The following is a 54,491-nucleotide window of genomic DNA, read 5'->3' as shown; positions in this document are numbered from 1 at the left end:
TCATGCGAAGGATTTTCCGGATGTTGCCGCGTTTTCCTGCCGTTACCCGCTATCTGTCTCTTGCCGCTCTCTGTGTGGCGGGGCCCGTAGCAGCATTGGAGCTGCCTCTACCACCGCCCGGTGAAGACATCATCGGTCAGGTGCAAGTGATCAAGGCCAAGTACGAAGACACCTTCGCCGACCTTGGCACCACCTACGATCTGGGCTATTCGGAAATGGTCGCGGCCAACCCTGGCGTCGATCCATGGTTGCCGGGAGCTGGCACCGAAATCGTTTTGCCGACCCGCTTTATCCTGCCGCCGGGCCCGCGTGAAGGCATCGTCATCAACCTGGCTGAATACCGCCTCTACTACTATCCGAAAGGCCGGGACGTGGTCTACACCTTCCCGCTGGGTATCGGTCGTGAAGGCTGGGGCTCGCCAATTGCTCATACCAGTATTATCGCCAAGACGCCGAACCCGACCTGGACCCCTCCCGCATCGATCAAGGCCGAGCACGCCGCTGATGGCGATCCGCTGCCGAACGTGGTGCCGGCCGGTCCTGACAACCCGCTGGGGCCGTTCAAGTTCACGCTGGGCACTCCGGGCTACCTGATCCACGGGTCGAACAAGAAGTTCGGCATTGGCATGCGCACCAGCCACGGCTGCTTCCGCATGTTCAACAACAACGTGCTGGAAATGGCGGGCATGGTGCCAGTAGGTACCTCGGTACGCATCCTTAGCGATCCGTACAAGTTCGGCGTCAGTGGCGGCAAGGTGTACCTGGAAGCGCACACGCCTCTGGACGACAAGGGCAATCCATCGGTGGTCGACAAACACACCGCGGTGATCAATGCGATGCTCAAGCGTGAGGACATCACCAATAACCTGCGCATGAATTGGGATGTGGTCCGCGACGTGGTTGCCGCAGAAGATGGCCTGCCGGTGGAAATCGGAGTGCCAAATACTTCCGTGCCGATGGTGACGAGTGCGCCGATCGACCCGTTGCAGTAAGACTTGAAAATAACCCGCCGACGCAGGCTGCGTCGGCGGGTTTTTTATTGCCGGCAGGAAACACCAGGCAATAAAAAGCCGACCCATAAATGGGTCGGCTTGATAATAATCCCGAAGGACTATTACTTGCGGCTAGCTTTTTCCAGCATGCGCAGAGCACGCTCGTTAGCTTCGTCAGCAGTCTGTTGTGCTTTTTGGGCAGCAGCCAGAGCTTCATCAGCTTTACGGTAAGCTTCGTCTGCACGAGCCTGGGAGCGAGCAGCTGCGTCTTCAGTAGCGGTCAGACGTGCTTCGGTTTCTTTCGATACGCTGCTGCAACCGGTAGCCAGAACTGCGGCCAGAGCCAGAGCAGAGAATTTCAGAACGTTGTTCATCGTGTTCCCCTTCAAGGACTTTCTATTAAGTAGCTGTCTCCTCAGAGTGAGGAAATAGCCGGCGTACATACTACCCATTACTTGTCGTAAGTAAACTGACGTAAAGCAAGAAGCAAAAAAAATTGTAGGCGTTGATTCTTTTTCGAGCAACTTTTAACTGCATTGTTTAAAAAATATCCAGCTGCGAGGCCCGAGCTGAGCGAGCCGGCAAGAAAAAGTTCCCCGCGCTCGCGGCTCTTTTCCCAGTCTTGACTAAAGTCTGTCTAGATGGATTCGTCTACACTTTTGTTCGGATTTTGCGCGACGCCTCTCATATCTTTCTCCATGTTGAGGTGACTTTAACAAAGGGCGCTCGTCTTAAGTCTCAACATCCGGCAATGTTCAGGCTATCGACCTGTAGATATCTTCGGTCGAGCCTTCCCTGCGTAACCCGGAGCAGCACCCGCCAACCAGTATGATGACGAGCGTACCTTGAGCATTTGCGCCAATGGTGCCTACTATTTGATACGTGCTCGGTTGCGCGAGATTGGTGCAGCTCTTCTCGGTGCCCATTCAGGCACGGGGTGGCGTAGATGTTCCTTCGCCGGAAAAACATCGGTAAGGTAGGGGTCAGAATTTCCGACCCGCGAGGAGTAGTGATGAGCGAGGCGTTGTCCATCCACCATGACCAGGCTGGTCATCAGTTCGAGACCAATGTGGACGGTCATCGTGCCTACCTGACCTATATGGATCTGGGGAAACAGACCCTGGATATCTATCGCACCTTTGTGCCCAACGCATTGCGTGGTCGCGGCATCGCTGCGGCATTGACCGAGCAGGCGCTGCAGTACGCTGAAGAAATGGGCTACACAGTCATTCCATCGTGCTCCTACGTGGAGCGCTACATGGAACGTCACCAGCGGCATGCCACCAAGCTGAGCCAGTGATCTTTCAGTTAAATCGAACACAAAAAAACGCCGGGTTAAGCCCGGCGTTTTTTTGTGCGGCGAAAAGTGATCAGGTGCGATCGCGTTTCGGCAGTACATCCTTGAGCTTGGCATGCATGCTGCGCAAAGTCGTTTCGGTCGCCGACCAGTCGATGCAGGCATCGGTGATCGACACCCCGTATTGCAGGTCGGCGAGGTCTTTCGGGATCGACTGGCAGCCCCAGTTCAGGTGACTTTCGACCATCAGGCCGATGATTGACTGGTTGCCTTCGAGGATCTGGTTGGCGACGTTCTCCATCACCAGCGGTTGCAGGGCCGGGTCCTTGTTGGAGTTGGCGTGGCTGCAATCGACCATGATGTTCGGCTTGATCTTGGCTTTGTTCAGCGCTTGCTCGCAGAGCGCGACGCTGACCGAATCGTAGTTCGGCTTGCCATTGCCACCGCGCAATACTACGTGACCGTACGCATTGCCCTTGGTGGTGACGATCGACACGCCACCTTCCTGGTTGATACCCAGGAAGCGGTGAGGGCTGGAAACCGATTGCAGGGCGTTGATCGCGACCGTCAAGCCGCCGTCGGTGCCGTTCTTGAAGCCGACTGCCGAGGACAGGCCGGAGGCCATTTCACGGTGAGTCTGGGATTCGGTGGTGCGCGCACCGATGGCCGACCAGCTGATCAGGTCCTGCAAGTACTGCGGGGAGATCGGGTCGAGGGCTTCAGTTGCGGTCGGCAGGCCCATCTCGGCCAGGTCCAGCAGCAATTTGCGACCGATATGCAGACCGTCCTGAATCTTGAAGGAATCGTCCAGGTAGGGGTCGTTGATCAAGCCTTTCCAGCCGACGGTGGTACGTGGCTTCTCGAAATACACGCGCATGACCAGATACAGGGTATCGGACACTTCTGCCGCAAGCGCCTTCAGGCGCTCGGCGTATTCGTGGGCAGCCTTGATGTCGTGGATCGAGCAAGGCCCGATGACAACGAACAGGCGGTGGTCAGTGCCATCAAGAATGTTGCGAATGACTTCGCGACCCTTGGTGACGGTGCGCAAGGCAGCGTCGCTCAAAGGGATATCACGCTTGAGCTGATCGGGAGTGATCAGCGTCTCGTTGGAAGCGACGTTTAGGTCGTTGATCGGTAAATCAGCCATCGTTTACTCGTCAGGTCACGGGTGCCGGCCGCCAGCGAACCCGCGCGGCGGAGCACAGCAAATTAAGCGCGTCGGGGAGCCGAACCTTAGCGCGTTACGCGCCTTCTCGACAATGGGCAGACACCGGTTTAGCGGCCATTCACCACTAATTGATAACGCCCCCTAATCCAGCACAGCCTGCGCAAATGCCCTGTGAACCGTGTCGTGGGAGAACTCGTCGGCATGCTGCTGGACCCATTCGAGGGCCAGGGCCTGAGTTTCCTGCAGGTCATCGTGGGCGTCATGCAGGCGACAGTAGCGTTCGATCTGGCACGCCTGCTCACCCATCCGGGCGCTGAACATCATCTGCTCGTCAACAAACGCGATACCCACCAGATAGCCGCGCTTGCGTCGCAGGCACCAGGCCACATAGCCCAGGAAGCGCAAGTCAGGGTTCAAGGTCGGCATGCGAATTTCCAGCGCCGTACCATGGCGCCAGGCGCGGTGATAATTGCAAGCCATGCCGCCGAGGCTGATAGTGTGCAGCTGTTGCCGTGAAATACGTTCAGGTTTGAGCAACGTTAATTCGACGGGCACATCGTCAGGGTGAGGAATAAAACGTCCCATGAACACGGACTCCATGTGTCAGCCATCTGACATTGTTTTCCCCAGTATAGTGGTCGAATTGGAACTGACCGATTTCGACGCCGACCAACGGCTGCTGGCGATGAGCGGTGTGTCGCTGGTGATTTTCACCAGTGTCGGCTGCGCCAGTTGCCGTTTTGCCCGTGAGCAATTGCCCGGGCTCGATCTGGAAGTTGATCGACTGTGCTGGATCGATGCCGGGAATAATGGCGGCGTGGTCGAGCGTTATCAGGTCTTTCATTTGCCGGCGCTGTTTGTGGTGCGCGACGGCGAGTTCTTCGGGGCACTAAAATCGCGCCTGACCAGCACCGAGCTCAATGCAGCCGTGGGTCTGGCGTTGAGTCGAACAGCAGAGGAGTTGCCATGATGGGGGCAGTTGCCAAACCGACAATCGGCATTATCGGAACCGGCGCAATCGGCGGGTTCTACGGGTTGATGCTGGCGCGTGCCGGTTTCGATGTGCACTTTTTATTGCGCAGTGAATTTGCAGCGGTGGCCGAACACGGACTGCAACTCGACAGTGCGGTGCACGGCGCGTTGACGTTGAATCCGGTTCAGGCCTATTCGACGGCCGAAGACATGCCACGTTGCGAATGGTTGCTGGTGGGCGCGAAGACCACCAGCAACGCGGAACTGGCGCCGGCAATCATTCACGCCGCAGCCCCCGATGCCAAAGTGCTGCTGTTGCAAAATGGCCTGGACGTTGAAGACAGTCTGCGAGCATTGCTCCCCGATTCGCTGCACGTGCTCGGCGGGCTCTGCTTTATCTGCGTTCATCGCGCCGGGCCTGGGGTCATCACCCATCAGGCGCTCGGCGCGGTGAATGTTGGCTATCACAGCGGCCCCGCAGCCGATGAGCAGGCGCGCATGGCGATTGTCGAGGAGGGCGCCGGGCTGTTCCGCGCTGCCGGCATCGATTCCCAGGCCATGCCGAACCTGCATCAGGCGCGCTGGCAGAAACTGGTCTGGAATATCCCTTACAACGGTCTGTCTGTTCTGCTCGGGGCCAGCACCACACCGTTGATGGCTGATGCCGACAGTCGGGAACTGATCAAGGCACTGATGGCTGAAGTGGTTCAGGGAGCAACCGCGTGCGGTCATGACATACCGCCCGGTTATGCCGACCATTTGTTCATGGTGACCGAGAAGATGCCCGACTATTGGCCGAGCATGTATCACGATTTTCTGCACAAGCGACCGCTGGAGCTGGAGGCGATTTACGCTCGACCACTGGCGGCGGCCAAAGCGGCCGGATGCGAATTGCCGCGAATCGAAGCCTTGTATCGCAGCTTGAGTTTTATCGATCGACGTAACACTTGAGTCGATCACCTGAGGGGGAAGGGCATGGCAAAGACTATCGACGACAAACTGGTGCTGGCGATTTCTTCGCGCGCGCTGTTCGACCTGAGCGAAAGCCACAAGGTCTATCTGTCGAGCGGCGTCGAGGCCTATCGGCAATATCAGATCGAACACGAAGACGAAATCCTCGAGCCCGGTGATGCGTTTCCACTGGTTGAAAAACTCCTCAACCTCAATACCAGCCTCGGCCGCGCCCGGGTCGAGGTGATCCTGGTGTCGCGCAACAGTGCCGACACCGGTCTGCGGGTGTTCAACTCGATTCACCACTATGGACTGGCGATTTCCCGCGCGGCGTTTGTCGGCGGGCGCAGTCCTTATCCGTACCTCAAAGCCTTTGGCTGCGACCTGTTTCTCTCGACCCATGCCGAAGACGTGCGCAGTGCCCTGGATGCCGGGTTCGCCGCGGCAACCATTTTGTCCGGTGGTGCCAGCCGTGCTGCCAGCGATGAACTGCGCATTGCCTTCGACGGCGACGCGGTGCTGTTTTCCGACGAATCGGAGCGCGTCTATCAGTCCGGTGGTCTGGAAGCGTTTCAGGCCAGTGAGCGTGAAGCAGCCCGGGAGCCATTGCGCGGCGGCCCGTTCAAAGGCTTTCTGGCAGCCCTCAATCTGTTGCAACGTGAATTCCCGGATGACGCCTGCCCGATTCGCACCGCGCTGGTGACGGCGCGTTCGGCACCGGCCCATGAACGGGTGATCCGCACCTTGCGTGAATGGGACATTCGTCTGGACGAGTCGCTGTTCCTCGGTGGCCTGACGAAGTCGGCGTTTCTCGAAGCCTTTGCCGCCGACGTATTTTTCGACGATCAGGCCGGTCATTGCGAGTTGGCCCGCGAGGTTGTCGCCACCGGTCACGTGCCGCACGGCATAAGCAACGAGCAGAAGGTTTAAGCCTGCGCTTCAACGCGTTACACGGCACGTCGTACTCGCCAAGGCACTGCTAAGCTGAATCAATCTCCGCCATGTTGGCACTCGAGGAGGTCATATGATTCATTCGATGCTGTATGCCACTGACCTCGGCCTGTACGCACCTTTTGTGATGCAGCATGCTCTGGCGCTGGCTCGAACATTCAATGCCGACTTGTATGTGGTCCACGCGGTGGAGCCCATGGGGTTGTTTGCCGAATCGGTGCTGCAGAGTTACCTCGATGAGCAGTCGTTGAACGAGTTTCACAGTCAGGGCCTGAGCACGGTGATTGCCAATATCGAGCAGCGGGTACTCGACAGCTTTCGTGAAGAACTGGGGGAGGAGGGCGAGCAAGACCTGTTGCGGATTAAAGCGGTGCGGGTGCTTCAGGGCGATCCGTCGCAGGTGATTCTCGACCAGGCGCAGAAGCTCTCTGTGGATTTATTGATCGTAGGTAGTCATAGCCATGGTGCTGGCGCGGAAACACCATTGGGCCGGACCGCAGCGCGGGTGTTACAGCTGGCGCATGTACCGGTCTATCTGGTACCGCTGGTGCAACGTCGTCGTCAAGGGGATCGTTAGTGTCCTGCCTCGCGTATTCACGAGGCCGGACACCAGAACACGAATAGTGGCAGCTTGATAAAAAAGTTCTAGATTTATTCTTCAAACCATTAATATAGTTATATACCGTCGCTGATGCCCGTGGCGTCTACCTGCTTTGAGGGATTCATATGAAGCTTCAACAACTGCGCTACATCTGGGAAGTGGCGCACCACGACCTCAACGTTTCCGCTACAGCCCAGAGCCTCTACACCTCGCAACCGGGCATCAGCAAGCAGATCCGTTTGCTGGAAGACGAATTGGGTGTCGAGGTATTTGCTCGCAGCGGCAAGCACCTGACCCGCGTCACCCCGGCCGGCGAGCGCATCATCACCACCGCCGGTGAGATCCTGCGCAAGGTTGAAAGCATCAAACAGATCGCCCAGGAATTCTCCAACGAGAAGAAGGGCACCCTGTCGATCGCCACCACGCACACCCAGGCGCGTTACGCGCTGCCACCGGTGATCAGCAATTTCATCAAGCAATACCCGGATGTTGCCCTGCATATGCACCAGGGTTCGCCGATGCAGATCGCTGAAATGGCCGCCGACGGCACCGTCGATTTCGCCATCGCCACCGAAGCGCTGGAGCTGTTCGGTGACCTGGTGATGATGCCGTGCTATCGCTGGAACCGCTGCGTGGTTGTGCCTCAAGGCCACCCGCTGACCAAGCTGTCGAAGCTGACCCTCGAAGCCCTGGCCGAATACCCGATCGTGACTTACGTGTTCGGTTTCACCGGCCGTTCGAAGCTCGACGAAGCGTTCAGCCATCGCGGCCTCACACCGAAAGTAGTGTTCACCGCCGCCGACGCCGACGTGATCAAGACCTACGTTCGTTTGGGGCTGGGCGTGGGCATCGTGGCGAAAATGGCGGTCGATGCCAAACTCGATAGCGACCTGGTCATGCTCGATGCCAGCGATTTGTTCGAATCCAGCATCACCAAGATCGGTTTCCGTCGCGGCACCTTCCTGCGTGGTTTCATGTGCGACTTCATCGAGAAGTTCGCCCCGCACCTGACCCGCGAAGTGATGGCCAAGGCCATTCAGTGCCACAACAAGCAGGAACTGGAAGAGCTGTTCGACGGCGTCGAACTGCCGGTCCATTAATCTCTAGATGACCTCGGTGACAGCAAACTGTTGCCGAGCACCCGCCACCAGAATCTCCACTTCGTCCCCTTCGAACTTGCCCAGCAAATTTTTTCCCAGCGGCGAGCGAGGGGTGATGACGGTAATCCATTGCCCCACCACATCCACCTTCAAGCCCGCCGCGTCGGGTGCCAGAAACAGCCATTGCTCACGACCCTTTTCATCTGCCAGCCCCAGCAACGCGCCCACTTCGATACCGCGCTGATCGTCATAAGGCCGCAGTGTCAGGTTCTGGCAAAGCGTCAGTGAGTGTCTGATTTCTTCGACTCGCTTGGCTTGCCCGGCGGCCAGGTAAGATGCCTCCAGACCCAGCGTGTCGTACTTGTTCTCGGCGATGTTTTCTTCGTGGGTCGCGGTTTCGTAGGCGGTTTGCGCGGCACGTTCGGCAATGTCGAGATCGATCCGCAATTTGTCGAGAATCAGTTGGTGGACGGTCGGCTTATGCATAGAGAGCTCATGATCAATCGCAGAATTGCTGAACGTTGGCGCGGCTTTTTTCGCTCGGTGCCGTTTGATCCTGTTGCAGCCAGAACTGGCATTTGGGGTTCGACAGGTTGCGGTTACTGCTGCGCGCCTGATCAAGCCTTTGTTGCTGCTCATTCTTGCGCAGGTTCTCTTCGTACTGGTCGAACAACGGACTCTGGGGCGGAATATCCGGAACCGGTTGCGCCACCACCGGTGGTTTCGCCAGTTGCTGCACGGCCTCAGCCACGGGCGCCAATTGTTCGCTGAACAACAGGCGAGAGGCGAGCCAGCATGTCAGTGCGATCGCGATAAACCCCAGCCACAAACCCAAGGCAATGCTGCCGGTCAGTTGCACGGCGTTGAGCTGGATCGGCAAGGGCCGGCGCGGGTTGGGACGGTAGGGCATGACTGCCTCCTGGCGGGTGGTCGCGGGCAAGTGGCGATTGTCGCATGAAGATTAATCGCCGTCGGCTCTTCTGCACGGGGTAATTTATGCGGACAATCGGCTCCTTTGCCAACGGGAGCCTGGAATGCCTGAAGTGAAAACCCGCTGGGATATTTTTTGCACCGTGGTCGATAACTTTGGCGACATCGGTGTGACCTGGCGTCTGGCCCGCCAACTGGTGGCCGAGCATGCGGTGACGGTGCGCTTGTGGGTGGATGATCTGCGCGCGTTCGAGCGTATTTGCCCTGAAATCGACATACACGCCTCGCAGCAGTGGCAGCAGGGAGTCGAGGTGCGTCAGTGGGCCACCGATTGGCAACCCACTGAAGCCGCTGATGTGGTGATCGCCGCGTTTGCCTGCCAATTGCCAAGTGCTTACATGGACGCCATGGCCGAACGGAAAAAGCCGCCGCTGTGGATGAATCTCGATTATCTGAGTGCCGAGGACTGGATCGTCGGCTGCCACGGCTTGCCGTCGGTGAAGTACAAGAGCGTGCAGAAATTCTTCTTCTTCCCCGGGTTTCAGAAGGGCACGGGCGGCTTGCTGCGTGAACGCGGATTGCTTGAGCGGCGTCGGCAGTTTCAGCAGAGCCCCGAGGCCCAGCGCGAGTTCCTGCAGGGTTTAGGGATTGATCGCGCGCAAGGTGCGCAGTTGATTTCGTTATTTGCCTACGAAAATACCGGGCTGGCCAGTTGGCTCGACTCAATGGCTGCCGATTCGACGCCCACTCATCTGCTGGTGCCGGAAAGCCGGATTCTCGGTGATGTCTCGCGCTGGCTCGGTGTGGATGAGTTGGCGGCCGGGGCCGTGCATGTTCGCGATGCCTTGACTGTGCAAGTGCTGCCGTTCGTCCGACAGGATCAATATGACCTGTTGCTGTGGAGCTGCGATTTCAACGCCGTACGCGGCGAAGATTCCTTTATCCGCGCCCAGTGGGCGGGGCGCCCGCTGCTCTGGCACATCTATCAGCAGGAAGAAGATGTGCACATGGATAAGCTCGAAGCATTCCTGGCGCTCTATGTAAAAGGCCTTTCGGCGCCGGCCAGCGAGGCGATCAGCGGTCTATGGCGGGCGTGGAATGCGGGTGACAATATGGCCGGGCACTGGCAATCGACCCGTGAACACTGGCCGGAACTGCAAAAGCATGCCGAGGCGTGGTGTCTGGAACAGGCCTTGCAGGCTGATCTTGCCGCAGCGCTGGTACAGTTTTATGTAAATTGGATATGATACGCGGCCTAGATTTTTGTAAATCCCATCCAAATTCGGATATTCGCAATGAAAACTGGTAAAGAACTGAAACCCGGTACCGTGATCCGTCTCGAAAACGATCCTTGGCTGGTTCAGAAAGCTGAATTCACCAAGTCCGGTCGTAACAGCGCGATCATGAAGACCAAGCTGAAAAACCTGCTGACCGGCTACAAGACCGAGATCGTTTACAGCGCTGATGACAAGCTGGACGACGTGATCCTCGACCGCAAAGAAGCGACCCTGTCGTTCATCAGCGGCGACACCTACACGTTCATGGACACCACCGACTACACCATGTACGAGCTGAACGCTGAAGACATCGAAGCCGTTCTGCCTTTCGTTGAAGAAGGCATGACTGATGTTTGCGAAGCGATCTTCTTCGAAGAGCGTCTGGTTTCCGTAGAGCTGCCGACCACTATCGTGCGTGTAGTTGACTACACCGAAGGCTCCGCTCGCGGTGACACTTCCGGCAAAGTAATGAAGCCTGCCAAGCTGAGCAACGGCACTGAATTGCAAGTTGCTGACTTCATCGAAATCGGTGACAGAATCGAGATCGACACCCGCGAAGGCGGTTCCTACAAAGGCCGTGCTAAATAAGCACAGCTTCAGGAATGAAAAAGCCCGACCATTGAGTCGGGCTTTTTTGTGCCTGCGATTTACCGCTTACTTCAGGTGTTGCTTGAGCTCTTCAGAAGCCTGCAGCATCGCCGACCGTACCGCTGGCACCTGACTTACTACGTTGAGCAACCCGTAGTCATGGATCATGCCGCTGTAACGAACCGACGTAACCGCCACACCAGCCTCGTCGAGTTTGCGGGCATAGGCTTCACCTTCATCGCGCAGCACGTCGGCGCCGGCCGTCTGCACCAGGGCAGGTGGCAGCCCCTTGAGTTGCGCGGTGGTTGCCCGCAGAGGCGAGGCGTAGATCTCGTTTCGCTGATTGGCGTCGGTGGTGTAGTTATCCCAGAACCACTTCATCATGTTTCTGGTGAGGAAGTGCCCTTCGGCAAACTGGTTGTAGGACGCTGTTTCGAAGCTCGCATCAGTCACCGGCCACAGCAGCACCTGAAACCTGATTGCCGGTGTGCCCTTGTCTTTGGCCATCAGCGCAACCACTGCCGCCATGTTGCCGCCGACGCTGTTACCGGCGACCGCCAGACGTTTGCCATCGACGTTGATCTCCTTACCGTGCTCCGCCACCCACTTCGTCGCGGCATACGCTTGGTTGATCGCCACCGGGTAATGCGCTTCCGGTGACGGGGTGTAATTGACGAACACTGCCGCTGCACCCGAACCCACGACCAAGTCACGAACCAGACGTTCGTGAGTCGGGAAATCCCCCAGTACCCAGCCACCACCGTGGAAGAACATGAACACAGGCAGCTGGCCTTTGACCCCGGCCGGCCGGACGATGGTCAGGCTGAGCGGTTGGCCGTCGACTTGAATGGTCTTCTCGCTGACATCGGCTTTGGGCAGCGTCAGTTTCACCCCGGCTTGAGCACCTGCCAATACGGCGCGGGCTTCTTTAGGCGTCAGTTGTTCCATCGGTTTGCCGGTGCCGGCATTCAGAGCATCGAGGAACGCCTGGGTGTTGTGTTCAACCCCATCGCCTGCAAACGCGCTGTTGATGGACAGGGCGAGAAGGGTGCCGGTCAAGACTTTGCTGAAAGTGCGCATGTTCGTTTCCTGTTCGGGCCTTGAAGTCAGCGGTTAGACGGTAACGTGCAGACGCACATCGACGTTGCCACGGGTGGCGTTCGAGTACGGGCAGACCAGGTGGGCAGCGTCGACCAGGCTTTGCGCGTCGGCTTGTTCAAGACCCGGCAGGCTGACGTGCAGGTCGATGTCCAGACCGAAACCGCCAGGGATCTGGCCGATACCGACATGAGCGGTGATCGAGGCGTCGTTCGGGACAGTGCGTTTGGTCTGGCTAGCGACGAATTTCAGAGCGCCGATGAAGCAGGCGGAGTAGCCGGCAGCGAACAGTTGCTCCGGATTGGTCGCTGCGCCGCCTGCACCACCGAGTTCTTTCGGGGTGGCGAGTTTGACGTCGAGGATGTTGTCGCTGGAAACCGCACGACCGTCACGGCCACCGGTGGAGGTTGCGATTGCGGTGTAGAGAGTTTGCATGGTGTAAGCCTCATTCAGGTTTGGATTTTTTGCGCTAAATATTTGCGCGCTAAGTAAGTGCGAAGTAAATGTATCGCGCTAATATTTAGCGCGCAAGATAAATTTTCTGAAAAATGTGAGCGAGGGGTGACTGGCGCTTGAACGAGTAATAGCGAACGTATTGCGCTAGAGCCATGCAGGCAGATTTTTTGAACGGTGATTTATTTTTGAAGGAGGCGAATCGAAGTGGTGGGGACATCCCAAACCAAATGTGTGCGAGCTTGCTCGCGATAGCGGTGTGTCAGTCAGCATCAATGCTGAATTTCAAGCTGCTATCACGAGCAAGCTCGCTCCCACAGGGGATTTGTAATGGATTGAAGATCAGAGACTGTCTTGAAGGTTACTCCGCAGCGTTTGCAGCTCCGCTTGCAGCTTCTGTAGTCTCTCCAGTGTCATCCCGCTGGCGCCGAGAATGCACTGGGGAACGCCGCGCGCCTGTTCCCGCAATGCGCGTCCCTGTTCGGTCAGTTCGACAATCACCACTCGTTCGTCTTCACGGCTGCGGGTGCGGCTGAGCAAACCCTCGACTTCCAGGCGCTTGAGCAACGGTGTGAGTGAGCCAGGATCGGTCAGCAGCCGTGTGCTGATTTCGCCTACGGTTAAACCATCCTGTTCCCACAACACCATCATCGCCAAGTACTGCGGATAGGTCAGCCCAAGCGCTTGCAACAGTGGTTTATAGACCTTGGTCATCAGCAACGAAGTGGAATGCAGTGCAAAGCAGGCCTGATTATCCAGCAGCAGGGCATCGCAGCTATCCGAGGTGTGTCGTTCGGTGGTCATCTTGAAGCCTTGATCAGTGATCGTCATGAATCTAGTGGGCGAATCTTTAATGCGCCAGATAATTCTAGCCTAGTGTCGGTCCAGCGAATTTTGCAACGTCAGGTCCCACGGCGGGATTGGGCTGAAACGGGTTTTCAGGTATTCCAGCAACAAACGACTGCGCGAGTTGGGTTGTTGCTCCAGGCGCAAAGCATAAATGCCGGTTGTTTCCGGTTTTGGCAGGCCGTTTTCACAAAACAGTGGCAACAACTCGCCGCGCAACAGGTACTCGCTTGCCAGCCAGGTCGGCAGATGCGCGATACCCAGCCCGGCCAATGCGCCGCAGACCAGTGCTTCGGCATTGTTGGCACTCATGCGGATGCGCGTCGGACGGTGCAACTGCATCTGCCCATCACGTTCGAAGCGCCAGGCGAAGGGCGGCGCCAGGCCATCCCAGTCCAGACCATCGTGTTCAGTCAGCTGAACCGGATGGGTCGGCACGCCACGACGCTTTAAATAGTCGGGGCTGGCGCAGGCTATGCGCACCATGCTCGCCAGCGGAGTGGCCACCAACCGGGTATCGGCTATTTGCCCGGCGCGCAATACCAGATCGACCTTGCCCAGATTCAAACCCTGCATGTCGACAAAACTGTCGATCAGGTGCAGTTGCACATCGAGGCCGGGGTAAAGCATCAGAAAATCAGCAATCACCGGTGCCAAATGCCGCCGACCGAACGCTGCCGGGGCATCGATCCGGATCAAGCCTTCCGGCGCGCTGCTGAGGGACACCGCTTCAGCCCGGGCCAGCCGCAGCTCTGCCACAATCCGCCGCGCGCGCTCGGCAAAAGCCAGGCCCGCCGGGGTGGCGCGCACTGCGTGGGTGCTGCGAATGAACAGCTGGCTGCCGACGGCGTTTTCCAGGCTGTCGATGCGTCGCGCGACCGCCGAAGGAGTGAGTGGATGACGGCGCGATGCTGCGGAAAAACTGCCGCTTTCCAGAACGTCGAGGAACAGGCCCAGTTGTTCGGTCAATTGATTGGGGTTCATGGGGTGTCAACGCTTATGCAAAGTTGGCACAGCCATTGTGCGTTGCTGTGCGTTTCGCCGCCAGCAGCAACTGCGTAGGATGATCGACCTGACGTGAGGGGAAATCGGTTGTGATTGAGTTTTTGATGTATCTGGTCTTTGGCGCTGCTTTGGGAACCCTTGGTGGAATATTCGGCATCGGCGGTGGTTTGATCGCGATTCCGCTATTGGGCGTGTTGTTTGGCCTCGATCAGCAAATTGCCCAAGGCACGGCGCTGGTGATGGTGGTCCCGAACGTGATGCTGGCGCTGTGGCGTTACCACCAGCGCAACCGGATCGAATTGCGCCATGCACTGCCGCTGGCCTCGATGGGTTTTTGCTTCGCCTGGATCGGTTCGATCTGGGCGGTGGGCATTGATGCGCAAACCATGCGCCTGGGATTCGTCGCGTTCCTGATTGCTCTGTCGGTGTACAACGTTGTGCGAATGTTCACTGCCAACGCGCCAGTTTCTGCACAGATGCGCTACTCATGGCCGTGGCTGGGAGTGCTCGGTGCGGCTTCCGGTACCATGGGCGGGCTGTTTGGTGTGGGCGGGGCAGTGGTGGCGACGCCGGTGCTGACCAGTCTGTTCGGCACCACCCAAGTGGTCGCTCAGGGTTTGTCGCTGGCACTGGCATTGCCCAGCACCGGCGTTACGCTGGTGACTTACGCGGCTCACCATCAGGTGGACTGGATGATCGGTGTGCCCTTGGCGATCGGCGGCTTGATGAGCATCAGCTGGGGCGTGAAGGTCGCCCACGCCATGCCCGAGCGCCTGCTGCGCGGGTTGTTTTGTGGCTTCCTGGTGCTTTGTGCGGTGATGCTCGCCTTTAAAGTTTGAAGCCTTCAATGATGTGTTCAGCCAGGCACTCGGTGATCGGTGACGGGTTGTGCAGGTTGCGCACCAGCATGATGCTGGCCTCTGGCAGCATGGGCAGATCCTCGGCCGCACCGAGTATGCGCATGTCCGGCGTGATCAGGCTTTCGAGCTGCGCAGTGATTGCCAGACCGGCGCTGACCACTGCCATGATCGCCGACAGACTGTCGCTGTTATACGCCACGCGGTAATCGCGCCCCATGGCATCAAGCGCATTGCAGGCCCATAAGCGGCAGAAGCAATCACTGTTGAACATCGCCAGCGGCAGCGGCGTTTGCTCGTGGGCGCTGTAGCACTGCGCCTCGGCCCAGACAAAACGCTCCTTGCGCAGCAACTGACCGATTTCGTTGCCCGGTTCGCGGGTGACGATGGACAAGTCCAGGTCCTGGCGAGCCAGCAATTGTTTTGATGATTCGCAGTGCACTTCGATCTGGATCAGCGGATACGTCTGAGCAAATCGCCGCAGAATCCCCGGCAAAAAACGCATCACGTAATCGTCCGGCGTTCCGATGCGCACCATGCCGACCATGTGTGGCTCACGCAGGGTGTTGAACACCTCGCTGTGCAGCTTGAGGATTCGCCGGGCATAACCCAGCAATACCTGGCCTTCGGCCGTCAGCCGCACCTGCCGCCCGTCGCGCTGGAACAATTGGCGCTGCAACACATCTTCTTCCAGCCGCTTCATCTGCATGCTCACGGCGGATTGGGTGCGATTGACCAACTCGCCAGCCCGGGTAAAACCGCCCTGGTCGGCAATGGCAACAAAGGTACGCAGCACTTCGGTGTCGATGCTTGGGAAGGCCGACATTGATCAATCTCCGAGATGTGTTACATCAGAAACATTCGTTGGATTGATCTTAGTCCTGGCGCGACACTTGAGCCATCCAAACGGAGGGCAACAAGATGAAAGGTCAAAAAGGTTATGCAGATGTAGAAAAACATTCCATCCACCTGATATCCGATTTGCTGCACAAATTTAACCGCTGGTACGAATTGCACCGTGAACGTGAAATGTTGGCGGGCATGAGTGATGAAGCGTTGAAGGACATCGGGCTGAGCCGTGCGGATGTCGAGCACGAAGCCATCCGCCCATTCTGGGATGACCCGATGCACAAATGAGTAAACCTCAACTACACAAACCGTCTCCCGGTGAGGTAGGTTGCGAGCAGACAAGGAGATGCTCATGCCCGCAACACAGTCCTTTTCCCTCAAACAGGCTCGGCGTCTGGCGCTGGCTGCCCAAGGATTCAACGGGCGCCAGCCGCCAGCGGCGATCAAACCGGTTCAACTCAACCGGCTGATCGAACGGCTGGGTATTCTGCAGATCGATTCGGTCAATGCGTTGGTGCGTTCGCACTACCTTCCCTTATTTTCCCGCCTTGGCAATTACTCATCCGACTTGCTCGACCAGGCTGCCTGGAGTTCGGGCCGGCGGCGCACGTTGTTCGAATACTGGGGCCATGAAGCTTCGTTACTGCCCTTGTCGATGTACCCGTTGATGCGCTGGCGCATGCTGCGCGCGACCCGTGGCGAAGGCATCTATCAGCAACTGGCGCGTTTCGGTCGTGAACAGCAAGACACGATTCGCCGGGTGCTGGCGTCGGTTCAGGAGCTGGGCGCGCTGGGCGCCGGAAGCCTGTCGACCCGTCAGGAACGGGCCGGGCCGTGGTGGGACTGGAGCGCTGAAAAGCATGCGCTGGAATGGTTGTTCGCCGCTGGTGAAGTGACCGTGGCAGGGCGGCGCGGGTTCGAGCGGCTTTATGATCTGCCGGAGCGGGTGATTCCTTCGGCGATTCTTGCGCAGCCGCTACTGGGTGAGGCCGAAGCCCAGCGCGGTCTGTTGCTGCATGCCGCGACAGCGTTGGGCGTCGGAACAAAAAAAGACCTGCGCGATTACTTTCGCCTGAGTCCCGGTGATGCCCGTCCGCGCTTGGCGGAACTGGTGGAGGCGGGTGAATTGCTGGCCTGTGAAGTCCAGGGCTGGCGGCAACCGGCCTATTGTCTGCCTGATCCGAAAGTGCCGCGCAAGGTCGAAGCCAGCGCCTTGCTTTCACCCTTCGATTCACTGATCTGGGAGCGCAGTCGTACCGAGCGCCTGTTCGATTTTCGCTATCGGTTGGAGATCTATACGCCGCAGGACAAGCGGGTCTACGGCTATTACGTATTGCCGTTTTTGCACAATGAACGGATTGCCGCGCGGGTGGATCTGCGCGCCGAGCGGGCGCAGGGCAGGCTGGCGGTGCACGCGGTGCATGAAGAAGAGCCGGGGCTGGATGACGAAGGGATGCTGGCGTTGGCGGTCAATCTGCGGCGAATGGCGGATTGGTTGGCGCTTGAGCAGGTTCAGTTGAATTGTCCGCGGGCGAGTGCGGCGCGGTTGCGGGTGGCATTGGCACAGTTCAGTGGTGATTGAGCTGACGCCATCGCGAGCAGGCTCGCTCCCACACTGGATTTGTGAACAACACAGAACCATTGTGGGAGCGAGCCTGCTCGCGATGGCGGCGTATCAGGCAACCAAAGACTTACTGACTCAGCGCCGGACCTGCTTCAGGGTTTCAGCAATCAAAAACGCCAACTCCAGCGACTGATCGGCATTCATCCGCGGATCGCAATGGGTGTGATACCGATCCGACAACCCGTCTTCGGTAATGGGCCGCGCACCACCGATGCACTCGGTAACGTTCTGCCCGGTCATTTCAATGTGGATGCCACCGGCATAACTGCCTTCCGCCTCGTGAACCTGGAAGAACTGCTTCACTTCGCCAAGGATCTGCGCAAAATCGCGGGTCTTGTAGCCGCTGCTGGCCTTGATCGTGTTGCCGTGCATCGGGTCGGAACTCCAGAGCACTTGCTTGCCTTCACGCTGAACTGCGCGGATCAGTTGCGGCAAGTGATCGCCGACCTTGTTCGCGCCCATCCGCGCAATCAGGTTCAGACGTCCCGGATCGTTCTCCGGGTTAAGCACGTCGATCAGGCGGATCAGGTCTTGCGGGTTCATGCTCGGGCCGACCTTGACCCCGATCGGGTTGTTCACGCCACGCAGGAATTCGACGTGAGCGCCGTCGAGCTGACGGGTGCGGTCGCCGATCCACAGCATGTGCGCCGAGCAATCGTAGTAATCGTTGGTCAGGCTGTCGCGACGCACGAAGGCTTCTTCGTAGTTCAGCAGCAGCGCTTCGTGGGCGGTGAAGAAACTGGTTTCGCGCAGTTGCGGCGAACTGTCCATGCCGCAGGCGCGCATGAACGCGAGGGTTTCATCGATGCGATCGGCCAGGTGGCTGTACTTTTCGGCCAGCGCCGAGTTGGCGATGAAGTCCAGGTTCCACTTGTGCACCTGATGCAGGTCGGCAAAACCGCCCTGGGCAAAGGCCCGCAGCAGGTTCAAGGTCGCGGTGGACTGGTGATAGGACTGGAGCAAGCGTTCCGGGTCCGGCACACGGTTTTTTTCGTCGAAACCGATGCCGTTGACGATATCGCCACGGTAGGCGGGCAGGGTCACACCGTCGATGGTTTCGTCGTTAGCCGAACGCGGTTTGGCGAACTGCCCGGCCATGCGCCCGACCTTGACCACCGGGCAGCCGGCAGCGAAGGTCATGACGATCGCCATTTGCAGCAGGACTTTAAAGGTGTCGCGAATTTTTGCGGCGGAGAACTCGGCGAAGCTTTCGGCGCAATCGCCGCCCTGCAACAGAAACGCGCGGCCCTGGGTGACTTCAGCAAACTGACGACGCAACTCCCGCGCCTCACCGGCAAACACCAGCGGCGGATAACTGGCCAGGGTTTGCTCGACTTGCAGCAAATGCGCCGCGTCGGGGTAGTGGGGTTGTTGCTGGATCGGCAAGGCGCGCCAGCTGTCAGGACTCCAGGGTTGGCTCATCACGGTCTCTAGTGTTTTACGCTCGGACGGTCATGTTATCAGCAATTAGTGCGTGACCTGTTCCCGTCGCTTCGCGGACAATCGCGCCTTTGCCGCTTCATGTTGCGGTGTATTGCGTTGCTGTTTGCCAAGTTGCAGGCCCGGTAACGATCAGGAGACGAAATGACTGAGGAGCGCGTCGAGCATCTGCTCGCCGAGGTACAGGATGAGTTCGGCGTGATTCGCGTGCTGGAGGTGGCCGATTATCGTTTTCTCGAGTTCGGTGATGCCATCGAGCAAAGCTGCGTGTTCACGGCTGATCCGAGCTGGCTCGAATACGATTACACAAGGGCGATGCTGATTGGCGCGTTGTGCCACGAGCAGCCGGAAAGCGCGCTGTTCCTCGGCCTCGGTGCCGGTACGCTGACCCAGGCCTGCCTCAAGTTCCTGCCGCTGGAAGATGTCGAAGCCATCGAGTTGCGCCCCGACGTGCCGCGCCTGGCCATCGAATACCTTGGGCTGGATGACGATCCGCGGCTGTATATCCGCGTTGGCGACGCGCTGGAGCTGCTCGATACCGCGGAGCCGGCGGATCTGATTTTCGTCGACCTTTATACCGATGTCGGCCCTGGCGTCGGGCATCTGGCGTGGAATTTCCTGGAGAACTGCCAGAAACGCTTGAATTCGGGTGGCTGGCTGGTGATCAACCAATGGGCCACCGATGATGGCAAACCGTTGGGCGCGGCGTTGTTGCGCGGGCTTTATCACCGGCATTACTGGGAGCTACCGGTGAAGGAGGGCAATGTGATTCTGCTCGTGCCTTCGGAGCTGGATCAGGAGCTGGACATGGATGGTTTGATCGCACGCGCTGAAGGGCTGGCGCCGCGGTTGGGGTATTCGTTGCAGTCGTTGATCAAGGCGATTCGCCCGGCAACATAAGTCGGTGTCTGTGATGGCCTCATCGCGGGCAAGCCCGCTCCCACAGTGATTTGCGCTGTTCACAAAACCTGTGGGAGCGGGCTTGCCCGCGATGGGGCCATCAAAGCCAATACAAGACTAAAGCCCTTTGAAAACGCCCGGTCGCTTCTCCACCATCGACCGCACACCTTCCCGGGCATCCTCACTCGCCATCAACTTCTTCACCAGTGCTGGCAATCCCTGCGCCGCTGTCATTTCCCCTTCGTAACGCGCCTGTCTGGCAGACAGCAACGTCGCCTGAACCCCAAGCGGCGCCTGCCGGGCAATCCGTTCCGCCAACTCAAGTGCCCGTGGCAGCAAATCCTCGCTGGCCATGACTTCCTGTACCAATCCCAGGTGCAAGGCCTCATGGGCATCGAATTCATCGCCGGTCAGCAGCCAGCGCATGGCATTGCCCCAGCCCGCGACCTGATGCAGGCGCAACGTGGCGCCGCCGAACGGGAAGATTCCGCGCTGCACTTCTTTCTGGGCGAACCGGGTGTTGCTGGCGCACAGGTTGATAGCGGCAGCCAGCATCAATTCGATGCCGATGGTCAGGCAATAGCCTTGCGCGGCAACAATCACCGGTTTGCTGACCCGGGGGCCAGCGAACACACCCCAAGGATCACAACCGCCGGGCGGTGTTTGCCAGCCTTCGGCCAAGGCTGAACTGGCGCTGACCAGGTCAAGCCCGGCCGTGAAGTGCTCGCCATGACCGAACACTACGGCCACTCGTGCCTCGCTGTCGGCTTCGAATTCGCCATAGGCCACGCTCAGTTCGTTGAGCAGAGCGAGGTCGAAGGCATTGCGTTTGGCCACCCGATCCAGGCCGATCAGCAGGACATGGCCGCGTCGTTCACGGCTGACACGACTCGGGTTGGGCTCATTCATAGTGCATTTCCTCGGGCGGGAAGGGTGTCTCAGACTGCCGGTGCGGGTCACCAGGATGAACCGTTTTAGCGCCATCGCCAGCAGGGCCGGGCTTCTGAAAAATAGACCGTTGCACGATTATCCGCAAAGCCTGTGACACAACGGTGTGCGCGGGAGTTGTCCGACAAATAAAGCTCCCTTTTTGGGCGAATTCCGGTATAGTGCGCGCCGGCCTTTAACCGGGCCGCGTTTAGGTAGCGCAATTCCCCGAAGTCAGCTTCGGCTGCACGTCCGCACAGCGGACTCTCCCTTAACGAATCTTTTTCATTCATTCGTTTTCGCAAATCCCCGCCGACAAAGCAGCCAGGGCGACTCTTGAGTCTTACACGGCATGCGCAGCTTTGGAGCATGGGTCTTTGCGGATGCACTTAGAGGCAGACCCATGACCCAGGAAACCGGCGGCTTCGCCGCTTTTAATCTTAATCCGAATATTCTTGCAGCCGTCATCGCGACTGGCTACGAAGAGCCTTCGGCTATTCAGCAGCAATCGATCCCGATCATCATGGCCGGTCACGACATGATTGGTCAGGCGCAAACCGGTACGGGTAAAACCGCTGCGTTCGCCCTGCCGATCCTGCATCGCATCGATCCTGCTAAGCGCGAGCCGCAAGCCCTGATCCTGGCGCCAACCCGTGAGTTGGCGCTGCAAGTAGCAACCGCTTTCGAAACCTACGCCAAGCAAATGCCGGGCGTTACCGTTGTGGCCGTTTACGGCGGCGCCCCTATGGGCCCACAACTGAAAGCAATCCGTAATGGCGCACAGATCGTTGTCGCCACTCCGGGCCGTCTGTGCGACCACCTGCGTCGCGACGAAAAAGTTCTGTCGACCGTGAACCACCTGGTTCTCGACGAAGCAGACGAAATGCTCAAACTGGGTTTCATGGACGACCTCGAAGTTATCTTCAAGTCGTTGCCTCCAACCCGTCAGACCGTATTGTTCTCGGCTACCTTGCCGCAGTCGATCCGTGCCATTGCCGAACGCCATCTGCGCGATCCGCAACACGTGAAGATCCAGACCAAGACTCAGACCGTTACCGCGATCGAACAGGCTCACCTGTTGGTTCACGCTGACCAGAAGACCTCGGCTGTATTGAGCCTGCTGGAAGTTGAAGACTTCGATGCCCTGATCATGTTCGTGCGCACCAAGCAAGCGACCCTGGACCTGGCCAGTGCCCTGGAAGCCAAAGGCTACAAAGCCGCTGCGCTGAACGGTGACATTGCTCAGAACCAACGTGAGCGCGTGATCGAATCCCTCAAGGATGGCCGTCTGGACATCGTTGTGGCGACCGACGTTGCTGCCCGTGGCCTGGACGTTCCGCGTATCACTCACGTGTTCAACGTTGATATGCCGTACGACCCGGAATCCTACGTTCACCGTATCGGCCGTACCGGCCGTGCCGGTCGCGAAGGTCGTGCACTGCTGCTGGTGACTCCGCGTGAGCGCCGCATGCTGCAAGTGATCGAGCGTGTAACCGGTCAGAAAGTTGCCGAAGTTCGCCTGCCGGACGCCCAAGCTGTTCTCGATGCTCGCATCAAGAAGTTGACCAACAGCTTGTCGCCGCTGGTGGCTGATGCCGAATCGACCCACGGTGATCTGCTGGATCGCCTGACTGCCGATATCGGTTGTACCCCGCGTGCACTGGCCGCTGCTCTGCTGCGCAAGGCAACCAACGCTCAGGCGCTGACCCTGGCCGCGATCGAGAAAGAACGTCCACTGGTGCCGAACAACGCACCGCGTGGCGATCGTCCAGAGCGTACCGGTGATCGTCCGGACCGTGGTGATCGTGAGCGTCGTGCTCCGGTTCCGTTGGCTGAAGGTCGTGCTCGTTGCCGTACCGCGCTGGGTGCGCGTGATGGTATCGCTGCCAAGAACCTGCTGGGCGCTATCCTCAATGAGGGTGGTCTGGCTCGCGAAGCAATCGGTCGCATCCAGGTGCGTGACAGCTTCAGCCTCGTCGAGCTGCCGGAAGATGGTCTGGAGCGTCTGCTGACCAAGCTGAAGGACACTCGCGTTGCTGGTAAGCAGTTGAAGCTGCGTCGCTATCGCGAAGATTGATCCGCTCTTGAGCTGATTGATCGAACATAAAAAATCCCCGACTGGTTCGGGGATTTTTTTTGGCCTGATCGTTCCCACGCAGAGCGTGGGACCGATCGGTTACCCGAAGCGATAGATGTCCATCCCCAGCGCCCCCATGGTGAACCCTTGGTGGGCAACGCTGAACTCGCCCCCGGCGCCGCGGGCAAAGTACAGCGGCAGCAAATGTTCGTCGCTGGGATGATTGCGCACAGCGTTCGGCGCTTGTTGACGATAATCGTGCAACGCGGCTTCGTCGTTGGCGGCGAGTTTTTCAATCATCCAGTCGCGAAACGCCTTCGCCCACGGTTCGACCCGTTCCGGGCCGGCGTGCCAGTCCAGTTCGCGCAGGTTATGGGTGATGCTGCCGGAGCCGATCAGCAGCGCGCCGTGCTCACGCAGACTGGCCAGGGCATGGCCGACGCGGTTCTGCAGGGCAGGACCACCACGGGTCGGCAGCGAGACTTGCACCACAGGGATGTCGGCCTGCGGATACATCAATGACAGGGGCACCCAGACGCCATGGTCGAACGGCCGTTCGGCGTCGATACGTGCAGGCAGGCCATCGATCTTCAGCAATTCGACAACCTCTGCCGCCAGCTGCGGATCACCGGGTGCCGGGTATTGCACCTCGAACAAGGCCTTCGGGAAACCACCGAAGTCGTGCCAGGTTTCAGGCTGGGGATTGCCGCTGACCAAAAGTTCACTGCTTTCCCAATGCGCGGAAACAATCACGATCGCCCTGGGTTTCGGTAATTCGGCGGCCAAGCGCGCGAGGGCCGGGCCACTGGCGCCCGGTTCCAGTGCCAACATGGGGGAGCCATGGGATATATACAGGCTGGGGAACATGAATGAGCTCCTGAGGGGTAAGATGGCACCATCTTCAGTCAGATCATTGATCTAAATCTAATATAAGTTTTAGGGTCTTTTGATCGAATTTTCGGGATTAATTATGCAGCCGGAGTTTTGGCACAAGCGGTGGACGTCGAATCAGATCGGCTTTCACCTGCCGGAAGTAAATCCATATCTGCAACGGTATTGGCCGCAGTTGGGCCTGGAAGAGGGCGTGCGGGTTCTGGTGCCGTTATGTGGGAAAAGCCTGGATCTGCTGTGGCTGGCGAAATGCGGTCACGAGGTGTTGGGCATCGAGCTGTCGGAAAAAGCAGTGGAAGACTTTTTCCACGAGCATCAATTTGACCCTGACGTCAGCGACCAAGGCCCTTTCACGGTCTATCGGGCGGGTTCGATCGAGATCTGGTGTGGTGATTTCTTCGCATTGACGGCCGGCGATGTCGCCGATTGCAGCGCGCTGTACGACCGCGCGGCGTTGATCGCCTTGCCACCGACAATGCGTGCGCAATATGCAGACCACCTGAAGCGGATTCTGCCGAAGGATTCTCTGGGGCTGTTGATTACCCTGGATTACGAACAGACGCAAAAGGACGGACCACCCTTTGCCGTGCTGGATGACGAAGTACAGCGCTTGTTCGGGGCCTCGTGGGAGCTGAAGATCCTGGAAGATCAGGACGTCCTGGGTGAGAGCTGGAAGTTTATCGAGAGTGGCGTCACGCGGCTTGAAGAGCGGGTGTATCGGGTTTTGAGCTGATAACTGCGTCGACAGTGCCCGCGATGGGGCCAGAAAGAACACCACACCAATCAGCAGACAAAAAAAGGCCCGCATCGCTGCGGGCCTTTTCTTTTAGTGCGGAACCTCTCAGCCCCGACGACGCAACGCGTCGATGCGCTCTTCCAGCGGCGGGTGGCTCATGAACATGCGGGCGAACCCTTGTTTGATGCCACCGTTGATGCCGAAAGCAGTCAGGGTATCTGGCATGTGCACCGGCAGCCCCTGTTCCGCGCGCAGGCGTTGCAGGGCGCCAATCATTGCACTGGTACCGGCCAGGCGTGCACCGGCTTCGTCTGCACGGAATTCGCGTTTGCGCGAGAACCACATGACGATCGTGCTGGCCAGGATACCCAGGACCAGTTCGGCGAAGATGGTTGCCACGTAGTAGGCGATGCCCTGGCCTTCTTCGTTCTTGAAGATCACCTTGTCGACAAAGTTGCCGATGATCCGTGCGAAGAACATCACGAAGGTGTTCACCACACCCTGGACCAACGCCAGGGTGACCATGTCGCCATTGGCCACGTGGCCGATTTCGTGGGCCAGAACGGCCTTGACTTCATCTGGCGAGAATCGCTCGAGCAAGCCCTGGCTCACCGCGACCAGTGCGTCGTTCTTGTTCCAGCCAGTAGCGAAAGCGTTCGCCTCGTAGGCTGGGAAAATCCCGACTTCGGGCATCTTGATCCCGGCTTCGCGAGACAGTTGCTCGACCGTTTGCAGCAGCCATTGCTCGTGACGCGTGCGCGGCTGGCTGATGATTTGGGTGCTGGTGCTCATCTTCGCCATCCACTTGGAGATGAACAGCGAGAACAGCGAGCCGGCGAAACCAAAGACCGCACAGAAAATCAGCAGCTGATTGAGGTTGAGATCAACCCCGTTGGCCGCCATGAACCCGTTGAAGCCGAAAAGGCTCAGGGTGATGCTGGCAATCAGCACGACCGCCAGGTTAGTGGCCAAAAACAGCAGGATGCGCATCATGGTTGTAGAAATCTCCTCATGCTAAAGATGTAGCGTACTGCGGGGTATATAAGGTGCTGAACCGGGCTATTCAACCGAGTGACTATTTCAAACTGTGTCCTACAGCAAGAGTCTAGCTGCTTGCAGGTCATTTCCGACGTCGATGCGGGAAGCGATTGACATCCATTTCGCGGCGCAGGCCCCGTCGTTATTAGACGCGGGCACGTAACGAGTCATCAGTCAGTGATTGATGCTGCGACGTTCGGCAGGGTGCAAAGATATGTTGCTGAATCAATCACCGTGCGACACGGGAACGTGTCACACGGTGAAAAAGCGCTTATTGGCGATAGGACTTGAGGAAGTTGCCGATACGTCCGATGGCCATGTCCAGGTCATCCACACGAGGCAGCGTCACGACACGGAAGTGGTCCGGCCATGGCCAGTTGAAGGCAGTGCCTTGAACCACCAGCAGCTTCTCCGACAGCAGCAGGTCGAGCACGAACTTTTCATCGTTATGGATCGGGCAGACTTTCGGGTCGATGCGCGGGAATGCATACAGCGCGCCCATCGGCTTGACGCAGCTCACGCCTGGAATGTCGTTGAGCAGCTCCCAGGTACGATTGCGCTGTTCCAGCAAGCGACCCTGCGGCAGCACCAGATCATTGATGCTCTGATAGCCGCCGAGCGCGGTCTGGATCGCGTGCTGGCTTGGCACGTTGGCGCACAGGCGCATGTTGGCCAGGATGTCGATGCCTTCGATGTAGCTCTGGGCGTGGTGTTTCGGGCCGGAAATGGCGATCCAGCCGGAACGGAAACCGGCCACGCGATAGGACTTGGACAGGCCGTTGAAGGTCAGGCACAGCAAGTCCGGCGCCAGCGAAGCAGTGCATATGTGCACGGCATCGTCGTACAGAATCTTGTCGTAGATCTCGTCGGAGAACACCACCAGATTGTGCTGGCGGGCCAGTTCCAGCATGCCCAGCAGGACTTCTCTGGAATACACCGCACCCGTCGGGTTGTTTGGGTTGATGATCACCAGCGCTTTGGTGTTCGGGGTGATCTTGGCCTTGATGTCGGCCAGGTCCGGCCACCAGTTGGCCTGCTCGTCGCACAGGTAATGCACCGGATTACCGCCCGACAGGCTCACCGCGGCGGTCCATAGCGGATAGTCTGGAGCCGGCACCAGCACTTCGTCTCCGTTGTTGAGCAGGGCCTGCATTGACATCACGATCAGTTCGGAAACGCCGTTGCCCAGGTAGATGTCTTCAATGCCGACACCTTCTACCTGCTTTTGCTGGTAGTACTGCATGACGGCCTTGCGGGCACTGAACAGGCCTTTGGAGTCGCTGTAGCCTTGGGCGGTCGGCAGGTTGCGGATGACGTCCTGGAGGATTTCGTCCGGCGCTTCGAAACCAAAGGGCGCCGGGTTGCCGATGTTCAGCTTGAGGATGCGATGGCCTTCCTCTTCCAGGCGTTTGGCGTGCTTGAGCACTGGGCCGCGAATGTCGTAGCAGACGTTGGCGAGCTTGTTCGATTTGCTGACCTGCATGGCGATGTGTTCCCGAAAATGAACGATCCAGACAGCGTATGAACTACCGTACTGGGAATCCTGCGTATTCACACAGGCCTGACGCCTTGAATTGCGGCACCCATAAATCTGTTTGAATGCGTGTAATCCGGCTGCCAGACTGGCGTTTGACGAGGCGCAATCATACGTGCCGCCCGATCCGTGGAAAAGGTACAGATCGGGCTTTTTCAGCTGCTGAGGTGTGACGATGGAAAAGTTGGATAAAACCCTGGAAGAATGGAAGTCGATGCTCGACCCGGAGCAGTACAACGTTTGCCGCCTCAAGGGCACCGAGCGACCGTTCTCCGGCAAATATAACGACACCAAAACCGACGGTGTTTACCACTGCATCTGCTGTAACGAGCCGCTGTTTGATTCCAAGACCAAATTCGACTCCGGCTGCGGCTGGCCGAGCTTCTACGCGCCAATCGGCGACAGCGCGATGGTCGAGATCCGTGATGTCAGCCACGGCATGATCCGCACCGAAGTGGTCTGTGCCAAATGTGATGCGCACCTGGGGCACGTGTTCCCGGACGGTCCGCCGCCGACCGGTCTGCGTTACTGCATCAACTCGGTGTGCCTGGACCTGGTTCCGCGCGAGTAATGCGAGCCCTGCAGGAGCGGGCTTCGGCGGCTCCTGCAGGGATCGGCGTGCGTTAGATCGATTTATTGAATTGCGCACAATTCAATTGCTCGCTATGTTTGCCTCATCTTCCTTCATTTAGAGTCCGGACCATGAGCGACAACCTGCTGACCATCCCGGTTACCACCATCAAAGGTGAACAAAAAACCCTCGCCGATTTCGCCGGCAAAGCCGTGCTGGTGGTCAACACCGCGAGCAAATGTGGCTTCACTCCACAATACAAAGGCCTCGAAGAACTGTGGCAGACCTACAAGGATCAAGGTTTGATTGTGCTCGGCTTTCCGTGCAACCAGTTCGGCAAGCAGGAGCCGGGCAACGAAGGGGCGATTTCCGAGTTCTGTGAGTTGAACTTCGGCGTCAGTTTCCCGCTGTTCAAAAAGATTGATGTCAACGGCTCCGACGCCCATCCGCTGTTCGTCCAACTGAAAAAACGCGCACCGGGCGTACTGGGTTCCCAGGGCATCAAGTGGAACTTCACCAAGTTTCTGATTGGCAAGGACGGCCAGTTGGTCAAGCGCTTCGCTCCGGCGACCAAGCCGCAAGACCTGAGCCGCGAGATCGAAGCCTTGCTCAAATGAACACCTTGTCCGTCGATTCCCTGAAGCTCGATAGCCAGCTCTGCTTCAAACTGTATGCCGCTTCCAGAGCGGTGATTCGTGCGTACAAGCCGATGCTCGATCAGCTCGGCCTGACCTACCCGCAATACCTGGCGATGCTGGTGTTGTGGGAATGGCAGGAAGTGGCCCCGCAGCAGCCGACCGTCAAGGCCCTGGGCGAACGCCTTGCACTGGATTCCGGCACGCTCACGCCGTTACTCAAGCGTCTTGAGCAACTGCAACTGGTTCAGCGCCAGCGCTCGGCGCGCGATGAGCGGGAGGTCCATTTGAGTCTGTCGCCAACCGGCAAGGCATTGCGCGACCAGGTCGGGCCGCTCAAGGCTCGTCTGCTGTGCGATAGCGGGGTTGATCTGAGCCGTCTGAATGATCTGCGCGATGGCCTTGATCATTTGTTGGGGCAAATCAAATCTCTGTCGTAATGGGGATCCACAAGTCCAGCAGGGCGGCGAGTTCTTCGCGTCGGAAGGGTTTGGCCAGGTAATCGCTCATGCCCGCTGCACGACAGCGTTCGCGTTCTTCGGACATGGCATTGGCGGTCAGGGCGACGATGGGCAGTTGTGGCCAGCGACCGCTGCGACGAATTTGCCGACTGGCCTCGTAGCCGTCCATCACCGGCATGTTGCAGTCCATCAGTACCAGATCGAATTCGCGCAGTTCAAGCTGATCCAGCGCTTCGCCACCGTGACCGGCGACGATCACCTCGCAACCGAGTTTCCCGAGCATCCCCTTGGCCACCAATTGATTGACCGGGTTGTCCTCCACCAGCAGCACGCGTGCGCGGCGTTGCGGTAAAAGGGTGTCGAGTCGAGCGTCGATGATCATGCTCAGTTCCGGTTGCAGGACTCGCCGTAGTGTCTGATACAGCGCGTTGCGGGCCAGAGGTCGCGCTTGTTGTTGCAAGGGGGCGAGGGCGCTGGCTTCTTCGCTGGGCATGAAACTGCCGTAGGCCGTGACCAGCAGAATCGGCGCGGCACAGTTAGGACGCAGGCCAAACAAGCATTCGGGGCAATCGGTGATCAGCACATCGGGATTCAGGCCAATCATCGGGTCATCGATGGAGCGCTGCTGATAGTCGAGCCCCCATCCGGGCAGCAAACTCTTCAGCAACTCGGCCAGGCCGCTGCTGGCGGTGGTGATCGCAATGACCTTGCCGCGCAACGTTGTCAGTGGAAGGGCCCGGGTATGGCTGGGCAATGGCAGGTCGGCACAGAACTGGCTGCCAAAGCCCGCTTGCGAGCTGATGGTGAGGCGCCCTTGCATGACTTCGCAGAGGTTGTAAGTCAGGGCCAGCCCCAGCCCGGTGCCACCAAATTGCCGGGTAATGCCGGCGCCGGCCTGGGTGAAGGGCTGGAAGATCTTGACCTGGGCGTCCTGGGCGATACCGATGCCGGTGTCGCAGACTTCGATTCTGACGCCGTCCTCGAACGCAGAAAGACGCACGTCGACGCGACCGAAACGGGTGAACTTGAGGGCGTTGGACAGCAGGTTGCTGACGATCTGCCGGACCCGGGTCGGATCCCCGAGCACCAGCGCCGGAAAGTACGGATCGATCAGGCATGTCAGCTCGACGCTTGGCGCGGCGTTCTGCGACAGCAGGTTGGCGGTGTCCTCGATCAGCGAGCCGAGGTCGAAAGGAATGTGTTCGAGCTCAAGTTGACCGGCATCGAACTTCGACAGATCGAGAATATCGTTGAGCAATTCCACCAGTACTTTGCCCGAGTCATGGGCGATAGACAGCTGTTGCTGTTGCTCAGCATTGAGCGGGCCGTCGAGGGAAAGCGCGATCATCCCCAGCAGCCCATTGAGTGGCGTGCGAATCTCGTGGCTCATGTTGGCCAGGAATACCGAGCGCGCTTCGGCCATGTCCAGCGCGGTGCTGCGAGCGACTTCCAGCTCCTGATTGGATTGGCTGAGCCGGGTGTTGATTGCCTTGAGTTCCGCGGTGCGGGCCGAGACGATGTTTTCCAGTTGTCCAAGGTAGTCGGTCAGGCGATTTTCGGCGTTGCGCCGTTGCTGGATTTCCGTGGCGATGTTTTCGAATTGCTGATTGGCGACTTTGACCAGCACGCCGATTTCGTCGTTAGCGTGCCCTGCAGGACACTCCAGTGACGTCGGCTCCACGCTGCGCGGATCGCGGCCACTGAGTTCGCGGATGACCCGCACCAGCGGCTTGGTCAGCATCACATAGAACAGCGCCAGCAGGATGCCGGTCAGCAGCAGGCTACGGGCGAAACCATTGAGCAGGGTCACCTCGGCCCGGCGCAGAAAACGGTTGCCGAATGAATAGGTGTCGACGTCCAGCCGCAGGGTGCCGAGGGATTCGCTCGGTAAATGATCCAGATAGAGGCGGTCTTCGAACTGTCGGTTGGCGCCGAACAGGAAGTCGCTGATCACCCGATAATTGCTTTGCACGCCGGGGCGTTTGACGTTGGCCAGCACGTTGCCGTTGTTATCGGTCAATTGCGCACCGATGATCGCCGGCGAGCGCATCAGGCCCAGGGTCAGTTCCTGTGCGAGTTCGGCGTCGATGTTGTAGGCAATGCGCGAGGCCGGGTTATGGCTGATTTCCAGCAAAGACTGTATTTCACGGTTGATGGAGGCGTCTTCGCTGGCATAATCGATGCCTATTTGCAGCAGACTGAGCAGCGTGCCCAGAATGAAACCGACCAGCACGGTAAGCCGGGCTTGCTTGTAAGACAGCCGGTTGGTGAACTTGATATCCATGGGGTGTTGAACCACTTCCGTTTCCCTTCGCTGCTCAAGCATAGTCGATCATGCATGGATACCGATGTTCGCACGAGCCCTGTGCCAAGGTGTGCATTGCACACCGAACGCTGCGTTTTGTCGCTGTATTGCCATCATTACTGTGAACGAGCCTGAGGAGAAGACGTGGATTCCCGATTGAATGCTTTTCTTGAACGCGCCGATGCCGTTCTGGCCCGTATCGAACCGCTGCTGCCAGCACCTCGGCAAACCATCGACTGGACTCACTGCCTTGCCGCGCGCTGGCAACGTGAAGGGCGCAGCGGTTTTCTGTTGCCGCTGCAAGTCAGCCTCGACACGCGTTTGACCGACCTGATCGGTGTCGACCGCCAAGTGGAGCAACTGGGGCGCAATACCCAACAGTTCCTCGACGGCATGCCGGCCAACCACGCGCTGCTCTGGGGCTCGCGCGGCACCGGTAAATCATCGCTGGTTCGCGCGTTGCTGGCCGAACACGCCTCGGCCGGTTTGCGCTTGATCGAGATCGAGCGCGATCACCTGGCGGACTTGCCGCGTATTGTCGAACAGATCGCCAGGCTGCCTCAGCGTTTCGTGCTGTTCTGCGATGACCTGTCGTTCGAATCGGGCGAAGGCGATTACCGCGTGCTCAAAAGCGTGCTCGACGGCTCTCTCGAACAGGCGCCGGATAACGTTTTGCTGTATGCCACGTCCAACCGTCGCCACTTGGTGCCGGAAAAGGAAAGTGATAACGAAAACTGGAAACGGGTCGACGGCGAACTCCACCCCAGCGAGGCGGTGGAAGACAAGATCGCGCTGTCGGACCGTTTCGGCCTGTGGCTGTCGTTCTATCCGTTTACCCAGGAACACTTCCTCAACGTCGTCGAGCACTGGGTCGGTCAGTTGGCCGACAAGGCCGGCCTGGCGTGGCAGCGTACCGAAGAGCTGGACATCCTCGCGGTGCGCTGGGCCACTGGCCGGGGCAATCGCAACGGACGTTGCGCGTATCAATTTGCCCGCTATTGGGTCGGGCTCAAGTTGTTGGAGCACAAGGCATGATCGATTTAAAAAAGAGCGGCCAGGGCCTCGAAGGCTACGGCATGCTGCGGGCGCAGCTGGAATCGTTGCTGGCGGATGAGCGGGATTTCATCGCCAACGCCGCGCAGTTTTCGGCTTTTCTGTTCAACCAGCTCGATGACCTGAACTGGGCCGGTTTCTACCTCAATCGCAACGAAGAACTGGTGCTTGGCCCGTTTCAGGGGCAGATCGCCTGCGTGCGGATTCCATTCGGTCGGGGCGTGTGCGGGGCTGCTGCGGCCACCTTGCAGACCCAGTTGGTCGAGGACGTGCACGCCTTCCCCGGGCACATCGCTTGCGACAGCGCATCGAACAGCGAACTGGTGGTGCCATTGGTCAAGGATGGTCGACTGATCGGCGTGCTGGATCTCGACAGCCCGAGCCTGGGGCGCTTTACCGCAGAAGATCAGGCTGGCATCGAGCAATTGGCCGCGATTTTCCTGCGCCTGACCGACTGCTGATCAGGCCCTCAAGCCTGCCTTGACCAGCAGGCTCGCCGGGTCCACTGCGTCGATCTGTTGTGGCTCGAGGAATCGATCGGCGTACTGCCGATAGATTTGCGCGTTGATGAACAGTCCGAATAACTCCGGATCGATGTGGGCGTCACGGCACATCGTCGCCATGATCCCCAGCGCTTCGCTCAAGGACTTGGCCTTCTTGTAGGGGCGATCGGCGGCGGTCAACGCCTCGAAAATATCGGCAATCGCCATCATCCGCGCTGGCAGGCTCATTTCTTCACGCTTCAACTGTTTGGGATAACCGGTGCCGTCCATTTTTTCGTGGTGGCCGCCGGCGATCTCCGCAACGTTGTTGAGGTGGCCGGGGAAGGGCAGGTGGCTGAGCATCAGGATTGTCTGCACCATGTGGTGGTTGATGATGTAGCGTTCCTCACGGGTCAGGGTTCCCCGGGCAATGCTCAGGTTGTAGAGCTCGCCCCGGTTGTACTTGTAACGCGGCACATCGAGCTTGAACCCCCAGGGGTTATCCTCCGGAATCAGTTCGGCTTCGGGCCGTTCGAACAGATGCTCGGGTTTGTCCGCCAGCAATGGCTCGCTGACCGGCAGTGTCGGTGCCGGGGAGCGCGCTTGGCGCCGGTTCTCTTCCCAGGAAACGCCCAGCCGGTCATCCAGTGTTCGAGTCCAGGTGCGCTGGGCCAGGTTGCACAGGCGTTGCACATCGGTCTCGGCCATCGCCTCGCCACCCAGGTTGCAGCGGGCCACGAAGGCGAAGTCATCGTCCAGCTCCGCCAGAGTAGCGTTGCGCAGTTCGGCCAGGTGCTGCTCATTTCCGCCCAGCGCGATGGCTTGCCAATAGCTGATCCAGGCATCGCGCTTGAGCACTTCGAAACGGGTACGAATTTCGTGTATCCGGTCGTTCAGGGTTTCGAGTTTGGTGGCTTTATCGACCACATATTCCGGAGTGGTGACCTTGCCGCAGTCGTGCAGCCAGGCAGCAATGTGCAGCGCCTCCCACTCATCTTCGGTGGGTTGATAACCGCTGAAGGCCGGCTCCTGGCTGGCGGCGGCAGCCTGGGCGAGCATCAGGGTCAACGCTGGCACCCGTTGGCAGTGACCGCCGGTGTAAGGGCTTTTGGCATCAATCGCGCCGGCCAGCAGTTGAATGAAAGCGTCGAGCAATTGTTTTTGTTTGGCTTGCAGGCGCTGGCTTTCAATACTCACGGCGGCCGCGCCGGAGACCGCCTGGAGAAACGCGATGCGGTCCGGTCGTAGTTTTTCCAGATCGCTTTGATCGCCGCTATCGGCCAGCAGCAGGATCAGCAAGCCCACCGTTTCGTTATGACGATTGTGCAGCCGAATACCGATCAGATGAACGCGGGGACATTCCATCGCCAGCAAGACCTTCTGCAAATCGCCGACCTGTTCGAAACCGAGCTGGGTGACGACATTGTCGGTACTCGCCAACTGCTGTAGCCATGCAGGGCTTTGCGGATTCTGGAGTTCGTGCCCGCGAATGTCGAATGACGGCAGTGGCTCAGACGTGCCGTTGATGATCAGTCCACACGGCTCCACACGATCGCCATCATTTTCGCGCAAGTAGATCAGGCCGGCCTGAGCCTGGCCGATTTTCACGGTTTCAAACAACACCCGTTCCAGCAAGGGCGCGATGCGGGTCTCGGCGCTCAGGCTGTCGGTGATGTGGAAAAAACTCGCCAGGGTGTCTTTCATGCGCGCCATCGACACGCTCAGTTGATCAACTTCGAGCACCGGGGAGCGGCGGGAGACAGGAAAATTGAAATCGAAACTGCGCACCGCATCGGCTTCCTGCACCAGCGCGCGCAGCGGTCTGACCAGGATTCTGGAGATCAACCAGCCCAGCGGCAGGCACAACAACAGCGTGGCCAGGGTAATCAGCGCGCCTTGCCAGCGCATGCGATAGGCATCGACGAGCAATTCATCTTCCGGCACCAGCAGCGCCAGTTGCAGCCCTCGAGGGCCGCCTTCCTGCATGCTGCTGCGGGCAACGATCCATTGACGACCGGCGGCATCCAGCCGATTGCCTACGGGAGGGTGGTTGAGCAGCGCGCCGAGGCTTGGGCTCAGGTCGGCGGCCTTGATCAGGCGAGCCGTCTGATCGTCGATGATCAGTTTGCTGCTGTCGGGATAAGCGATGGCGTTCCCATCGGCATCGAACAGGACGATTTCGGTACTGGGGGTTACGACATGTTTGGCCAGGGTGGCGGAGAGTTCGGCCAGGGTCAGGTCAGCACCCATCACGACGTTCTCGCCACTGCGCCGGGCCAGGGTGGTGCCGACGTGATGAGTGGAGAAGAAGATGTAGGGTTCTGTGGTGATCTGGTCGCTGTCGGTACGAGCGCTGGAAAACCAGGCGCGGGTGCGTGGATCGTAGGGTTCGTCGGGGTTTTCCTGAAGGCTGATCAAGGCCAGGTCTTGATCGAAGAACAATGCTTGGGAATGGAGCTGGCCGGTGCTGCTGTTTCGCTCGATGCTCCACACCTGATAAGCCGCATTATCCGGGGCCTTGAGGAGCGTTTTCAGGTCAGGGGTTCGCAGAGGACGAACCATGAAGAAGTCACCGTTGCCGTAACCCAGGTACAGCGATGCCAGGTCGGGGTTGTCCTTGAGCGACTGGCTGAAGGGTTTGAGCAACGCCAGGCGTTGCTCAAGGTTAAGTGCCTGGGCCGCCGGGTTGTCCGCCAGCAGGCTCAGCAAATGACGAATCGGCTCATAGGTGTTGTGCAGGTCCAGGCGCACGTCCTGCTCGATACGGTTGAAGAGCTTTTCGCTGCTGGAAAGAATGATCTGCGTGGTTTGCCGATAGTTGAAAATGCCCAGCACCACCCCGGTCAGCAACAGCAGGAAGGTGAACATCACGCTGATATGGACGTGCAGGGGAAACCGGCGTTGATGCGTGCGCAGTGGGCTGGGCATTGCAGGTCTCTCCATGATGGTTAACACACTGCTCAGCGACCAAGCATAGTTAAGGCTCTGTCATTCTGCTTTTGTCGTTTTTTGCGATCTGGTGCTGCAACGCTTGCTCCAGTTCGAGCATGGCGTTCTCCATGGCCCTGCTGCAGTCGGTCACCTCGTCATGGTGGAATATATCGTGACAGGCCTTTTCGAGTGCCTCGCAGCTGTCGATCAACCGGGTCGCCTGGACGATTCGGGCGGCACCCTTGATTTTGTGGGCGACGTCGAGAAATGACTGCGGGTCTTTGGAGTGGGTCAATGCCAACAACTCCTCTCGGTCCAGCCGGTTGCTGTTCAGAAGCTCGGTCAGCAAACGCTGATCCAATACCGGGTTGCCCCCCGTCAACAAATGCAGCCCTGCCAGACTGAAAGCCGGATCGCGAGTGGTCGGTTTGAGGCCTTCAACCCACTGACTCAACGCTGTCAGGGTAAGGGGTTTGAACAGGCAGTCGTTCATCCCGGCCTGTTTGCAGCGCTGTATTTCTTCCGGTTGAGCGTTGGCGGTAAAACCCAGCACAGTGCAGGGCGGGCGGTGGGTTTGTTGTTCATGTCGGCGAATGGCGCGAACCAGTTCGTAGCCATTCATGATGGGCATGTTGCAATCGGCAATCACCAGGTCGAACGGCTCGGCTTTCCACGCCTCGAATCCCGCCTGACCATGGGCTGCGACGCTGAATCGATGCCCTAGAAACTCCAGTTGCTGGCACATGAGCAAGCGATTGGCCGGGTGATCATCGACCACCAGAACGTTCAAGGGGGCAGCGCTGGTGTGAAGTTGTGCTTCAACCGTGTGCGGTAACTGCTCGATTGGCAGTGTTGCCAGGTGCAACGAAACCACGACTTGAGTGCCGACACCCGGCTGACTGCTCAATTGCAGGCTGCCGCCCATCATCTCGCACAAACTGCGGCTGATCACCAAACCAAGCCCGGCGCCGCCTCTGCCTGATTGCCCTGAGTTGTCGGCCTGGGCGAAAGGTTCGAACAACCGCTGCTGATCCTGTTCGTTGATCCCTATGCCGCTGTCCTGAACGCGCAGCAGCATCTGGACCTGTTCGGGCTCGGCGGCCGGATGCAGGTCGACGGTGATCCTGACCTGGCCCTGCTCTGTAAATTTGATGGCATTGCTGATCAGGTTGGACAGCACCTGCTTGAAACGCATCGGGTCCAACAGGACATCGGTCACCGGATTGGCAGGGTGAAACTCCAGCAGCAGCGAGAGATTTTTCTGACGAGCCAGGCCATCGAAAATTCGCACCACCGACGCCACGGTCTCACCCGGATTGACGCGTTCCGGGCTCAGACTCAGGCGCCCGGATTCGATCCGGGCAATGTCGAGAATGTCGCCGATCAATTCCAAAAGGTCCTTCGCCGAGCTATACGCCACATCAATAGCCGGAAGATCCGGGTGGTTCTGGTCGATACGCTTTAGCGTCAACTCAAGCATGCCGATGACCGCATTCATCGGGGTGCGGATCTCGTGACTCATGGTGGCGAGAAAAGTGCTTTTGGCCCGGTTGGCTTCATCGGCGCGCTCTTTCGCGCAGCGCAGATCATCGAACAGTTGCCGCCGTTCGCTGATATCGATCCAGCCGCCGATGATGCCTTGCACTTCACCGCTCGAATCACGGTAGGGAAGGATCCAGTGGTAGATCGTCAACCGGCGGCCTCCGATATGCAGCGCACGGTCGAGAATCAGCGGTATGCCCTCGGCCACGACACGCTGGTAGTCGGCCTGGTACTCCCGGGCTTCGAAGGCATTGCTCATGTTGCCCTGCATGACGCTTTTGCCGATGACGTCTTCACGTTTTGCGCAGAAGGCTTCCAGGTAGCTGTCATTGCAGCTTTGCAGCAGCCCCTGACGATCGCGCACATAAATCGGATGGGGCGTGCCATTGAGCAGCGATCGCATGAATTCGAGTTGATCGTTCAACGCGCGCTCGGCCGCCTGACGCTGATTGATCTGGCGACGCATGTAAGCGTTCCAGGCAACGGATATCACTAGCAGCACACCAGCAACGATAACGACCTGATAGAACAGCCGGTGAAAGTTGCGCCAGGTACCTTGCGAGGACGCTGAGTAACCGCGCCAGCGGCTGTTGATGATGCCCAGTTCCTCCGGCGCGATGGTCAGCAGTGCCTTGTCGAGGATGGCGTTCAGTTCCTTGGCATCTCGACCGGTCGCCAGGGAGAACGCAGCCTGCTCGGTACCGATGGTGGTGCTGATCTGCAATTTATGTTCGAAGAGCTGCGATGAAATGAAATAGTTGGCGATTACCAGTGAACTGACTGCGCCTTGCACCTTGCCCTCGGCGAGCAACTCCACGGCGCTGAATGTGTCCGGGGTTTCAATCAGCTCGATCCGCGGGAACTCGCTGCGCAGGTAATCAACCAGTGGATTGCCTTTGGCGATCGTCAGGCGCTTGTCTTGCAACTTCGCGAGGCTCGTCGGGCTGTCGGCGGTTTCGCGAGTCAGCAGAACAAAGGAGTTCTCCAGATAGGGACGGGTGAAATCCAGCGTTGTTTCACGTTGGGCGGTGGGGAGCAGGGCGGCGATCAGGTCGGCCTGATTATTTGCAATCTGTTCGATCATCTCGGCGTCGCTGCGGCTTCGACGGATGTCGAAACGCAGGCCTGTGCGCAATCTGATCAGTTCGAGCAGATCGGCGGTCACGCCACGAAAATTGCCCTCGCTGTCGAAAAACGTCAGCGGCGCAAAGGCTTCATTGACCACCACGCGTACCACCGGATGTTGCGTCAGCCAGCGTTCTTCACTGTTACTGAGCTGCAGTTTTTGATCAGTCAGCAGAATGTCGCTGCCGGCACTCCAGCGTTTGGCGATGCTTTCTCGCTTGCTGGTGGGGATGACCCCAAGCGTCGCATTGATGATCCCGAGCAGTTGCGGGTTGTTCTTATGCACGGCAAAACTGAAACCGTGGGCTTCGTGTTTACCGAAGTTGGCCATGCGAATGTTGTTCAGGTACCCCTGGTTGATCATGTAATGGGTGGAAATGGTGTCACCCAGAAAAACGTCAGCCTGGTCGAAGGCCACCGCGTTGATCGCATTCTGGTAGGACGGATAAGACGTGATGATCGCCTTTGGATACAGGGCCCTGACTTCCTCCAGCGGCAAATAGTGATACACCATGCTCAGCCGCAGACCCGCAAGACCCTCGGCCAGGGATCTGGTTTCCCCTTCACGTGTCACCAGAACCGGTTGATCAACCGCGTAGGGCGTGGAAAGCACGATGTCGGTATTGCGGGCCTCGAATCCGTTGGCGGTGCCGAGCAGGTCAATCTCGCCGTTTTCGAGCGCCTCGATCGCCGCCCCCCGGGACTCGAAGCGCTGGACCTTGATTGGCAAACCAATGGTGTTGCTGAGGATGCCCGCGTAGTCGGCGGTGAAACCCTCATAGTCGCGGCCGCTTGTGGTCAGGTCAAAGGGGGGGTAGTCCGGGGTTGACGTGCCAAGGATCAGTTCCCGTTTATTCTTGACCCATTGTCGTTGTGATTTATCCAGTTGGACTTCCTGGTGTCCGGCCGTTGCACGACTGAGCAGGGTGTACTCGCCAGTGGGCTGCGCAGCGAGCACCGACGTGATCAGGCATAAACCTGCGACCATCGATATCAGATATACCTTTATACGACTGGGCATCCGGCCTCTCACACTAACGCATTACGTTTTGCCATCTCGATGAGCTCAACCAGCGATTTGGCTTTGAGCTTCTGCATGAGTCGCTTTTTATAGGTGCTGACAGTCTTGTTGCTAAGAAACATACCTTTGGCAATTTCCTTGTTGGTGCGGCCTTGGGCAAAGAGTTGCAATACCATTAGTTCCCGGTCATTGACGGATTTGAATAACTCCAGGTCGGCGCAACGCGCATCATCGCCACGAACAGGATTCAAGGCCTGGCTTGGGAAATAGTTGTAACCTGACAATACCGCTTTTATGGCGCTGACCAGTTCACTCAAATCCTCCTGTTTGCACACATATCCCGATGCACCTGATTGCATACAGCGAATACCAAAAAGAGTCGGGCATTGTGCAGTCAATACCAGTGTCTTCAGCGGGGTACTCATTGCGTTGAAACGGGCGAGAACTTCCAGCCCATCCAGTTTGGGAATGCTGATGTCGAGAATGACCAGGTCGGGCATGCATTCGCGAACCATCTGCATGGCGTCGACCCCATTATCAGTTTCACCGACGACCTTGTAACCTTCGTGTTCAAGCAACATTCGAACGGCAAGGCGGATGACGGGGTGATCGTCGACAATAAAAACGGAGTTCATAATCAAATCCCATGCTAGCTCAAATAAAGCGGGCACCTTAGCTCAGATAGTTAAGGGAACGCATGAACTGACCGACCTGTAGCAGCAATATAGGAATAATCCTACAACCGAAGAAGAATAGGACTACGTACCAACTAGGTTTTCTATAAGGAACGATGAGGATTGTTGATAGTTAGTCGCAATATCGGAGGTTTTTATTTGTAAGTTTCAAGTTGTGTTTTGGCTGGTTTTTTAGTGCGGGTGGCATGGGTTTTATAATGATGCCAAGGTCAATAAGTTTCTAAATTCTGATTGTTTCAGCGGTTTGATCAAACAGCCCAGCAAGGGCAGCCCATGTTCGTTGGCCATTCTTTCAAGTCCATCCAGCTCGGCCGCTGTCAGGCTACTTAGGAGTATTGCCCGTTTGATCAGTCCCCGGTGACTGGCGAATTCAACCAGATCAAGCCCGGAAAGGTCGGGTAGACATTGATCGCACAACAGAATATCGAACGGTTGTACAGCCCGGAGCATTTGTTGCAAGGCGCCGGCGGCACTGTCGGTGGTGGTCAGTTGGGTGAAGCCGTAACTCTCAAGAAGGCATTGAGTTGCCCTGAGTTGAAAGGGATGATCTTCCACCAGCAAGATGCGCAGATCGTCTTTGAACATAGGAGTTTTCATGCTTCATCTGTCTGACAGAGGGAAGCGGAATTATTTCGCGAGAATACGGAACAATCGATCAGTTAGCTCTGCACAGGTTGTAGGGAGATTCGGCGAACGTTGAACGCACTTGGCTCCTGAGGCGCTGATCAACCATTGCAAGTGGCGCAATGGTTGCTCACGTGGGTCCGATCAATGGCTCGAACGCCCCGTCATCTCCAGCGCCATGTCGCTCGCATAGCTGTCGGTCATGCCGGCAATGAAGTCAATCATCCGCAGAAACGAGGCATGCAGCGGGCCGTGAGGATCAGGCGCATTGTTGCCCAGCAGGTCGAGGATTCGGCGGCTCTTGAAGGACGGCGTACGACCGTCGTGCTGTTCCAGTGCTGCGCCGCAGAAAGCGTTGAGGAGGATTTCCAGTGTGGTGTAGGCGCCGATTTCGTGCAGCGTCTTGCGCTTGTCCTGGAAGATCTTCTTGCGCGCCATGTCCTTGGCATTCAGCACGCATCGCTTGGCCGGGCCATGCATGTGCTCCACCAGATCACCCGGTAGCGTCCCGGCCAGCAACGCATCCTGTTGCTCGACAAAGGCACGGGCTGCGGCGTTGGTCAGGTGCTCGATGGCTTTGCCTCGCAGGATTGCCAGTTTGCGTCGACGCGAATCCTGTGGGCCGAGCTGACGATAGGTTTCGGGAAGATCATCGCCCACCAAATCCAGCAACAGCGATTCGACTTCGGCGTACTCCAGCAACTCCATCTCCAGGCCGTCTTCGAGATCGATCAGCGCGTAGCAGATGTCATCGGCGGCCTCCATCAGGTACACCAGAGGATGACGTGCCCAGCGCTGTTCTTCCAGTTGCGGCAGGCCGAGCTTGTGGGCGATCTGTTCCAGCAACGGCAGTTCGCTCTGATAGCAACCGAACTTGTGCTTCTTGTAGCCCAGGGAATCTGCGTGTTTTGCCGTCCACGGGTATTTCAGATAAGTACCCAGGGTGGCGTAGGTCAGCCGGGTGCCGCCATCGAACTGGTGATATTCCAGCTGGGTAAGCACGCGGAAACCTTGGGCGTTGCCTTCGAAATTGAGGAAGTCATTGCGTTCGACTTCGCTCATTGCATCGAGCCAGCCACGGCCGGCGGCTTGCTGGAACCAGTGACGAATCGCGTCTTCGCCCGAGTGGCCAAAGGGCGGGTTACCGATGTCATGGGCCAGGCAAGCGGATTGCACCACCATCCCCAGATCGCTCGGTTCGCACCAGTCGGGCAGGGCGCTGCGGATCGTTTCACCGACGCGCATACCCAGCGAGCGGCCGACGCAGCTGACTTCCAGCGAGTGGGTCAGGCGCGTGTGGATGTGATCGTTGCTGGTGACCGGATGGACCTGCGTCTTGCGCCCGAGGCGGCGAAACGCACCCGAGAAAATGATCCGGTCATGGTCTTTGTGGAAAGGACTGCGGCCGAGTTCTTCCGGGCTGTGCAGAGGCTTTCCGAGGCGTTCGCGAGTAAGCAGGGTTTGCCAATCCAAGGCTGGTTCTCTCCGTCAGGTGACTGATCGCTTAAGCTTCCGGGTTCGCGCCCGAGCCTGCAAGGGGAACTACAGTCCGGCGGCGTCGATATCGATGAGCAGCAGTCGCTCACCGTTGTCGAAAAACTGCCCGGCAGTGAGACAGTATTGGTTGCTGGTGGCATCGCGGTAAGTATTGGAGAGCGTCAGTCGGCGCTCATCCCAGCCCTCTGCCAGCAGGTGATAGAAGTAGGGCCGCCATGACCAGTTGTGGCCCAGATAGCGATTGTCAGACTCCCAGCCGTTATTGCGCCACTCAAGGTTAGGCGTCAGCTGCGTGCCGTGGCGGTCGCATTGGTAGAAGCGCAACAACCAGGGAAACGCATCCAGTTGGGGCAATGTGCTGAGCGGGGCGCCGGCCTGGGCCCAGGCTTGCAGAATCGACATCAGCTCGCTGAGTTGCTGGCGCATGATCATCAGGCGACTGCGTTCAGCCAGTTTCTGTTGAACGTAACGCTCACGCAGTTGCGCGAAGCGCTCGACAAAGGCGTGGGTGGCAAAAAAGTCTTCTTGCGCCCGGGCGAACAGAAAACCCTGCACATAACGCGAACCGCACTCCAGGGCAAAATTGAGTTGAGCGTCGGTTTCCACTCCTTCGGCAATGATCCAGCAACCGGTTTTCTCCGCCATTTGCGCCAGCGCCTTGACCACGTCGCTGCTCGGCCCACCCAACGCAGCGGCCTGGAACAGTCGCATGTCGAGCTTGAGTATGTCCGGTTGCAGCGCCAGTACGCGATCGAGCTGAGAGTAACCGGCGCCGAAATCATCGATGGCGATCCGCGCGCCTGCTAGCCGGTAACGCGCTACCACTTCGGCCAGGCGCTGAATATCGCCACCCAGTTCGGTGATCTCGAAGACGATTCGCTGCGCGTCGACGTTGTGCCTGCTCAGTTGCTTGAGGCTCGGCAACGGCTGGTTCGGCCGCAGGCGGTTGATCCAGCGCGGAGATATGTTCAGGCTCAGAAACCAATCCGAAGGCGCTTCATGCAGACGGCTGAGGGCGTTATCGCGGATCTGACGGTCCAGATGGCGCAGGGCGATGGCGGGCATTCGCGGGTCGGCGAACAGCGGTCCCACCGAGGCCAGTTGACCGTCGGCCTGACGCAGTCGACCCAGTGCCTCGACGCCTGCGATACGGCCGGTGGCGGTATCGATGAATGGCTGAAAACAGGCGAGCGGTTGCCCGTCGATCACGAGGCCTCCTTAGTAAGGTCTTGTTCTTGGATTAATCCTGAATACCGGGTAGGCATGCAGGATTGAACCCCTCGATAGAGAGGTTCGATCCCGGTGGTGTTGCAAGAATGCCGCCAGATAGCGGCTGATCAGTGTTTGCGCGAAGAGCCTTGCATGACCAGTTTGATCAATGGTCCCAGGGTAGTGCCCAGGCGGAGCAGTCGAGTCAGGCTGCTGACGCCGCCGCTCTTGGCGCCTTTGCCAGTCAGAAAGCCCAACAAGGTCACGGCTGCCACGCCCCAGAGCGGGGCGTGCTTGATGCCGAAACCATCCTGCAGGTTTTGCGACATTCCGCGCACGCGCTGCAAAGGTTGCAGCAATTGTGCGGATTCATGGCGGATTTCCTGGCGATGCATTTCCATGCGCAGGCGAATCAGCGCCTTGCGCATTTCCGTGCGCGAGCTGTTGTGCGGCAGTTCAGGCAGGTTCATGGCAGCAGGCGCTCCCGATCGTTGGCCAATTCTTCCAGAGTGCCGTGGAAGGGTGAGGACTCATCGAAAATCGCCGCTCTCAAGCGCATCCCGCAGAAGACGCAGGCAAGGGTGTAGAACACACAGAGCGCGATGATGGCGGGCAAGCGATAGGTGTCCCAAAACAGGATCAACACCAGCGTCGACAACCCCACCAGCAACAGCAAGGCAAACACCAGCGCCAGGCCGGCAAACAGCAAGAGGCTTACGGTGCGTGCTTTTTGTTCCTGCAATTCGATGCCGAACAGTTCGACATGGCTGTGCAGCAGTCCAAGGAAAGCGGCACCCAGGCGCCGCGGTGAGGAGCTTGGGCCCGTCGCGGACGAGCCGGATTCGCCGATCGCCATGATCAGCGCCGAGTGGCCAGCAGGCCAATCAGGAAACCCACGCCAGCCGCGATCCCGACTGATTGCCACGGGTTGCTCTGGACATAGTCTTCGGTGGCGGTGACGGCTGCCTTGCCGCGTAAACGCAGGGAATCTTCGGTCAGTTTCAAGGTTTCGCGGGCACGCAGCAGACTGTCGTGAATCTGCTCGCGCAACTCATCGGCCTGATCACCGGCCAATGTTGCGGTGTGTTCCAGCAACCGTTCGGTGTCGCTGACCAGTGTCTGAAAATCGGTCATCAGGATTTCTTGAGCAGTCTTTGCCTTGATGCTGGCCATTGGTGAATCTCCGTAAGTGGCTTCTGATGCGTTCGAGTATGAGCCTTGCGTGAAGGTTCAGTACAAATGACTGGTACAACTTTTGCTATGCCGTGGTGCGTCTGCCAGCGCCGTTGCGCTGTTGCCGGGCATGATTTCAGGAAAACCTTAACTCAAACAATTAAAACCTGCGCAATCGTTCCGGTCGTCAGTTGCTCGACGAACCTTGTGCGCCAAAGCGGTTCATCGGGGTCGGTTTCCTGATCCTGGCAAGTCGCAACTTGGTGCGTGAATTGTCTGTGCGAACTGTTTTGGTGCTTTTTTCAGCCTTAAGGTCTGCCAACTCCATGGAAAATCTGCAAAGTGCTGTGGACAGTCTGGTCCATAGCTCCAATACGCTGTTCATTCTGATCGGCGCGGTCATGGTACTGGCCATGCACGCCGGTTTTGCCTTTCTCGAAGTCGGCACGGTTCGACAAAAGAACCAGGTCAACGCCTTGTCGAAGATCCTCAGCGACTTCGCCATTTCGACCCTGGCCTACTTCTTTATAGGCTACTGGATTTCCTATGGGGTCACCTTCATGCAGCCGGCTGCAGTGATCAATGCCGATCATGGTTATGGGCTGGTGAAGTTTTTCTTCCTGTTGACCTTTGCTGCTGCGATCCCGGCGATCATTTCCGGAGGCATCGCCGAGCGCGCCCGGTTCGTTCCACAGCTGTGCGCGACAGCGCTGATCGTGGCGTTCATCTATCCGTTCTTCGAGGGCATGATCTGGAACGGCAACTATGGCCTGCAAGCCTGGTTGCTGGAGCGCTTTGGCGCCAGCTTCCATGATTTCGCCGGCTCGGTGGTGGTCCATGCCATGGGCGGCTGGCTGGCGCTGGCGGCGGTGCTGTTGCTCGGGCCACGCCAAGGACGTTATCGCGATGGAAAATTGGTGGCGTTCGCGCCGTCGAGTATTCCGTTTCTGGCGTTGGGTTCGTGGATTCTGATCGTCGGCTGGTTCGGGTTTAACGTCATGAGTGCGCAGACCCTGCAAGGTGTCAGCGGGTTGGTGGCGGTGAATTCGCTGATGGCCATGGTCGGTGGCACCGTGGCGGCGCTGATCGTCGGGCGCAATGACCCGGGCTTTCTGCATAACGGCCCGCTGGCCGGGTTGGTGGCGATCTGCGCCGGTTCCGATCTGATGCATCCGGTGGGTGCGCTGGTGACTGGCGCCATTGCCGGCGCATTGTTTGTCTGGTGCTTTACCGCTGCCCAAGGTAAATGGCATATCGATGATGTGCTGGGTGTCTGGCCGTTGCATGGTTTGTGTGGTGTATGGGGCGGGATCGCCTGCGGCATCTTTGGCCACAGCGCATTGGGTGGTCTGGGAGGCGTGAGTCTGATCAGCCAGTTGATCGGCACCGCGCTTGGTGTGATCGTGGCGCTGGCCGGTGGATTTGCGGTGTATGGCTTGATCAAGGCGTTCCATGGTCTGCGTCTGAGCCAGGAAGAAGAGTATTACGGTGCGGACTTGTCGGTGCACAAGATCGGGTCGATGAGTCAGGACTGACTCACTTTTCTTCATCGTCGCCCCCGGGATAAAAACCGTGCAGCAGGCGATAGCGGTCATGCCGTATCTGGTCGGCCCGCTCTTGGACCTGATGCGCGGGTAAACCCAGCATGATCAGTGCGTGGGAGGCGAGCATCAGGCTCGACTCCAGCAGTTCAGGCACCACTTCGCTGGCGCCGGCGGCCTTCAGTTCGGCCAGTTGGCTGTCGTCCCGAGTCCGTACCAGGATTGGAACGGTCAAGTTTAACCGGCGCGCCTCTTTGAGAATCAGCAGCGCGATGTCGGTCTGGTCCACGGCGATCACCAGTAGCCTGGCGCGCTCCAGCCCCACGGCGGTCAGCAGTTCGCCGCGGCGCGAGTCGCCGTAATGCACACATGTTTCTCCCGCGGCTGCTTCCTGGACACGCACCGGATCGGTGTCCAGCGCGATATAAGGCTGCTGCGAATTGCGCAAAGCGCGCCCGATTGACTGACCCACGCGCCCATAGCCACAAATCACCACATGACTGTGTAGCCCGGCGTTGAGCGTACTGATTTCCTCGAGTTGCGCTTTTTCATTGGGCTTGCGGTGCAGGCGTGTCGCGATGTGGGGCGCGGCGCGCAGGAGCAACGGCGTGACCAGCATCGAACAGAAAGTCGCCGCCAACAGCAAGCCGCCAAAATCGGCGGGCATCAATTTGTTCTGCTGCATCTGTGCCATCAGCGCAAAGCAAAACTCACCGCCCTGGGCCAATGCCAGCCCGCTGCGCCAAGCGGTTTCGCCATCGCTGCCACGCCATTTCACCAGCAGCGCAACCACGCTGCCCTTGATCAGCAACAACCCCAGGGTCAGACCGAAGATCAGCAGGCTGTGGCTGACGAACAGTTGCAGGTCGATCAGCATGCCGATACTGACGAAGAACACCCCGAGCAGGATGTCGCGGAACGGGCGAATATCGGCCTCGATCTGATGCCGGTAGTGGCTTTCCCCCAGCAGCATGCCGGCGAGAAACGCACCCAGTGCTGGGGAGAGGCCGAGCAGGTGAGTCAGCCACGCAGTCAGCAGAACAATCACCAGCGCCAACAGCACGAACAGTTCCGGGGAGCGGGCCGCTGCGACTTCATGAAACAGCCGTGGCAGCAACCAGCGACTGGCCAGCAGCAAGCCAACGAACAGCACTACAGTCTTGCCCAGTGTCAATGGCAGCGCCCAATACCAGGCCTGATCGCTGCTACCGGAGAACACGGGCACCAAAGTCAGCAGCAACACCGCCACGACGTCCTGAAACAGCAGCACGGCGATGGCATTCTGGCCGTGGCTGCTGAAAATTTCGCCGAGGCTGCTCAGCTCCTTGCTGACAATGGCCGTGGAAGACAGCGACAGTCCGGCGCCAAGTAACAGCGCCGGGGTGATCGGCATGCCGAGCAATATCAGCAAACCGCCCAACAGCATCCCGGAGCACAACACCTGCAGACTGCCAAGCCCGAACACCACCCGGCGCAATGCGAGTATTTTCGACAGGGAAAACTCCAGACCCAGGGAGAACAGCAGGAAAACTACCCCTAACTCTGCGAGGTCTGGTAACTCTTCGCTTTCATTTATCCAGTCGAACGCCGTCGGCCCGATCATCAGTCCCACGCACAGGTAACCCAGCACCGGCGGCAATCGCAGGCGCTGGAACAGTGCAATCATCACCAGGGAGGAGGCGAGGATTATCAACAGGTTGGCGAACACAAAAACTCCGGTGGCGGGCTCTGGCTACTCAAGCGTAGAGGCAAATAATCCGTAAGCATCGCGCAATGTGTATTGATGACGACTGATCTGCGTCAGCGTATTGCCGCGATCCGTTGACGTTATGGCTCAAGGGCAGACTATTCAATGGCTCGACGGCTTTTCGGGGCAGGCCTAGAATGATGACTTAATTTTTTCGGTTGAGCGCTCATGCTTCCTGAATGTCAGCTGTTCGGCACCCTTGGGTGTCATCTCTGTGAAGTCGCCGAAGCCATGCTGATGGAATTTGTCGAGCGCGGTCTGCTGGTGGAACTGGTGGACATCGCGGACGACGAAACATGGTTCGAAGCTTACAGTCTGCGTATTCCGGTATTACGGCGGGTCGATACTGGTGCTGAGCTGGGCTGGCCGTTCAGTGCCGATCAGGTAGTGGCGTTCCTGCGTTAAGCGGTGTTGCGGTGGCGGTGTTCCCGCCTGTCGGACTTTGCGATCGATCCCCTTGGCTTTACCGGTACTGATCAGATACTGTATGCGCATACAGTTATTGGTGATGCCTGCCTTGCACCTCTGGTTTTCGGGTTTGGGCAGGCGTTCCGGGCGTGAGAGGGATGAATCGTGGTCAATGTCGAACAATTGAAGAACAGCGTGAACCGAATGTCGGCGGACGTGGTGCGCGAGGCTGTCCTCGAATTGCGTCTGGATGGCCTGGTGACGGAAGGAAAAACCCCGTTCAACAAGCTGCATTTCAATACGTGCTTCGCCGAAATCGAAGCCTTGTTCCAGCGCGCGGGCTATCACCGTCAGTTGGACGTCGTGGGTTATCAGGGTTTGTTGTATGCGCTTTACGATCCGGGTCGCTGGGAGGCGGTCGATGTGCTGCGCTGGCTCAAGGAGTTCACCGAAGCGGCAGCACGCGCGCAGATACCGGCTTGAGGATTCTCTTCTAGGATCGTTCCGGCCGCTGTTGGATAATGCCGCCCTGTATTGAGGGTTAGAGCGTTCGTATGTCCAGTTCATCTTTTTCTGCTGCACACAACCAGGCCAGCACGCTCCACTTGCCGCCTGGCCCGTGGCAGACCGTGCTCGATTGCCTGTGTGAACACTTCAGCGCCATCGGCCGTGAACAATGGCTGGACAGAATTGCTCGTGGGCGTGTCCTCGACGGGCATGGCGCGCCAATCGCCCTGGATCTGCCTTACAAGGAAGGCTTGCGGATTCACTATTTTCGCGAGGTGCCGGACGAAAAGCCGATCCCGGTGGTCGAGACGATTTTGTACGCGGACGAGCACTTGGTCGTGGCGGACAAACCACATTTTCTGCCAGTGACACCCGCTGGCGAATACGTGGAGCAGACGCTGCTCAGGCGATTGATCCGTCGACTGGACAATCCGCATCTGGTGCCATTGCACCGCATTGACCGGCATACGGCGGGGCTGGTGCTGTTTTCCGCCAACCCCCAGAGCCGTTCGGCGTATCAGTCGTTGTTTCCTACGCGGCAGATCGAAAAGCGCTACGAGGCAATTGCCCGAGCGTTGCCTGAACTCTCTTTTCCATTGGTTCACAAGAGCCGGCTTATCGATGGTGAGCCGTTCTTCCGCATGCAGGAAGGGCCGGGCGTCAGCAATACGGAGACGGCCGTCGAGGTCAGGGAGAAGAACGGTGATCTCTGGCGTTATGCGCTTTACCCGGTAACGGGCAAGAAACATCAGTTGCGGGTGCACATGACAGCTTTGGGCGCCAGTATTTGCAACGATCCGTTTTATCCGCAGGTGCTCAAGAATATTGACGATGACTATGCCAATCCTTTGAAGCTGCTCGCTCAGGGGCTGCGGTTTGTGGATCCGGTCACCGGCCAGCATAGAGAATTTGAAAGCACCATCACCCTGCAGTGGTGATCACCAGGTTCAGCGAGACTGCTGTTCTTCAGCCACGAAAAAGCCCGCATAAAGCGGGCTTTTCTGTATCCGGTTGTCGCCGTAAAGATTACAACTCTTTAACGGTACGAACCTGATCCTTGTTGATGCGGGTCTGTTTACCATCCAGCTGTTCGAACTCGTAGAAACCCGATTCGTCATCGTATTTTGGTGCGTCGACGGCCTGGATTTCGCGACCGTCATTCAAGGTGATCACTGTAGGCGATGCGCAACCGGCAAGGGTCGCGAGGCCCAGTGCGAGCATGAAAGTGGCGATGGTCCGTTGAGTCATGAGTGTGTCTCCGAATTTGAATTCTTTTGATTACTGAGCTTGAGACGTGTACGACGCGCGCAAGTTCCTTCTCGTGTCAGTCTGACACATTGTGGTGTGTACTTAACAGTTCCGGCGTATTGAGGTTGGCCAGGCGATGGTCGTTGTCGGGGCATTGCAGGGCGGTAGCGCCCAGCTTGCGCATGAGCCGACCCGGGCTGCGTTCACCGTCGTGCCAGGCGCTTTCGAACGCCGCGCAAAGTGCCACCGGGATGATGCACAGCAAGGGTTCCCAGTGTTCACCATGGCGCAGCATCAATGGTTTGTCCGGATGCTGGCTGGCTGTTTCGCGCATGTTCTGGAGCAGCGCAGCATCGATACGCGGCACGTCACAAGGCAATACCATCAAATGCGCATGGTGAGCGGCCTTCAGGCCTGCGCGAATGCCGGCCAAAGGCCCCGGAAAGTCACCTTCGTCGTCGTGCACCAACTGATCGGCGTAGGGAGCGTATTTTTCCGGGTTTCTATTGCATGAGATGATCAGGTCATCGGTCAGTGAGCGGGTCTTGCGTTGCAGGTGCGCAATCAGCGGCTCGCCGTGCCATTCCAGTAACCCTTTGTCCTGACCACCCATGCGTTGGCCGCGACCACCCGCCAGGAGCAGAATGGAACAGGGTGACAAACGTGCATTCGAGGTCATGGCAGGTCTCCATGGGGGCGGCAAAAAAATGAGGCGCTGTGATATAACACCGGGCTGTTTCTCCTACAACTGGATGAGCCTATGAAAGCCAAGGCTGATGTACCTTTCGTGCCGCTCAACATCGCGGTATTGACGGTCAGCGACACCCGTACTCTGGAAACCGATACTTCAGGCCAGCTCTACGTCGACCGCTTGAGCGCTGCCGGCCATAACCTGGCCTCCCGGGTTCTGCTCAAAGATGACCTCTACAAAATTCGCGCGCAAGTCGCCAACTGGATTGCCGAGGATGTCGTGCAGGTGGTGCTGATCACCGGCGGCACCGGTTTCACCGGACGCGACAGCACGCCGGAAGCTGTGAGCTGCCTGCTAGACAAACAGGTCGATGGTTTTGGTGAACTGTTCCGTCAGATATCTGTGGCGGATATTGGCACTTCAACTGTTCAGTCCCGTGCGTTGGCCGGTCTGGCCAATGGCACGCTGGTCTGCTGCTTGCCGGGCTCGACCAATGCCGTGCGCACCGGTTGGGATGGCATTCTTGCCGAGCAGCTGGATTCGCGGCACCGCCCGTGCAATTTCGTGGCTCACCTGAAACAGGCGGCACCCTGTGAATCCCGTGGATAAGCCAGGCAAGACCGGCAGCCTGATGGCTGTCGAAGTGGCAATGGCACGTTTGCTCGAAATGGCCGAAGCCTCACCGATTCGTGAGCGTGAACGCTTGCCGTTGGCGCAGGTTCAGGGTCGTGTGCTGGCCGACGACCTGGTTTCGACGCTCGATCTGCCGCCCTGGCCCAACAGTGCCATGGACGGTTATGCCTTGCGCATGGCTGACTGGACGGGAGAGCCGTTGACGGTCAGTCAGAAGATTTTTGCAGGCAAAGCTCCAGATCCCTTGAAGCCCGGTACCTGTGCGCGAATCTTCACCGGTGCGCCTGTTCCGGCAGGTGCCGATTGCGTCGAGATGCAGGAGAACGCCGAAGTCCTGGTGGATGAGCGAGTACGTTTTACCGAAACCCTGTCACCAGGACAAAACATCCGTCCCAAAGGCCAGGAAACCACCGTCGGTGAATTGATCCTGTCTGCCGGCACGCGCCTGGGGCCGATCGAACAGGGGCTGGCTGCGTCACTGGGATGCGCTGAACTGGACGTGATCCGCAAGGTTCGCGTTGCGGTTTTGTCTACCGGGGACGAATTGATTGAGCCGGGTCAAACCCTGGGGTCGGGACAGATTTACAACAGCAATCGAGTGTTGCTTTGCAGCTGGTTGGAGCGCATGGGTTGTGAGGTGATCGATGCGGGCATTCTTCCAGATGATCTGGCAACCACTCGTGCCCGCCTTGGTGAATTGAAGGATGTCGACCTGATCCTCTCGACTGGTGGTGTATCGGTGGGAGAGGCCGACTTCCTGGGGATTGCCCTGCGGGAAGAGGGCGAGTTGACGTTATGGAAACTCGCCATCAAACCCGGCAAACCGCTGACGTTCGGGCATTTTCGCGGCGTACCGGTGATTGGTTTGCCTGGTAACCCTGCATCGACTCTGGTGACCTTTGCTTTGTTGGCTAGGCCCTATCTTTTGCGCCGTCAGGGCGTAAAAGAGGTTGAACCCCTGAAGTTTCAGGTACAGGCAGGGTTTTCCTGGCTAAAAGCAGGTAATCGGCGCGAATACTTGCGTGGACGTCTGGAGAATGGCCGGGCAGTCATCTACAAGAATCAGAGTTCCGGTGTGCTGCGCAGTGCTGCCTGGGCCGATGGTCTGGTTGAGGTGCTGGAGGGGCGCACGCTGGCCGAAGGTGACGGTGTAAGCTTCATCCCGCTGAGCGAGCTCCTGAGCTGAGCCAGCCGCCGTCTGGCCACGCAAACCCGGTTGATCGAACCGGGTTTTGCGTTTCTGGTTAACCGTTATTGAGCCAGGAGTGCCACAACCTGGTCGAAGCGGCTATTGGCGATCCAGGCCAGAAGCCCGAGGACCACAGCTGTTCCGCCAGCTGAATAGGCAAGCCGGTGCTTGATGGATTTGACGTCTCCCCGGACTTCTTCCATGTCTCGCCGGATGTATTTGAGGTGTGTCTCCAGTTCAACGACGCGAGGTTCCATATTCACTTCTCCAGTGGGTTTTGCACTGTTTTTGAATTCAGCATGATGATTGGCGCGTTTTTCTGCGAACGGTGCGACCGGAATGACCGGTGCCCTGATGTCATGGCTTTGCATGGCACGTCCCTGTGTATTTTGTGCTGATGACTGATAACCGCAGACGCCAAGGTGTACCAATCACAATCGTCGGTCAATTGAGCCAATTCCTCATGTTTTGTAAGAAAAATCCTGCCTTGTAGGATTCAAGATTGCTCGTCTTGAAATAATTCAATTTCTTGCGACTTTTATGGGGGACGACGCGGTCAACATCTTTCATATGGAATTCAATTCGGGAGTAACCACAATGAGCGAACGCAAGGCGCTGATGATTCTGCATGGCAAGCAGGCGCTCAACGAGGAGGTTCGTGCGGCCGTCGAGGACAAGCGCAAGCAGGGTTGGGAGTTGGCCGTTCGACTGACCTGGGAGGCGGGCGACGCGCAGCGGCTGGTGGATGAGGCGCTCGCGGCAGGCTACATGCAGATCATTGCCGGTGGCGGGGATGGCACCTTGCGCGATATTGCCGAAGCCATGGCTTCGCATTCGACGCAGGCAAGCCTGGTGTTGTTGCCTCTGGGGACTGCCAACGATTTTGCTCGTGCCGCCGGCGTACCTCTGGAGCCCGCTCAGGCGCTGGATCTTCTAGACACTGCGCCGAGCGCCATTGACCTGGGCGAGGTTGGCGGGCAAGTGTTTCTGAATATGGCCACGGGCGGTTTTGGCAGTCAGGTCACGGCAAACACTTCGGAGGATCTGAAAAAAGTTCTCGGAGGTGCGGCTTATCTGTTTACCGGTCTATCGCGCTTCAGTGAGTTGCATGCCGCGTATGGCGAGTTGCAGGGGCCGGGTTTTCAGTGGCATGGCGACCTGTTGGCGTTGGGCATCGGCAACGGCCGTCAGGCTGGCGGGGGGCATGTGCTGTGCCCGCAGGCGCTGGCGGACGATGGTCTGCTGGATATCAGCATTCTGCCTGCGCCGCAGGAAGTGGTCGGGACTTTGAAAAACCTGCTGGCCGATGGCTTCGGTATCGACAATATGTTTGTGCGCGCGCGCCTGCCATGGGTTGAGATCAAGGTCTCGGAGGGCCTTTATATCAATCTTGATGGCGAACCTCTGGAAGGTGACAGCTTGCGTTTCTCGGCGCGACCGGCAGCGCTGCGCGTACATTTGCCTGAGAACTCACCGTTGCTGAGCGCTTCCGGGCTGGTTAATCGTCCAGACTGATGATCTGCTCGCGCACGGCGAACAGTACCAGCCCTGCCACGTCGTAGATCTGCAAGCGTTTCATGATCTGAGAGCGATGGGTTTCGACCGTCTTGATGCTCAGGCCCAGGCCGTTGGCGATTTCCCGGGTGGATTTTCCGCGAACAATCAGCCGCAGGATTTCCAGCTGACGTGCCGTCAGGTTGTGCGAGTCGGCGGGGTTCGGCTGGTTTTTCTGGGTTCGGATCAGCGCCTGGTTGATGACGGTATGAGCGATGGCCGGGCTCAGGTAGCGTTCGTTGTTGCGCAAGGCATCCAGGGCATGTTCGAGCTCGGTCGCCGTGGTGTCCTTGAGCAAATAGCCATGAGCGCCGGATTCCAGTGCCTGCATGATGAGGGCAGGATCGGTATGCATCGACAGGATCAGTACCTTGCTTTGCGGGCGTACTCGCTTGAGTCGCTGCAGAGCTTCAAGGCCGCCGGTTTCCTTCATGGAAATATCCAGCAGGATAATGTCCGGGGACAACTGCTCGACCATCTCGAGCAGTTGCGAGCCATCATTGGCCTCGCCGATTACCGCGTAACCGGGAATATCCAGCACCAG

General features: G+C 58.3%; 57 protein-coding genes (1 of these 57 only partly in view). 27 read left to right on the top strand and 30 right to left on the bottom strand.

Going from position 1 to position 54,491, the window contains the following annotated elements; translation table 11 throughout:
* Positions 1 to 20: 20 nt before the first annotated feature.
* Positions 21 to 992, top strand: coding sequence for a L,D-transpeptidase family protein (locus FQ185_RS11610; protein WP_149417565.1), 972 nt, complete (start codon positions 21 to 23; stop codon positions 990 to 992).
* 122 nt (positions 993 to 1,114) lie between these two features.
* On the opposite strand, the gene oprI is transcribed toward FQ185_RS11610, so the two are convergent.
* On the bottom strand, positions 1,115 to 1,366 hold the full coding sequence (gene oprI, locus FQ185_RS11605; RefSeq protein ID WP_003172710.1) for an outer membrane lipoprotei OprI: 252 nt from the start codon (positions 1,364 to 1,366) through the stop codon (positions 1,115 to 1,117).
* Positions 1,367 to 2,004: 638 nt separating this feature from the next.
* On the opposite strand from oprI, the gene FQ185_RS11600 reads away from it, so the two are divergent.
* The gene (locus FQ185_RS11600; RefSeq protein ID WP_149417564.1) at positions 2,005 to 2,292 is read left to right on the top strand and encodes a GNAT family N-acetyltransferase; all 288 of its coding nucleotides are present in this window, start codon (positions 2,005 to 2,007) and stop codon (positions 2,290 to 2,292) included.
* 70 nt (positions 2,293 to 2,362) lie between these two features.
* On the opposite strand, the gene FQ185_RS11595 is transcribed toward FQ185_RS11600, so the two are convergent.
* Together FQ185_RS11595 and FQ185_RS11590 are read right to left on the bottom strand one after the other, a co-directional pair.
* Positions 2,363 to 3,439 carry a 3-deoxy-7-phosphoheptulonate synthase gene (locus FQ185_RS11595; RefSeq protein WP_149417563.1) on the bottom strand — a complete coding sequence of 359 codons (1,077 nt, stop codon included), beginning with the start codon at positions 3,437 to 3,439 and terminating at the stop codon, positions 2,363 to 2,365.
* A gap of 162 nt (positions 3,440 to 3,601) precedes the next feature.
* On the bottom strand, positions 3,602 to 4,045 hold the full coding sequence (locus FQ185_RS11590; RefSeq protein ID WP_149417562.1) for a PilZ domain-containing protein: 444 nt from the start codon (positions 4,043 to 4,045) through the stop codon (positions 3,602 to 3,604).
* Here FQ185_RS11590 and FQ185_RS11585 point away from each other — a divergent pair.
* From FQ185_RS11585 to cysB, 5 genes are all read left to right on the top strand, one after another.
* Positions 4,044 to 4,430, top strand: coding sequence for a thioredoxin family protein (locus FQ185_RS11585; RefSeq protein ID WP_149417561.1), 387 nt, complete (start codon positions 4,044 to 4,046; stop codon positions 4,428 to 4,430). The genes FQ185_RS11590 and FQ185_RS11585 overlap by 2 nt on opposite strands.
* Positions 4,427 to 5,383: a putative 2-dehydropantoate 2-reductase gene (locus FQ185_RS11580; RefSeq protein WP_149417560.1), complete on the top strand. Its 957-nt coding sequence runs from the start codon at positions 4,427 to 4,429 to the stop codon at positions 5,381 to 5,383. Before FQ185_RS11585 ends, FQ185_RS11580 begins: the two co-directional genes overlap by 4 nt.
* Before the next feature lie 24 nt (positions 5,384 to 5,407).
* Positions 5,408 to 6,313 (top strand): 5'-nucleotidase, encoded by a 906-nt coding sequence (locus tag FQ185_RS11575; protein WP_149417559.1) that lies wholly within the window; start codon positions 5,408 to 5,410, stop codon positions 6,311 to 6,313.
* A 94-nt stretch (positions 6,314 to 6,407) separates the two neighbouring features.
* Complete coding sequence (locus FQ185_RS11570) at positions 6,408 to 6,911, top strand: universal stress protein (protein ID WP_149417558.1); 504 nt, start codon at positions 6,408 to 6,410, stop codon at positions 6,909 to 6,911.
* A 149-nt stretch (positions 6,912 to 7,060) separates the two neighbouring features.
* Positions 7,061 to 8,035 carry an HTH-type transcriptional regulator CysB gene (gene cysB / locus FQ185_RS11565; protein WP_008148549.1) on the top strand — a complete coding sequence of 325 codons (975 nt, stop codon included), beginning with the start codon at positions 7,061 to 7,063 and terminating at the stop codon, positions 8,033 to 8,035.
* A 3-nt stretch (positions 8,036 to 8,038) separates the two neighbouring features.
* Here cysB and FQ185_RS11560 read toward each other — a convergent pair whose 3' ends face one another.
* Together FQ185_RS11560 and FQ185_RS11555 are read right to left on the bottom strand one after the other, a co-directional pair.
* A complete protein-coding gene (locus FQ185_RS11560) occupies positions 8,039 to 8,521 on the bottom strand; it encodes a GreA/GreB family elongation factor (RefSeq protein WP_149417557.1) in 483 nt (160 codons plus the stop codon).
* A gap of 13 nt (positions 8,522 to 8,534) precedes the next feature.
* Positions 8,535 to 8,945 (bottom strand): hypothetical protein, encoded by a 411-nt coding sequence (locus FQ185_RS11555; protein ID WP_149417556.1) that lies wholly within the window; start codon positions 8,943 to 8,945, stop codon positions 8,535 to 8,537.
* A gap of 124 nt (positions 8,946 to 9,069) precedes the next feature.
* On the opposite strand from FQ185_RS11555, the gene earP reads away from it, so the two are divergent.
* Both earP and FQ185_RS11545 read left to right on the top strand, forming a co-directional pair.
* Positions 9,070 to 10,212, top strand: a complete 1,143-nt coding sequence (gene earP, locus FQ185_RS11550; RefSeq protein ID WP_149417555.1) for an elongation factor P maturation arginine rhamnosyltransferase EarP — start codon at positions 9,070 to 9,072, stop codon at positions 10,210 to 10,212.
* Between the two features lie 48 nt (positions 10,213 to 10,260).
* On the top strand, positions 10,261 to 10,830 hold the full coding sequence (locus FQ185_RS11545; RefSeq protein ID WP_032626910.1) for an elongation factor P: 570 nt from the start codon (positions 10,261 to 10,263) through the stop codon (positions 10,828 to 10,830).
* Positions 10,831 to 10,896: 66 nt separating this feature from the next.
* Here FQ185_RS11545 and FQ185_RS11540 read toward each other — a convergent pair whose 3' ends face one another.
* From FQ185_RS11540 to FQ185_RS11525, 4 genes are all read right to left on the bottom strand, one after another.
* Positions 10,897 to 11,910 carry an alpha/beta hydrolase gene (locus tag FQ185_RS11540; RefSeq protein ID WP_149417554.1) on the bottom strand — a complete coding sequence of 338 codons (1,014 nt, stop codon included), beginning with the start codon at positions 11,908 to 11,910 and terminating at the stop codon, positions 10,897 to 10,899.
* A 33-nt stretch (positions 11,911 to 11,943) separates the two neighbouring features.
* Positions 11,944 to 12,363, bottom strand: a complete 420-nt coding sequence (locus FQ185_RS11535; RefSeq protein ID WP_149417553.1) for an organic hydroperoxide resistance protein — start codon at positions 12,361 to 12,363, stop codon at positions 11,944 to 11,946.
* A gap of 360 nt (positions 12,364 to 12,723) precedes the next feature.
* The gene (locus FQ185_RS11530; RefSeq protein WP_149417552.1) at positions 12,724 to 13,185 is read right to left on the bottom strand and encodes a MarR family winged helix-turn-helix transcriptional regulator; all 462 of its coding nucleotides are present in this window, start codon (positions 13,183 to 13,185) and stop codon (positions 12,724 to 12,726) included.
* A 69-nt stretch (positions 13,186 to 13,254) separates the two neighbouring features.
* A complete protein-coding gene (locus FQ185_RS11525; protein ID WP_149417551.1) occupies positions 13,255 to 14,211 on the bottom strand; it encodes a LysR family transcriptional regulator in 957 nt (318 codons plus the stop codon).
* A 125-nt stretch (positions 14,212 to 14,336) separates the two neighbouring features.
* Here FQ185_RS11525 and FQ185_RS11520 point away from each other — a divergent pair, with 125 nt between their 5' ends.
* The gene (locus FQ185_RS11520; RefSeq protein ID WP_149417701.1) at positions 14,337 to 15,071 is read left to right on the top strand and encodes a sulfite exporter TauE/SafE family protein; all 735 of its coding nucleotides are present in this window, start codon (positions 14,337 to 14,339) and stop codon (positions 15,069 to 15,071) included.
* Here the strand turns inward: FQ185_RS11520 and FQ185_RS11515 are convergent.
* A complete protein-coding gene (locus FQ185_RS11515) occupies positions 15,061 to 15,915 on the bottom strand; it encodes a LysR substrate-binding domain-containing protein (protein WP_149417550.1) in 855 nt (284 codons plus the stop codon). The two genes, FQ185_RS11520 and FQ185_RS11515, sit on opposite strands and share 11 nt — an antisense overlap.
* A 95-nt stretch (positions 15,916 to 16,010) precedes the next feature.
* Here FQ185_RS11515 and FQ185_RS11510 point away from each other — a divergent pair, with 95 nt between their 5' ends.
* Complete coding sequence (locus FQ185_RS11510; RefSeq protein WP_149417549.1) at positions 16,011 to 16,226, top strand: DUF1127 domain-containing protein; 216 nt, start codon at positions 16,011 to 16,013, stop codon at positions 16,224 to 16,226.
* A gap of 64 nt (positions 16,227 to 16,290) precedes the next feature.
* Complete coding sequence (locus tag FQ185_RS11505) at positions 16,291 to 17,520, top strand: winged helix-turn-helix domain-containing protein (RefSeq protein ID WP_149417548.1); 1,230 nt, start codon at positions 16,291 to 16,293, stop codon at positions 17,518 to 17,520.
* A gap of 117 nt (positions 17,521 to 17,637) precedes the next feature.
* Here FQ185_RS11505 and FQ185_RS11500 read toward each other — a convergent pair whose 3' ends face one another.
* Entirely contained in the window at positions 17,638 to 18,984 is a 1,347-nt protein-coding gene (locus FQ185_RS11500) for a class II 3-deoxy-7-phosphoheptulonate synthase (protein WP_149417547.1), read from the bottom strand.
* 162 nt (positions 18,985 to 19,146) lie between these two features.
* Here FQ185_RS11500 and FQ185_RS11495 point away from each other — a divergent pair, with 162 nt between their 5' ends.
* Positions 19,147 to 19,902, top strand: a complete 756-nt coding sequence (locus FQ185_RS11495) for a spermidine synthase (protein WP_149417546.1) — start codon at positions 19,147 to 19,149, stop codon at positions 19,900 to 19,902.
* 117 nt (positions 19,903 to 20,019) lie between these two features.
* Here the strand turns inward: FQ185_RS11495 and FQ185_RS11490 are convergent, their stop codons facing one another.
* Positions 20,020 to 20,811, bottom strand: a complete 792-nt coding sequence (locus FQ185_RS11490; protein WP_149417545.1) for a crotonase/enoyl-CoA hydratase family protein — start codon at positions 20,809 to 20,811, stop codon at positions 20,020 to 20,022.
* A 421-nt stretch (positions 20,812 to 21,232) separates the two neighbouring features.
* Here FQ185_RS11490 and FQ185_RS11480 point away from each other — a divergent pair, with 421 nt between their 5' ends.
* The gene (locus tag FQ185_RS11480) at positions 21,233 to 22,906 is read left to right on the top strand and encodes a DEAD/DEAH box helicase (RefSeq protein WP_076027971.1); all 1,674 of its coding nucleotides are present in this window, start codon (positions 21,233 to 21,235) and stop codon (positions 22,904 to 22,906) included.
* Between the two features lie 99 nt (positions 22,907 to 23,005).
* Here FQ185_RS11480 and FQ185_RS11475 read toward each other — a convergent pair whose 3' ends face one another.
* The gene (locus tag FQ185_RS11475) at positions 23,006 to 23,773 is read right to left on the bottom strand and encodes a class III extradiol ring-cleavage dioxygenase (RefSeq protein ID WP_149417544.1); all 768 of its coding nucleotides are present in this window, start codon (positions 23,771 to 23,773) and stop codon (positions 23,006 to 23,008) included.
* Positions 23,774 to 23,876: 103 nt separating this feature from the next.
* On the opposite strand from FQ185_RS11475, the gene FQ185_RS11470 reads away from it, so the two are divergent.
* On the top strand, positions 23,877 to 24,530 hold the full coding sequence (locus FQ185_RS11470) for a thiopurine S-methyltransferase (RefSeq protein WP_149417543.1): 654 nt from the start codon (positions 23,877 to 23,879) through the stop codon (positions 24,528 to 24,530).
* 108 nt (positions 24,531 to 24,638) lie between these two features.
* Here FQ185_RS11470 and htpX read toward each other — a convergent pair whose 3' ends face one another.
* Positions 24,639 to 25,526, bottom strand: a complete 888-nt coding sequence (gene htpX / locus FQ185_RS11465) for a protease HtpX (protein WP_149417542.1) — start codon at positions 25,524 to 25,526, stop codon at positions 24,639 to 24,641.
* Between the two features lie 316 nt (positions 25,527 to 25,842).
* Positions 25,843 to 27,054 (bottom strand): pyridoxal phosphate-dependent aminotransferase, encoded by a 1,212-nt coding sequence (locus tag FQ185_RS11460; protein ID WP_149417541.1) that lies wholly within the window; start codon positions 27,052 to 27,054, stop codon positions 25,843 to 25,845.
* 226 nt (positions 27,055 to 27,280) lie between these two features.
* On the opposite strand from FQ185_RS11460, the gene msrB reads away from it, so the two are divergent.
* From msrB to FQ185_RS11445, 3 genes are all read left to right on the top strand, one after another.
* Positions 27,281 to 27,676 carry a peptide-methionine (R)-S-oxide reductase MsrB gene (msrB, locus tag FQ185_RS11455; protein WP_149417540.1) on the top strand — a complete coding sequence of 132 codons (396 nt, stop codon included), beginning with the start codon at positions 27,281 to 27,283 and terminating at the stop codon, positions 27,674 to 27,676.
* Positions 27,677 to 27,807: 131 nt separating this feature from the next.
* Entirely contained in the window at positions 27,808 to 28,293 is a 486-nt protein-coding gene (locus FQ185_RS11450; RefSeq protein WP_149417539.1) for a glutathione peroxidase, read from the top strand.
* Positions 28,290 to 28,751, top strand: coding sequence for a MarR family winged helix-turn-helix transcriptional regulator (locus FQ185_RS11445; protein ID WP_149417538.1), 462 nt, complete (start codon positions 28,290 to 28,292; stop codon positions 28,749 to 28,751). The genes FQ185_RS11450 and FQ185_RS11445 overlap by 4 nt, the downstream gene beginning before the upstream one ends.
* Here FQ185_RS11445 and FQ185_RS11440 read toward each other — a convergent pair.
* The gene (locus tag FQ185_RS11440) at positions 28,735 to 31,056 is read right to left on the bottom strand and encodes a response regulator (RefSeq protein ID WP_178113527.1); all 2,322 of its coding nucleotides are present in this window, start codon (positions 31,054 to 31,056) and stop codon (positions 28,735 to 28,737) included. The two genes, FQ185_RS11445 and FQ185_RS11440, sit on opposite strands and share 17 nt — an antisense overlap.
* Before the next feature lie 165 nt (positions 31,057 to 31,221).
* Between FQ185_RS11440 and FQ185_RS11435 the strand changes: the two genes are divergently transcribed.
* On the top strand, positions 31,222 to 32,112 hold the full coding sequence (locus FQ185_RS11435; RefSeq protein ID WP_149417536.1) for an ATP-binding protein: 891 nt from the start codon (positions 31,222 to 31,224) through the stop codon (positions 32,110 to 32,112).
* Positions 32,109 to 32,591, top strand: coding sequence for a GAF domain-containing protein (locus FQ185_RS11430; RefSeq protein ID WP_149417535.1), 483 nt, complete (start codon positions 32,109 to 32,111; stop codon positions 32,589 to 32,591). Before FQ185_RS11435 ends, FQ185_RS11430 begins: the two co-directional genes overlap by 4 nt.
* On the opposite strand, the gene FQ185_RS11425 is transcribed toward FQ185_RS11430, so the two are convergent.
* The 9 genes from FQ185_RS11425 to FQ185_RS11385 all read right to left on the bottom strand — a co-directional run bounded on the left by FQ185_RS11425 (position 32,592) and on the right by FQ185_RS11385 (position 44,429).
* Entirely contained in the window at positions 32,592 to 35,540 is a 2,949-nt protein-coding gene (locus FQ185_RS11425; RefSeq protein ID WP_149417534.1) for an HD domain-containing phosphohydrolase, read from the bottom strand.
* Between the two features lie 49 nt (positions 35,541 to 35,589).
* Positions 35,590 to 39,231, bottom strand: a complete 3,642-nt coding sequence (locus tag FQ185_RS11420) for a transporter substrate-binding domain-containing protein (RefSeq protein WP_149417533.1) — start codon at positions 39,229 to 39,231, stop codon at positions 35,590 to 35,592.
* 8 nt (positions 39,232 to 39,239) lie between these two features.
* The gene (locus tag FQ185_RS11415) at positions 39,240 to 39,866 is read right to left on the bottom strand and encodes a response regulator transcription factor (RefSeq protein WP_149417532.1); all 627 of its coding nucleotides are present in this window, start codon (positions 39,864 to 39,866) and stop codon (positions 39,240 to 39,242) included.
* 252 nt (positions 39,867 to 40,118) lie between these two features.
* Positions 40,119 to 40,523 carry a response regulator gene (locus tag FQ185_RS11410; RefSeq protein WP_149417531.1) on the bottom strand — a complete coding sequence of 135 codons (405 nt, stop codon included), beginning with the start codon at positions 40,521 to 40,523 and terminating at the stop codon, positions 40,119 to 40,121.
* A gap of 171 nt (positions 40,524 to 40,694) precedes the next feature.
* A complete protein-coding gene (locus FQ185_RS11405) occupies positions 40,695 to 42,023 on the bottom strand; it encodes a deoxyguanosinetriphosphate triphosphohydrolase (protein WP_149417530.1) in 1,329 nt (442 codons plus the stop codon).
* Positions 42,024 to 42,092: 69 nt separating this feature from the next.
* A complete protein-coding gene (locus FQ185_RS11400) occupies positions 42,093 to 43,256 on the bottom strand; it encodes an EAL domain-containing protein (protein WP_149417529.1) in 1,164 nt (387 codons plus the stop codon).
* Positions 43,257 to 43,384: 128 nt separating this feature from the next.
* The gene (locus FQ185_RS11395) at positions 43,385 to 43,726 is read right to left on the bottom strand and encodes a hypothetical protein (RefSeq protein ID WP_149417528.1); all 342 of its coding nucleotides are present in this window, start codon (positions 43,724 to 43,726) and stop codon (positions 43,385 to 43,387) included.
* On the bottom strand, positions 43,723 to 44,112 hold the full coding sequence (locus FQ185_RS11390) for a phage holin family protein (protein ID WP_149417527.1): 390 nt from the start codon (positions 44,110 to 44,112) through the stop codon (positions 43,723 to 43,725). Before FQ185_RS11390 ends, FQ185_RS11395 begins: the two co-directional genes overlap by 4 nt.
* A 2-nt stretch (positions 44,113 to 44,114) precedes the next feature.
* Positions 44,115 to 44,429, bottom strand: a complete 315-nt coding sequence (locus FQ185_RS11385) for a YqjD family protein (protein WP_149417526.1) — start codon at positions 44,427 to 44,429, stop codon at positions 44,115 to 44,117.
* A 326-nt stretch (positions 44,430 to 44,755) separates the two neighbouring features.
* Between FQ185_RS11385 and FQ185_RS11380 the strand changes: the two genes are divergently transcribed.
* Positions 44,756 to 45,964, top strand: coding sequence for an ammonium transporter (locus tag FQ185_RS11380; RefSeq protein ID WP_149417525.1), 1,209 nt, complete (start codon positions 44,756 to 44,758; stop codon positions 45,962 to 45,964).
* Position 45,965: 1 nt separating this feature from the next.
* Here FQ185_RS11380 and FQ185_RS11375 read toward each other — a convergent pair whose 3' ends face one another.
* Entirely contained in the window at positions 45,966 to 47,678 is a 1,713-nt protein-coding gene (locus tag FQ185_RS11375) for a monovalent cation:proton antiporter-2 (CPA2) family protein (RefSeq protein ID WP_149417524.1), read from the bottom strand.
* A gap of 207 nt (positions 47,679 to 47,885) precedes the next feature.
* Here FQ185_RS11375 and FQ185_RS11370 point away from each other — a divergent pair, with 207 nt between their 5' ends.
* The 3 genes from FQ185_RS11370 (at position 47,886) to FQ185_RS11360 (ending at position 49,570) form a co-directional block, all read left to right on the top strand.
* Positions 47,886 to 48,122, top strand: coding sequence for a glutaredoxin family protein (locus FQ185_RS11370; protein WP_111452360.1), 237 nt, complete (start codon positions 47,886 to 47,888; stop codon positions 48,120 to 48,122).
* Positions 48,123 to 48,290: 168 nt separating this feature from the next.
* Positions 48,291 to 48,608 (top strand): hypothetical protein, encoded by a 318-nt coding sequence (locus FQ185_RS11365; RefSeq protein ID WP_046049178.1) that lies wholly within the window; start codon positions 48,291 to 48,293, stop codon positions 48,606 to 48,608.
* A gap of 71 nt (positions 48,609 to 48,679) precedes the next feature.
* Positions 48,680 to 49,570, top strand: a complete 891-nt coding sequence (locus FQ185_RS11360) for a pseudouridine synthase (RefSeq protein WP_149417523.1) — start codon at positions 48,680 to 48,682, stop codon at positions 49,568 to 49,570.
* Positions 49,571 to 49,658: 88 nt separating this feature from the next.
* On the opposite strand, the gene FQ185_RS11355 is transcribed toward FQ185_RS11360, so the two are convergent.
* Positions 49,659 to 49,880: a YgdI/YgdR family lipoprotein gene (locus FQ185_RS11355; protein ID WP_149417522.1), complete on the bottom strand. Its 222-nt coding sequence runs from the start codon at positions 49,878 to 49,880 to the stop codon at positions 49,659 to 49,661.
* Between the two features lie 76 nt (positions 49,881 to 49,956).
* The gene (gene mobA / locus FQ185_RS11350) at positions 49,957 to 50,559 is read right to left on the bottom strand and encodes a molybdenum cofactor guanylyltransferase MobA (protein WP_149417521.1); all 603 of its coding nucleotides are present in this window, start codon (positions 50,557 to 50,559) and stop codon (positions 49,957 to 49,959) included.
* 81 nt (positions 50,560 to 50,640) lie between these two features.
* On the opposite strand from mobA, the gene moaB reads away from it, so the two are divergent.
* Positions 50,641 to 51,180 carry a molybdenum cofactor biosynthesis protein B gene (gene moaB, locus FQ185_RS11345; RefSeq protein WP_149417520.1) on the top strand — a complete coding sequence of 180 codons (540 nt, stop codon included), beginning with the start codon at positions 50,641 to 50,643 and terminating at the stop codon, positions 51,178 to 51,180.
* Positions 51,164 to 52,390: a gephyrin-like molybdotransferase Glp gene (glp, locus tag FQ185_RS11340; protein WP_149417519.1), complete on the top strand. Its 1,227-nt coding sequence runs from the start codon at positions 51,164 to 51,166 to the stop codon at positions 52,388 to 52,390. The genes moaB and glp overlap by 17 nt, the downstream gene beginning before the upstream one ends.
* 65 nt (positions 52,391 to 52,455) lie before the next feature.
* Here the strand turns inward: glp and FQ185_RS11335 are convergent, their stop codons facing one another.
* Positions 52,456 to 52,764 (bottom strand): hypothetical protein, encoded by a 309-nt coding sequence (locus FQ185_RS11335; protein WP_149417518.1) that lies wholly within the window; start codon positions 52,762 to 52,764, stop codon positions 52,456 to 52,458.
* A 226-nt stretch (positions 52,765 to 52,990) separates the two neighbouring features.
* Here FQ185_RS11335 and yegS point away from each other — a divergent pair, with 226 nt between their 5' ends.
* Positions 52,991 to 53,908, top strand: coding sequence for a lipid kinase YegS (gene yegS / locus FQ185_RS11330; RefSeq protein ID WP_149417517.1), 918 nt, complete (start codon positions 52,991 to 52,993; stop codon positions 53,906 to 53,908).
* On the opposite strand, the gene FQ185_RS11325 is transcribed toward yegS, so the two are convergent.
* Positions 53,892 to 54,491: the 3' portion of a response regulator transcription factor gene (locus FQ185_RS11325; protein ID WP_149417516.1), read on the bottom strand. It continues 60 nt past the right edge of the window; 600 of the gene's 660 nt are visible here — the last part of the coding sequence; its start codon lies beyond the right edge, outside the window; the stop codon is at positions 53,892 to 53,894. The two genes, yegS and FQ185_RS11325, sit on opposite strands and share 17 nt — an antisense overlap.

Origin of the sequence: Pseudomonas sp. ANT_H12B, from assembly GCF_008369325.1 — a bacterium.
Lineage (GTDB): Bacteria > Pseudomonadota > Gammaproteobacteria > Pseudomonadales > Pseudomonadaceae > Aquipseudomonas.
Note: the sequence above shows the minus strand (reverse complement) of the source record. Positions and strands in the feature narration are given on the sequence as shown.

What these genes read in the sequence shown, in the direction of transcription:
- FQ185_RS11610 (WP_149417565.1), top strand. Translation starts at nt 21, where the DNA reads ATGTTGCCGCGTTTTCCTGCCGTTACCCGCTATCTGTCTCTTGCCGCT.
- oprI (WP_003172710.1), bottom strand. Translation starts at nt 1,366, where the DNA reads ATGAACAACGTTCTGAAATTCTCTGCTCTGGCTCTGGCCGCAGTTCTG.
- FQ185_RS11600 (WP_149417564.1), top strand. Translation starts at nt 2,005, where the DNA reads ATGAGCGAGGCGTTGTCCATCCACCATGACCAGGCTGGTCATCAGTTC.
- FQ185_RS11595 (WP_149417563.1), bottom strand. Translation starts at nt 3,439, where the DNA reads ATGGCTGATTTACCGATCAACGACCTAAACGTCGCTTCCAACGAGACG.
- FQ185_RS11585 (WP_149417561.1), top strand. Translation starts at nt 4,044, where the DNA reads ATGAACACGGACTCCATGTGTCAGCCATCTGACATTGTTTTCCCCAGT.
- FQ185_RS11590 (WP_149417562.1), bottom strand. Translation starts at nt 4,045, where the DNA reads ATGGGACGTTTTATTCCTCACCCTGACGATGTGCCCGTCGAATTAACG.
- FQ185_RS11580 (WP_149417560.1), top strand. Translation starts at nt 4,427, where the DNA reads ATGATGGGGGCAGTTGCCAAACCGACAATCGGCATTATCGGAACCGGC.
- FQ185_RS11575 (WP_149417559.1), top strand. Translation starts at nt 5,408, where the DNA reads ATGGCAAAGACTATCGACGACAAACTGGTGCTGGCGATTTCTTCGCGC.
- FQ185_RS11570 (WP_149417558.1), top strand. Translation starts at nt 6,408, where the DNA reads ATGATTCATTCGATGCTGTATGCCACTGACCTCGGCCTGTACGCACCT.
- cysB (WP_008148549.1), top strand. Translation starts at nt 7,061, where the DNA reads ATGAAGCTTCAACAACTGCGCTACATCTGGGAAGTGGCGCACCACGAC.
- FQ185_RS11560 (WP_149417557.1), bottom strand. Translation starts at nt 8,521, where the DNA reads ATGCATAAGCCGACCGTCCACCAACTGATTCTCGACAAATTGCGGATC.
- FQ185_RS11555 (WP_149417556.1), bottom strand. Translation starts at nt 8,945, where the DNA reads ATGCCCTACCGTCCCAACCCGCGCCGGCCCTTGCCGATCCAGCTCAAC.
- earP (WP_149417555.1), top strand. Translation starts at nt 9,070, where the DNA reads ATGCCTGAAGTGAAAACCCGCTGGGATATTTTTTGCACCGTGGTCGAT.
- FQ185_RS11545 (WP_032626910.1), top strand. Translation starts at nt 10,261, where the DNA reads ATGAAAACTGGTAAAGAACTGAAACCCGGTACCGTGATCCGTCTCGAA.
- FQ185_RS11540 (WP_149417554.1), bottom strand. Translation starts at nt 11,910, where the DNA reads ATGCGCACTTTCAGCAAAGTCTTGACCGGCACCCTTCTCGCCCTGTCC.
- FQ185_RS11535 (WP_149417553.1), bottom strand. Translation starts at nt 12,363, where the DNA reads ATGCAAACTCTCTACACCGCAATCGCAACCTCCACCGGTGGCCGTGAC.
- FQ185_RS11530 (WP_149417552.1), bottom strand. Translation starts at nt 13,185, where the DNA reads ATGACCACCGAACGACACACCTCGGATAGCTGCGATGCCCTGCTGCTG.
- FQ185_RS11525 (WP_149417551.1), bottom strand. Translation starts at nt 14,211, where the DNA reads ATGAACCCCAATCAATTGACCGAACAACTGGGCCTGTTCCTCGACGTT.
- FQ185_RS11520 (WP_149417701.1), top strand. Translation starts at nt 14,337, where the DNA reads ATGTATCTGGTCTTTGGCGCTGCTTTGGGAACCCTTGGTGGAATATTC.
- FQ185_RS11515 (WP_149417550.1), bottom strand. Translation starts at nt 15,915, where the DNA reads ATGTCGGCCTTCCCAAGCATCGACACCGAAGTGCTGCGTACCTTTGTT.
- FQ185_RS11510 (WP_149417549.1), top strand. Translation starts at nt 16,011, where the DNA reads ATGAAAGGTCAAAAAGGTTATGCAGATGTAGAAAAACATTCCATCCAC.
- FQ185_RS11505 (WP_149417548.1), top strand. Translation starts at nt 16,291, where the DNA reads ATGCCCGCAACACAGTCCTTTTCCCTCAAACAGGCTCGGCGTCTGGCG.
- FQ185_RS11500 (WP_149417547.1), bottom strand. Translation starts at nt 18,984, where the DNA reads ATGAGCCAACCCTGGAGTCCTGACAGCTGGCGCGCCTTGCCGATCCAG.
- FQ185_RS11495 (WP_149417546.1), top strand. Translation starts at nt 19,147, where the DNA reads ATGACTGAGGAGCGCGTCGAGCATCTGCTCGCCGAGGTACAGGATGAG.
- FQ185_RS11490 (WP_149417545.1), bottom strand. Translation starts at nt 20,811, where the DNA reads ATGAATGAGCCCAACCCGAGTCGTGTCAGCCGTGAACGACGCGGCCAT.
- FQ185_RS11480 (WP_076027971.1), top strand. Translation starts at nt 21,233, where the DNA reads ATGACCCAGGAAACCGGCGGCTTCGCCGCTTTTAATCTTAATCCGAAT.
- FQ185_RS11475 (WP_149417544.1), bottom strand. Translation starts at nt 23,773, where the DNA reads ATGTTCCCCAGCCTGTATATATCCCATGGCTCCCCCATGTTGGCACTG.
- FQ185_RS11470 (WP_149417543.1), top strand. Translation starts at nt 23,877, where the DNA reads ATGCAGCCGGAGTTTTGGCACAAGCGGTGGACGTCGAATCAGATCGGC.
- htpX (WP_149417542.1), bottom strand. Translation starts at nt 25,526, where the DNA reads ATGATGCGCATCCTGCTGTTTTTGGCCACTAACCTGGCGGTCGTGCTG.
- FQ185_RS11460 (WP_149417541.1), bottom strand. Translation starts at nt 27,054, where the DNA reads ATGCAGGTCAGCAAATCGAACAAGCTCGCCAACGTCTGCTACGACATT.
- msrB (WP_149417540.1), top strand. Translation starts at nt 27,281, where the DNA reads ATGGAAAAGTTGGATAAAACCCTGGAAGAATGGAAGTCGATGCTCGAC.
- FQ185_RS11450 (WP_149417539.1), top strand. Translation starts at nt 27,808, where the DNA reads ATGAGCGACAACCTGCTGACCATCCCGGTTACCACCATCAAAGGTGAA.
- FQ185_RS11445 (WP_149417538.1), top strand. Translation starts at nt 28,290, where the DNA reads ATGAACACCTTGTCCGTCGATTCCCTGAAGCTCGATAGCCAGCTCTGC.
- FQ185_RS11440 (WP_178113527.1), bottom strand. Translation starts at nt 31,056, where the DNA reads ATGGATATCAAGTTCACCAACCGGCTGTCTTACAAGCAAGCCCGGCTT.
- FQ185_RS11430 (WP_149417535.1), top strand. Translation starts at nt 32,109, where the DNA reads ATGATCGATTTAAAAAAGAGCGGCCAGGGCCTCGAAGGCTACGGCATG.
- FQ185_RS11425 (WP_149417534.1), bottom strand. Translation starts at nt 35,540, where the DNA reads ATGCCCAGCCCACTGCGCACGCATCAACGCCGGTTTCCCCTGCACGTC.
- FQ185_RS11420 (WP_149417533.1), bottom strand. Translation starts at nt 39,231, where the DNA reads ATGCCCAGTCGTATAAAGGTATATCTGATATCGATGGTCGCAGGTTTA.
- FQ185_RS11415 (WP_149417532.1), bottom strand. Translation starts at nt 39,866, where the DNA reads ATGAACTCCGTTTTTATTGTCGACGATCACCCCGTCATCCGCCTTGCC.
- FQ185_RS11410 (WP_149417531.1), bottom strand. Translation starts at nt 40,523, where the DNA reads ATGAAAACTCCTATGTTCAAAGACGATCTGCGCATCTTGCTGGTGGAA.
- FQ185_RS11395 (WP_149417528.1), bottom strand. Translation starts at nt 43,726, where the DNA reads ATGAACCTGCCTGAACTGCCGCACAACAGCTCGCGCACGGAAATGCGC.
- FQ185_RS11390 (WP_149417527.1), bottom strand. Translation starts at nt 44,112, where the DNA reads ATGGCGATCGGCGAATCCGGCTCGTCCGCGACGGGCCCAAGCTCCTCA.
- FQ185_RS11385 (WP_149417526.1), bottom strand. Translation starts at nt 44,429, where the DNA reads ATGGCCAGCATCAAGGCAAAGACTGCTCAAGAAATCCTGATGACCGAT.
- FQ185_RS11380 (WP_149417525.1), top strand. Translation starts at nt 44,756, where the DNA reads ATGGAAAATCTGCAAAGTGCTGTGGACAGTCTGGTCCATAGCTCCAAT.
- FQ185_RS11370 (WP_111452360.1), top strand. Translation starts at nt 47,886, where the DNA reads ATGCTTCCTGAATGTCAGCTGTTCGGCACCCTTGGGTGTCATCTCTGT.
- FQ185_RS11360 (WP_149417523.1), top strand. Translation starts at nt 48,680, where the DNA reads ATGTCCAGTTCATCTTTTTCTGCTGCACACAACCAGGCCAGCACGCTC.
- FQ185_RS11355 (WP_149417522.1), bottom strand. Translation starts at nt 49,880, where the DNA reads ATGACTCAACGGACCATCGCCACTTTCATGCTCGCACTGGGCCTCGCG.
- mobA (WP_149417521.1), bottom strand. Translation starts at nt 50,559, where the DNA reads ATGACCTCGAATGCACGTTTGTCACCCTGTTCCATTCTGCTCCTGGCG.
- moaB (WP_149417520.1), top strand. Translation starts at nt 50,641, where the DNA reads ATGAAAGCCAAGGCTGATGTACCTTTCGTGCCGCTCAACATCGCGGTA.
- FQ185_RS11335 (WP_149417518.1), bottom strand. Translation starts at nt 52,764, where the DNA reads ATGCAAAGCCATGACATCAGGGCACCGGTCATTCCGGTCGCACCGTTC.
- yegS (WP_149417517.1), top strand. Translation starts at nt 52,991, where the DNA reads ATGAGCGAACGCAAGGCGCTGATGATTCTGCATGGCAAGCAGGCGCTC.